General features: G+C 58.6%; 54 protein-coding genes and 4 pseudogenes (2 of these 58 only partly in view). 24 read left to right on the top strand and 34 right to left on the bottom strand.

The window, feature by feature from the left end:
* The 6 genes from RAL88_RS16145 to RAL88_RS16120 all read right to left on the bottom strand — a co-directional run.
* Positions 1-913, bottom strand: the 5' portion of a protein-coding gene (locus RAL88_RS16145) for a sugar ABC transporter ATP-binding protein (RefSeq protein ID WP_306264879.1). The gene continues 644 nt to the left of window position 1, outside the view; the window shows 913 of its 1,557 coding nt (coding positions 1-913); the start codon lies at positions 911-913; its stop codon lies beyond the left edge, outside the window.
* Positions 910-1,878 (bottom strand): ABC transporter permease, encoded by a 969-nt coding sequence (locus RAL88_RS16140; RefSeq protein WP_306264878.1) that lies wholly within the window; start codon positions 1,876-1,878, stop codon positions 910-912. Before RAL88_RS16140 ends, RAL88_RS16145 begins: the two co-directional genes overlap by 4 nt.
* Positions 1,875-2,885 (bottom strand): ABC transporter permease, encoded by a 1,011-nt coding sequence (locus RAL88_RS16135; protein ID WP_306264877.1) that lies wholly within the window; start codon positions 2,883-2,885, stop codon positions 1,875-1,877. Before RAL88_RS16135 ends, RAL88_RS16140 begins: the two co-directional genes overlap by 4 nt.
* 118 nt (positions 2,886-3,003) lie before the next feature.
* On the bottom strand, positions 3,004-4,017 hold the full coding sequence (locus RAL88_RS16130) for a sugar ABC transporter substrate-binding protein (RefSeq protein WP_306264876.1): 1,014 nt from the start codon (positions 4,015-4,017) through the stop codon (positions 3,004-3,006).
* A gap of 456 nt (positions 4,018-4,473) precedes the next feature.
* The gene (locus RAL88_RS16125; protein ID WP_306264875.1) at positions 4,474-5,571 is read right to left on the bottom strand and encodes a histidine kinase dimerization/phosphoacceptor domain -containing protein; all 1,098 of its coding nucleotides are present in this window, start codon (positions 5,569-5,571) and stop codon (positions 4,474-4,476) included.
* Positions 5,572-5,872: 301 nt separating this feature from the next.
* The gene (locus tag RAL88_RS16120) at positions 5,873-6,856 is read right to left on the bottom strand and encodes an HEXXH motif-containing putative peptide modification protein (RefSeq protein ID WP_306264874.1); all 984 of its coding nucleotides are present in this window, start codon (positions 6,854-6,856) and stop codon (positions 5,873-5,875) included.
* A 304-nt stretch (positions 6,857-7,160) separates the two neighbouring features.
* Between RAL88_RS16120 and RAL88_RS16115 the strand changes: the two genes are divergently transcribed.
* Complete coding sequence (locus RAL88_RS16115) at positions 7,161-7,973, top strand: hypothetical protein (protein ID WP_306264873.1); 813 nt, start codon at positions 7,161-7,163, stop codon at positions 7,971-7,973.
* Positions 7,974-8,020: 47 nt separating this feature from the next.
* Here RAL88_RS16115 and RAL88_RS16110 read toward each other — a convergent pair whose 3' ends face one another.
* A complete protein-coding gene (locus tag RAL88_RS16110; RefSeq protein ID WP_306264872.1) occupies positions 8,021-9,322 on the bottom strand; it encodes a phenylacetate--CoA ligase family protein in 1,302 nt (433 codons plus the stop codon).
* A gap of 436 nt (positions 9,323-9,758) precedes the next feature.
* Here RAL88_RS16110 and RAL88_RS16105 point away from each other — a divergent pair, with 436 nt between their 5' ends.
* Positions 9,759-12,077: a phage/plasmid primase, P4 family gene (locus RAL88_RS16105; RefSeq protein ID WP_306264871.1), complete on the top strand. Its 2,319-nt coding sequence runs from the start codon at positions 9,759-9,761 to the stop codon at positions 12,075-12,077.
* Positions 12,078-12,406: 329 nt separating this feature from the next.
* On the opposite strand, the gene RAL88_RS16100 is transcribed toward RAL88_RS16105, so the two are convergent.
* From RAL88_RS16100 to RAL88_RS16075, 6 genes are all read right to left on the bottom strand, one after another.
* Positions 12,407-13,359, bottom strand: a protein-coding gene (locus RAL88_RS16100; protein ID WP_306264870.1) for an IS630 family transposase whose coding sequence is annotated in 2 segments (ribosomal slippage) — positions 12,407-13,023 and positions 13,023-13,359 — 954 coding nt in all. Because the reading frame shifts where the segments join, the coding sequence is not laid out codon by codon here.
* A gap of 236 nt (positions 13,360-13,595) precedes the next feature.
* Positions 13,596-14,702 carry an IS5 family transposase gene (locus tag RAL88_RS16095; protein WP_306269724.1) on the bottom strand — a complete coding sequence of 369 codons (1,107 nt, stop codon included), beginning with the start codon at positions 14,700-14,702 and terminating at the stop codon, positions 13,596-13,598.
* A gap of 145 nt (positions 14,703-14,847) precedes the next feature.
* Positions 14,848-15,180, bottom strand: coding sequence for a hypothetical protein (locus tag RAL88_RS16090; RefSeq protein ID WP_306264869.1), 333 nt, complete (start codon positions 15,178-15,180; stop codon positions 14,848-14,850).
* A gap of 12 nt (positions 15,181-15,192) precedes the next feature.
* The gene (locus RAL88_RS16085) at positions 15,193-15,660 is read right to left on the bottom strand and encodes a hypothetical protein (RefSeq protein WP_306264868.1); all 468 of its coding nucleotides are present in this window, start codon (positions 15,658-15,660) and stop codon (positions 15,193-15,195) included.
* A 5-nt stretch (positions 15,661-15,665) separates the two neighbouring features.
* A complete protein-coding gene (locus tag RAL88_RS16080; RefSeq protein WP_306264867.1) occupies positions 15,666-16,241 on the bottom strand; it encodes a hypothetical protein in 576 nt (191 codons plus the stop codon).
* A 210-nt stretch (positions 16,242-16,451) separates the two neighbouring features.
* Positions 16,452-16,631, bottom strand: coding sequence for a hypothetical protein (locus RAL88_RS16075; RefSeq protein ID WP_306264866.1), 180 nt, complete (start codon positions 16,629-16,631; stop codon positions 16,452-16,454).
* A gap of 248 nt (positions 16,632-16,879) precedes the next feature.
* On the opposite strand from RAL88_RS16075, the gene RAL88_RS16070 reads away from it, so the two are divergent.
* Positions 16,880-17,611, top strand: a complete 732-nt coding sequence (locus tag RAL88_RS16070; RefSeq protein ID WP_306264865.1) for a Crp/Fnr family transcriptional regulator — start codon at positions 16,880-16,882, stop codon at positions 17,609-17,611.
* A gap of 348 nt (positions 17,612-17,959) precedes the next feature.
* Here the strand turns inward: RAL88_RS16070 and RAL88_RS16065 are convergent.
* The 8 genes and pseudogenes from RAL88_RS16065 to RAL88_RS16030 all read right to left on the bottom strand — a co-directional run.
* Positions 17,960-18,274, bottom strand: a pseudogene (locus RAL88_RS16065) (IS3 family transposase); the annotation flags it as partial.
* 140 nt (positions 18,275-18,414) lie between these two features.
* Positions 18,415-19,725: a glucoamylase family protein gene (locus tag RAL88_RS16060; RefSeq protein WP_306264864.1), complete on the bottom strand. Its 1,311-nt coding sequence runs from the start codon at positions 19,723-19,725 to the stop codon at positions 18,415-18,417.
* Positions 19,726-19,779: 54 nt separating this feature from the next.
* Positions 19,780-20,797, bottom strand: a pseudogene (gene gnd, locus RAL88_RS16055) (phosphogluconate dehydrogenase (NAD(+)-dependent, decarboxylating)).
* Positions 20,798-20,811: 14 nt separating this feature from the next.
* A complete protein-coding gene (locus RAL88_RS16050) occupies positions 20,812-22,776 on the bottom strand; it encodes a phosphoketolase (protein ID WP_306264863.1) in 1,965 nt (654 codons plus the stop codon).
* Positions 22,773-23,021, bottom strand: a complete 249-nt coding sequence (locus RAL88_RS16045) for a hypothetical protein (protein WP_306264862.1) — start codon at positions 23,019-23,021, stop codon at positions 22,773-22,775. The genes RAL88_RS16050 and RAL88_RS16045 overlap by 4 nt, the downstream gene beginning before the upstream one ends.
* Positions 23,018-25,447: a heavy metal translocating P-type ATPase gene (locus RAL88_RS16040; RefSeq protein ID WP_306264861.1), complete on the bottom strand. Its 2,430-nt coding sequence runs from the start codon at positions 25,445-25,447 to the stop codon at positions 23,018-23,020. Before RAL88_RS16040 ends, RAL88_RS16045 begins: the two co-directional genes overlap by 4 nt.
* A 185-nt stretch (positions 25,448-25,632) precedes the next feature.
* Positions 25,633-26,118 (bottom strand): hypothetical protein, encoded by a 486-nt coding sequence (locus RAL88_RS16035; protein ID WP_306264839.1) that lies wholly within the window; start codon positions 26,116-26,118, stop codon positions 25,633-25,635.
* A gap of 1 nt (position 26,119) precedes the next feature.
* A complete protein-coding gene (locus RAL88_RS16030) occupies positions 26,120-26,926 on the bottom strand; it encodes a PRC-barrel domain-containing protein (RefSeq protein ID WP_306264840.1) in 807 nt (268 codons plus the stop codon).
* Positions 26,927-27,460: 534 nt separating this feature from the next.
* Between RAL88_RS16030 and RAL88_RS16025 the strand changes: the two genes are divergently transcribed.
* Positions 27,461-28,516, top strand: a complete 1,056-nt coding sequence (locus tag RAL88_RS16025; RefSeq protein ID WP_306264860.1) for a type II glyceraldehyde-3-phosphate dehydrogenase — start codon at positions 27,461-27,463, stop codon at positions 28,514-28,516.
* A 58-nt stretch (positions 28,517-28,574) separates the two neighbouring features.
* Positions 28,575-28,892 carry a hypothetical protein gene (locus RAL88_RS16020; protein WP_306264859.1) on the top strand — a complete coding sequence of 106 codons (318 nt, stop codon included), beginning with the start codon at positions 28,575-28,577 and terminating at the stop codon, positions 28,890-28,892.
* A 198-nt stretch (positions 28,893-29,090) separates the two neighbouring features.
* On the opposite strand, the gene RAL88_RS16015 is transcribed toward RAL88_RS16020, so the two are convergent.
* The 5 genes from RAL88_RS16015 to RAL88_RS15995 all read right to left on the bottom strand — a co-directional run bounded on the left by RAL88_RS16015 (position 29,091) and on the right by RAL88_RS15995 (position 31,971).
* Positions 29,091-29,759: an isoprenylcysteine carboxylmethyltransferase family protein gene (locus tag RAL88_RS16015; protein WP_306264858.1), complete on the bottom strand. Its 669-nt coding sequence runs from the start codon at positions 29,757-29,759 to the stop codon at positions 29,091-29,093.
* Positions 29,752-30,345, bottom strand: coding sequence for a YncE family protein (locus tag RAL88_RS16010; protein ID WP_306264857.1), 594 nt, complete (start codon positions 30,343-30,345; stop codon positions 29,752-29,754). The genes RAL88_RS16015 and RAL88_RS16010 overlap by 8 nt, the downstream gene beginning before the upstream one ends.
* 52 nt (positions 30,346-30,397) lie before the next feature.
* Positions 30,398-31,093 carry a CBS domain-containing protein gene (locus RAL88_RS16005; protein ID WP_306264856.1) on the bottom strand — a complete coding sequence of 232 codons (696 nt, stop codon included), beginning with the start codon at positions 31,091-31,093 and terminating at the stop codon, positions 30,398-30,400.
* Between the two features lie 292 nt (positions 31,094-31,385).
* On the bottom strand, positions 31,386-31,607 hold the full coding sequence (locus RAL88_RS16000; RefSeq protein WP_306264855.1) for a hypothetical protein: 222 nt from the start codon (positions 31,605-31,607) through the stop codon (positions 31,386-31,388).
* A 160-nt stretch (positions 31,608-31,767) separates the two neighbouring features.
* Positions 31,768-31,971, bottom strand: coding sequence for a hypothetical protein (locus tag RAL88_RS15995; protein WP_306264854.1), 204 nt, complete (start codon positions 31,969-31,971; stop codon positions 31,768-31,770).
* 178 nt (positions 31,972-32,149) lie between these two features.
* On the opposite strand from RAL88_RS15995, the gene RAL88_RS15990 reads away from it, so the two are divergent.
* The 4 genes from RAL88_RS15990 to RAL88_RS15975 all read left to right on the top strand — a co-directional run bounded on the left by RAL88_RS15990 (position 32,150) and on the right by RAL88_RS15975 (position 35,361).
* Positions 32,150-33,265: a patatin-like phospholipase family protein gene (locus RAL88_RS15990; protein WP_306264853.1), complete on the top strand. Its 1,116-nt coding sequence runs from the start codon at positions 32,150-32,152 to the stop codon at positions 33,263-33,265.
* A 12-nt stretch (positions 33,266-33,277) separates the two neighbouring features.
* Positions 33,278-34,024 (top strand): acetoacetate decarboxylase, encoded by a 747-nt coding sequence (locus tag RAL88_RS15985; protein ID WP_306264852.1) that lies wholly within the window; start codon positions 33,278-33,280, stop codon positions 34,022-34,024.
* A 54-nt stretch (positions 34,025-34,078) separates the two neighbouring features.
* Entirely contained in the window at positions 34,079-34,861 is a 783-nt protein-coding gene (locus RAL88_RS15980; RefSeq protein ID WP_306264851.1) for a 3-hydroxybutyrate dehydrogenase, read from the top strand.
* A 236-nt stretch (positions 34,862-35,097) separates the two neighbouring features.
* Positions 35,098-35,361, top strand: coding sequence for a hypothetical protein (locus tag RAL88_RS15975; protein ID WP_306269722.1), 264 nt, complete (start codon positions 35,098-35,100; stop codon positions 35,359-35,361).
* A gap of 129 nt (positions 35,362-35,490) precedes the next feature.
* On the opposite strand, the pseudogene RAL88_RS15970 reads toward RAL88_RS15975, so the two are convergent.
* Positions 35,491-35,550, bottom strand: a pseudogene (locus tag RAL88_RS15970) (hypothetical protein); the annotation flags it as partial.
* Positions 35,551-35,746: 196 nt separating this feature from the next.
* A pseudogene (locus RAL88_RS15965) lies at positions 35,747-35,869 on the bottom strand (IS5/IS1182 family transposase); the annotation flags it as partial.
* Between the two features lie 71 nt (positions 35,870-35,940).
* Here RAL88_RS15965 and RAL88_RS15960 point away from each other — a divergent pair.
* The 4 genes from RAL88_RS15960 to RAL88_RS15945 all read left to right on the top strand — a co-directional run bounded on the left by RAL88_RS15960 (position 35,941) and on the right by RAL88_RS15945 (position 40,279).
* Positions 35,941-36,744: a PRC-barrel domain-containing protein gene (locus RAL88_RS15960; RefSeq protein WP_306264850.1), complete on the top strand. Its 804-nt coding sequence runs from the start codon at positions 35,941-35,943 to the stop codon at positions 36,742-36,744.
* 339 nt (positions 36,745-37,083) lie between these two features.
* Positions 37,084-37,875 (top strand): endonuclease/exonuclease/phosphatase family protein, encoded by a 792-nt coding sequence (locus RAL88_RS15955; protein WP_306264849.1) that lies wholly within the window; start codon positions 37,084-37,086, stop codon positions 37,873-37,875.
* Entirely contained in the window at positions 37,872-39,419 is a 1,548-nt protein-coding gene (locus RAL88_RS15950; protein WP_306264848.1) for a phosphatidylserine/phosphatidylglycerophosphate/cardiolipin synthase family protein, read from the top strand. Before RAL88_RS15955 ends, RAL88_RS15950 begins: the two co-directional genes overlap by 4 nt.
* A 290-nt stretch (positions 39,420-39,709) precedes the next feature.
* Positions 39,710-40,279, top strand: coding sequence for a hypothetical protein (locus RAL88_RS15945; RefSeq protein WP_306264847.1), 570 nt, complete (start codon positions 39,710-39,712; stop codon positions 40,277-40,279).
* Positions 40,280-40,513: 234 nt separating this feature from the next.
* On the opposite strand, the gene RAL88_RS15940 is transcribed toward RAL88_RS15945, so the two are convergent.
* From RAL88_RS15940 to RAL88_RS15915, 6 genes are read right to left on the bottom strand one after another with little or no spacing between them, the layout of a single operon-like run.
* Positions 40,514-41,425 carry a carbamate kinase gene (locus RAL88_RS15940; protein ID WP_306264846.1) on the bottom strand — a complete coding sequence of 304 codons (912 nt, stop codon included), beginning with the start codon at positions 41,423-41,425 and terminating at the stop codon, positions 40,514-40,516.
* Positions 41,426-41,427: 2 nt separating this feature from the next.
* The gene (gene argF / locus RAL88_RS15935) at positions 41,428-42,429 is read right to left on the bottom strand and encodes an ornithine carbamoyltransferase (protein ID WP_306264845.1); all 1,002 of its coding nucleotides are present in this window, start codon (positions 42,427-42,429) and stop codon (positions 41,428-41,430) included.
* Between the two features lie 13 nt (positions 42,430-42,442).
* Positions 42,443-43,672: an arginine deiminase gene (locus RAL88_RS15930; RefSeq protein ID WP_306264844.1), complete on the bottom strand. Its 1,230-nt coding sequence runs from the start codon at positions 43,670-43,672 to the stop codon at positions 42,443-42,445.
* 12 nt (positions 43,673-43,684) lie between these two features.
* Positions 43,685-45,133, bottom strand: a complete 1,449-nt coding sequence (locus tag RAL88_RS15925; RefSeq protein WP_306264843.1) for a YfcC family protein — start codon at positions 45,131-45,133, stop codon at positions 43,685-43,687.
* 19 nt (positions 45,134-45,152) lie between these two features.
* Positions 45,153-45,803 (bottom strand): isoprenylcysteine carboxylmethyltransferase family protein, encoded by a 651-nt coding sequence (locus tag RAL88_RS15920; RefSeq protein WP_306264842.1) that lies wholly within the window; start codon positions 45,801-45,803, stop codon positions 45,153-45,155.
* Entirely contained in the window at positions 45,800-46,057 is a 258-nt protein-coding gene (locus tag RAL88_RS15915) for a DUF2933 domain-containing protein (RefSeq protein WP_306264841.1), read from the bottom strand. The genes RAL88_RS15920 and RAL88_RS15915 overlap by 4 nt, the downstream gene beginning before the upstream one ends.
* A gap of 689 nt (positions 46,058-46,746) precedes the next feature.
* On the opposite strand from RAL88_RS15915, the gene RAL88_RS15910 reads away from it, so the two are divergent.
* The 11 genes from RAL88_RS15910 to RAL88_RS15855 form a co-directional block, all read left to right on the top strand.
* Complete coding sequence (locus RAL88_RS15910; RefSeq protein ID WP_306264840.1) at positions 46,747-47,553, top strand: PRC-barrel domain-containing protein; 807 nt, start codon at positions 46,747-46,749, stop codon at positions 47,551-47,553.
* Between the two features lies 1 nt (position 47,554).
* A complete protein-coding gene (locus RAL88_RS15905) occupies positions 47,555-48,040 on the top strand; it encodes a hypothetical protein (RefSeq protein ID WP_306264839.1) in 486 nt (161 codons plus the stop codon).
* Positions 48,041-48,117: 77 nt separating this feature from the next.
* Positions 48,118-48,537 (top strand): cupin domain-containing protein, encoded by a 420-nt coding sequence (locus tag RAL88_RS15900; protein WP_306264838.1) that lies wholly within the window; start codon positions 48,118-48,120, stop codon positions 48,535-48,537.
* Between the two features lie 377 nt (positions 48,538-48,914).
* On the top strand, positions 48,915-49,910 hold the full coding sequence (locus RAL88_RS15895; RefSeq protein ID WP_306264837.1) for a PRC-barrel domain-containing protein: 996 nt from the start codon (positions 48,915-48,917) through the stop codon (positions 49,908-49,910).
* 680 nt (positions 49,911-50,590) lie between these two features.
* On the top strand, positions 50,591-51,631 hold the full coding sequence (locus tag RAL88_RS15890) for a zinc-dependent alcohol dehydrogenase family protein (protein WP_306264836.1): 1,041 nt from the start codon (positions 50,591-50,593) through the stop codon (positions 51,629-51,631).
* A gap of 139 nt (positions 51,632-51,770) precedes the next feature.
* The gene (locus RAL88_RS15885; RefSeq protein ID WP_371932105.1) at positions 51,771-53,054 is read left to right on the top strand and encodes an NAD-dependent epimerase/dehydratase family protein; all 1,284 of its coding nucleotides are present in this window, start codon (positions 51,771-51,773) and stop codon (positions 53,052-53,054) included.
* Positions 53,055-53,056: 2 nt separating this feature from the next.
* Positions 53,057-54,556, top strand: coding sequence for a vitamin K epoxide reductase family protein (locus tag RAL88_RS15875; RefSeq protein ID WP_306264835.1), 1,500 nt, complete (start codon positions 53,057-53,059; stop codon positions 54,554-54,556).
* Positions 54,557-54,581: 25 nt separating this feature from the next.
* Entirely contained in the window at positions 54,582-55,145 is a 564-nt protein-coding gene (locus tag RAL88_RS15870) for a cytochrome c (RefSeq protein ID WP_306264834.1), read from the top strand.
* 61 nt (positions 55,146-55,206) lie between these two features.
* Positions 55,207-55,488 (top strand): hypothetical protein, encoded by a 282-nt coding sequence (locus tag RAL88_RS15865; RefSeq protein WP_306264833.1) that lies wholly within the window; start codon positions 55,207-55,209, stop codon positions 55,486-55,488.
* A 70-nt stretch (positions 55,489-55,558) separates the two neighbouring features.
* Positions 55,559-56,707 carry an NAD(P)/FAD-dependent oxidoreductase gene (locus tag RAL88_RS15860; protein WP_306264832.1) on the top strand — a complete coding sequence of 383 codons (1,149 nt, stop codon included), beginning with the start codon at positions 55,559-55,561 and terminating at the stop codon, positions 56,705-56,707.
* A gap of 16 nt (positions 56,708-56,723) precedes the next feature.
* Positions 56,724-57,294, top strand: the 5' portion of a protein-coding gene (locus tag RAL88_RS15855) for a CBS domain-containing protein (RefSeq protein ID WP_306264831.1). It continues 128 nt past the right edge of the window; the window shows 571 of its 699 coding nt (coding positions 1-571); its start codon is at positions 56,724-56,726; its stop codon lies off the right edge, out of view.

The following is a 57,294-nucleotide window of genomic DNA, read 5'->3' as shown; positions in this document are numbered from 1 at the left end:
CTTTTGCAAGTTCACTGCGGCCCGCGCCGACGAGGCCGTAAAGCCCGGCAATTTCGCCCTTGTGGAGGCTGAGATTAATGCCTTTATGGCCAAGCGAGGTCGCTACATTCTTCAGCTCCAGAACCGTCTCTTCGCCGGTGCGATCGCGCGCCGACCAATCCGGGATCTGCTCGTTGCGGCCAATCATCAACCGCACGATTGCCTGACGGTCAAGGCCTGCCAGCGGCCGGCTCTCGCAGGCATTGCGGCCATCGCGCAAGACGGTCACCTGATCACAAATTTCCTGCACTTCTTCAAGCTTGTGGCTGACAAACATCAGGCTCACGCCATCGCCTTTCAGGCGGCGCAGAATGGCGAATAAGGTGTCGGTCTCGTGCGAGGTCAAAGAGGCGGTCGGCTCGTCGAGCAGAAGGATTTTGGAATTCAGCGACAAGGCTTTGGCGATTTCCACCAATTGGGTTTTTGCGACGCTGAGACGCGAGACCGGAAGCGATGGATCAGCATCGATCTCCAGCAGATCCAGCCATTTGCGCGCGTCACGAAACAATTGCCGGTAATTGATCGGCTGCATCGGATGAGCGCTGAGCTTTTCCAGGAATATGTTTTCCGCAATCGAAAAGCGCGGGATCAGATTGCGCTCCTGATGCACCACGCCAACGCCTTTGGCTATGGCATCTCTGGTGCTGTGCGGCGCGAATACTTCGCCATTCAACGTCATGGTGCCGGAATCGGGCTGGTGAACGCCGGTAATCGCCTTGATCAGGGTTGATTTTCCGGCGCCGTTTTCACCCAGCAATGCGTGAATCGAGCCTTCCGACAGGGTTATGCGCGCCTCATCCAGCGCCACGACACCGGGAAATGTCTTGGTGATATTGTCAGCGTGGAACACAGTTTTGAGAGTGGTATCGCTCATGCCTGAACCTGCCCGGCATGGCGCTGTGCCCGCACTTCGCGCCAACGATTGACGCCGACCGCCCACAGGATCAGCCCACCGAGCACGACCTGAACAAGGAACGGATCGATATTGAACAGCACCAGTACCTGGGTGAAAATCGCGACGATAATAACGCCCAGCAGGGTGCCGGCCACACTGACATGACCGCCGGACAGAATCGCACCACCAATGACCGGGGCGGCAAAGGACAGGATCAGCCAGTCATCGCCAATGGTCGGCTGGCCCAATTGCAGACGTCCGACCAGCATGATGCCGGCCAGCGCCGCCAGCCCACCTGAAATTGCATGAGCGACGATGACCACAAGACGCACCGAAATACCCGACAATTCGGAGGCATGTTCATTGCCGCCCACAGCCAGGATCGAGCGTCCCAGAGGCAGCCGGTTGAGCAGATACCACAGCGCGATCGCCGCCAGGACACAGGGGATTACCAGCCACGGCAATGGCTCGATGAACGTGTTATTGCCCAGCGACTTGACGATGTCCGGGATGTCGTAAAACGGCTGGGCTTCGGTAATACCCAGATTGATGCCCTTGTAGATGGAAAGGCTGGCCAGGGTGATGACAAATGCCGAGATACCGGTGAAGGCCACCAGCACGCCGTTGGCAAGACCTGCCAGCAAGCCGATGCTCAGAGCGAGCGCCGCGGCAATGGGCCAGGGCATGCCCCAGACCTGCATCATTCCGGCAAAGGAAATCGCCGCCAGGCCTCCGATCGCACCAACCGAAAGATTCATCTGACCAATGGCAATGATGATCATCTGCGAAAACGCGATCAGCGCGTTGACCGAAATGGCGAGCAGCAGCACCTGAATATTAAACGGTGACAGAAAGGACGGATTGAGCGCGCCGACAACGACAATCGCAGCCAGTGTAATGACAAATGGTCCGAACCAGTCGGACTCCCAGAAGCGGGTGCTCATATCAACTTTCTCCGCTTCAGATAAGACCGGCGCACGAGATCGACCAGAACCGCAAACAGCAGCAGCAGGCCCAGATAGGTCTGCACCCAGAATGCGCCGACCTGCATCAGCAGCAGACCGGTTGTGAGCATGGTGACCAGAAACGACCCCAGCAAGGTGCCAAGCACCGAGACGCGTCCGCCGGTGAGCAATGTTCCGCCCAGCACGGGACCCAGGAAAGCCGGCAGCAGCCAGTCCTGCCCGAGTTGCCCGGCCATCGAGGGTATCGCGGCACCGGTGCGCGATACCAGCATCAACCCGGCAATTCCGGCAAGAACACCGGACAGCATATGGCAATAGGTAATCATTCTTTGGACACGGATGCCGGACAATTCGGCTGCGCGTTCATTGGCACCGGTGGCGAGAAATTCGCGGCCCAGCGCGGTAAAGCGAAACAACACCGAAAGACCCAGGGCGACAACAATTGTGACCAGCAACAAGGGCGAAAAGATCGAGAACAGTTTCATCCGTCCAAATGCGGTGAAGACCGGGGAAATACCACGATAGGACTCAGCATGGGTGAGAAAGATCATCATACCGAAAAAGATACTCATCGTCGCCAGGGTGATGATGAAACTGTGCAGACCGGTGCGCACAATGATGATGCCATTGATGGCGCCAAGGCCCGCGCCGACCGCAAGGCCCCCTGCAACAGCAAGCGGCCATGGCATTCCGACGCTTTCCATCAAAAGCCCGCCGAACATGGCAGCAGACACGCCGATAGCACCGACCGACAGATTGAGCCCGCCTGTGATGATGACGACCATCATGGAAAAACCAATCATGATATTGACCGCAGCTGTGCGGCCAAGCGCATAAAGGCTGAATTTCGACAGAAATGCCGGAGAAATGGTGGCAAAGATGGTTGCAAACAACACGATCAGCACCAGCAGGCCAAATTCATTGCTTAACAGGAGCCGGGTGGCAGAAAAGCGCGGCAGCGCATCTTGCTGAGAGGTATTTGCCATCATGTCCTTGAAAGCATCAGATTGATTGTGCGGGACGTCAGTTTCATACTTGCGCCCGTCTCACATCATGGAAGAAGAATTGGCGAAGCCTGGGATCAGGCTCCGCCAAACATTAAACTCAACAATCGAGATAAGTCGATTCAAAACCATCAAAAAGAGTTTTGGTGATGGCCTGCATGGACCCGACATAATTGTCGACATCATCCACGCCGGCAAACACGGTGCCGGAATCGATGAACTTGTCGGTCAGAGCGTTGCTCTTGAACGGCGCGTCAGCCTTGATAGTACAGCCGGTACGCAGCTTGTCTGCCGCATAGGAACCGATATAGCCCTGGCCATAAGGGTTCTGCAGCATGGTGCCGTGGACGAAACCATCCTTGATCGCTTTCAGGACAACTTCATCATGATCGATGCCGACCATCTTGATGCGCTTGTCGCCAATCTTGCGCAGAGCGGATGATGCGACAACGGCCGGCACCCAGGCTGTCGTGATGATGCCGTCAACCTCACCGGCATGGGCTGCCAGATAGGCGTTTATCTTTTCCTCGGCAGGTTCAGGTGCATCGATATCGGCAATGACCTGGATGACTTCCGCGCCGCCTTCTTGTGCGGCTTTTTCCACCGCGTCAATGCGCAGCTGGGTGTTGGGGTCCACCAGAAAGCCTGTAAAGTGAGCGATTTTCGCGCCGCTTCCAAGAACTTTCAGCAATTCCTTGGTGCCGAGATAGGCGGAATTTCCGGTGTCCGTTCCCATGCAGAACTGAGCGTCTGAAGGGTCTTTCAGGCAGCCGGCAAGAGCGATAACAGGAGCACCCGTATCGGCCAGTTCATTGGCGATTGCGACGGTTCCAACCGGATCACCGGGGAAAATCAGAAAGCCGTTATAGCCCTGCGTGACAAGGCTTTCGAGCATCTGGTTCTGCAGTCCAAGTTCCCATTTCTGCGGTACTTTATATGTTGCTTCGCCAAGGTTGAATTCCTTGGCAGCATCAGCACCGGCCTGTTCCCAGGCTGCAAAATAGGGATGGGGACCACCGGGAATCAGCGCAATGCGCGAAGACGGATCTGCCAGCGCAGCCGTCGGAACCGCTCCGATAACAATCAAAGTGGTGATAAGGCGTTTCAAAGACATTTAAAGTCCTCCCGTTAACTTCCAAAATCAGGTGATCACCCTGCCCCGACCAAGTGTATCATGACCGGGTTCGATGGTGATCTCACGCCGTCATGTTACTCTACCATGGTAGTGTGTCAATACGGATGGTGCCGAAATATGCCGCCTTTCGGTTTTGTTCAAGCAGCGGTCCGAGTGGGAGAGAATGCGGCTGGATCGCGCCTGGTCACGCGCAACTGATGAGCGGACAGGTCTGAAGTCGCGGTCTTCTGACAATGTCTAGAACATTTGCTGCGCAATACGGTTATAATTACAGCCCTTGGCAAAGCGCAGGACCTGACGAGGCCGACCGGTTTGAGGGTTTTCAGGCGAATTCCTGAACGCATAATGTATTGATGAAACGAACGATGAATCCAGCGTCGCTCAAGAAAGATATATGGAAACTCAGTCGCGTTTGCTGTCACCGGCACAGTGTTTTCAACGCCGGTTTTTGAACTCGACTGTCAAGGCGGTTCCACTGGCGTGAAAGTCTTCCTGAAGATTTCCGCCCAGCTGAATGGCTGCCGATGACATGATTTGCTTGCCCAGCCCAGAAGAGAGATCAGGTGTCTGCGATGGGAGTGCACGACCGGTTCCGTTGTCACGACAGGTCAGCAACAGATGGTCGTTCGACGTTTGCGTGAGCGCGATCTGAATTTCTCCGGACGCGCCATCGGGAAATGCGTGTTTAACCGAGTTTGCGACAAATTCACTTACGATCATGCCAATCGCAGAGGCTTTGCTTTGCTCCAGAGCGCAGTCAACATAATCGATCGACATCGAGATATTGTCAGGCATTACCTGTTGCAACAGATCCTGCACGCGGCGTAAATAATGCCCCGCATCAACACCGGAATTTTCATCCTTGCCCATGAGTTCCACGTGCAGGGCCGCAACCGAGTTTAACCTGCGCTCCACCAGTTGCAGAATTTCAATGGCCGCTTCATCCGTTACCTGTCGTGTCGATACTCTCAGGATCGACGCTATGGTCTGAAGCGAATTCTTGACCCGGTGGTCAATCTCCTGGCGCAAGGAGACTTCAATTTGCAATCTTTTGCGCAGCTCCAGCTGTTTCACCACCTGTTTTGACAAAACCATCAACGCCTGCTTTTGCACCGGCGTTAATTCCCGCGGCTTTGTATCAAGAACACATAAAGTACCCAATGGCATGCCGTCGGGCGCAACCAGAACAGCGCCGGCGTAAAAATTCACCCCGACATCGCCAGTATGCAGTGGGTTGTCAGAAGTTCTTGGATCAGAGCCCATGTCGTTGATCTCCAGATAGTCACCTTCCAGAAGGGCGTGGGCGCATACGGATCGATCCAGACCCGTCTCACTTTCGGGGAAGCCTACCCGCGCCTTGAACCATTGCCGGTCACTATCGACAAAGCTGATCAGCGAAACCGGGGTTTCACAAATGGCCGCCGCCAGCTCGACGATTTCCGTGAAATCAGTATCAGCGGCCGTATCCAGTATGTTGTAGGACCGAAGCGAGTTAAGCCGAAGCTGCTCGTCCGGATGTTTCACAGGCACCATCGCCAGATTCCAATTCCTCAAACAATTGAGAGCGGTCTTTAGCGAGTCCAAATGTGATGCACAACACGCTTTTTATCGGCCCATGTAACCGGATTGCGTTACAGTCCGCCATCTGGTCCTGTCTCGCAAGGGTGAACCGCCACAACGGTGAATTTTGCGCAGCTACTATGGAAGCAGATCTATGCCAGGTCTCTGGCGCGAATCCCATAAGTCATTGTATTTTTAGCAATCAGCGAAGAAGCCGAATTTTTCGAGAATTATAAGCCACTGTTTTAATTTCGACTAGATGCCAGTCTTGTTTCTAAAGCGAGGCCATGAAAGCACGCGCTTCGTCTATCGCCTGCGAACCCAATGGCGTGTAATTTGCATATTGATCAAGTGTTTCGAGCCCATCTGCAAACAGGGTGCGAGAATCGGCGATGGTCTCGCGTGCCAATTCATTATCCTGCTTGCTTAATAGTCCAGACTCCAGCAATTGCCTTGCAACCAATGCCATGCGCGCAAGGACAAAAGTGGCATGATGAATGCCTTCCATGGGCCTTGGGTCAGTTCTCAATGGCGACGAATAGAGCTCTGTTGGGGGATTGGTAACAACACCATCTTTCGGGGAGTGTGCAAACAAAACATGGTGCGATGTTTCATGCACCAATGACAGTGCACGATCAAACACACTGTCTTGCAAGTCGGCATTCTGCAGAACGGCTCCAAAAGCGCGCAGGGCCGAAGCACCGCCAAATGATGATTCCGGGTCCTCGTTGATTTCGGTAGGTTTTCCGGCCGCGACAACAATCCATGGAACGATTTCACCAATTTCGGAATGGAAAGGGAAAGCGCCGACGCGCAGCATTTGAAGGGCTTCGTCAATTTGCTGCAGTGCCAGTTCTGCTTGCCTGGCAGATGGCTCGACAAATGAAAATCGGGCATCCTCTCCCTCTGCGAGAAACGGTAGAATGACCACGAGGTCAGCGTGAGCCTCTGGTGCGCCAAGCTGTATCGATACTGTCCCGATATCTGCGGGGGAGAGCGACAAGATCCGGTTGATAGTGGCTTGCGCAGACGTCAGAGAGTCTCGCCTGATCTGGTTTATCAGAAGAAAATGGAGGGCATAGAGTGCGGGACTCTCCCGACTCCCATTGTGAAGTCGGGACAGCAGGATTTCTTTTGCACGCTGGCCGATATCCAGGCTGTGTTCAGATTGTTCGAAAATATGATCCAGGCTCAACGCAAGCGCGCCGCTCATGCGCTGAATCAGGCGTTTGCTGGAATTAGCGGTCGGATTAAACAAATCAGCCCAACTGGTTGCCGGCAGTTACAAGCGCGGCAAGAGGCCTGCAAATCAGCCAATGGCATCATTTCGAATGGCAACTGCACAACACGAAAAAGTTGTGTTCTTACTTCTGCTGATCGATCTTGCCTTTAGGCTCGCCGACTTTTTCTGAGCCAACCTGGCGCCCGTCGCGGTCGGTGCCCAGCAACTTTTGATTATCAAGAATGATTTTCGACATAACTTTCTCCTCGTTGCAACACTAAGAACCGCTTTTCATCGGAACGTCAATAATGTACTGAAGACTCAATACTGGGAGAACACTATGAAACGCAACCATCTACTGAATTCCACGGCTTTGATCGTCATACTTTCCGCAGGAGTCAGTTCCGTGTATGCGGCTGATTTAACCTATTTGGAAGTCTCTTCACCAGAAGCAGCATACGGGGACAAGCCCGCTGTTTCGGCAATCAATGCGAAAGTCGCCGCCGCATTTGGCGTGTTGGACGATGATTTCCTGTCTGTTCTGTCGGGCTCCGTGACGGCTCCAATTGGACATCGGTACGGTGTGCAGCTGGATGCAATGGGTGCTTTGCGCGATGGCGACGAGGTTTCTGGCGGCGTTGGTGGGCACCTGTTCTGGCGTAATCCCGATTTTGGATTGGTGGGATTGTACGGATCCTACACCCATGTTGAATGGGGTGCATACGAAGATATTGGTAATGCAGCAGTTGAAGCTGAATATTACTTTGATAACGTCACAATCAGCGGTTTGATTGGAGCTGAATTTGGCGATTCAGACGGTGTTTTGGCCGGGTCGACGCTTTCGTTTTATCCGATAGATGATTTGCGGCTTTATGCCGGTTATCGCTATCAACTCGACAAGAGCTACGGCGTTGCCGGATTTGAAATCCTGCCAGAGTTTGCCGGTCTTTCAAATCTTGCATTCTACGCAGACGGCATCGTTGACGAAGATGGTGACTACGGAGTGTTTGGCGGTGTCAGGCTGTATCTGGGATCCGACAAGCCTCTAAAAGCCCGCCATCGTGAAGACGATCCAATTGAGTCAGCGATCCCGCCAAATTTGCTTCAATCAATTGAGCCGAGCAAAAACACTGTCAAGCCAGAAATCGGCTAGGCGCAATCGCGGTCGTCTGCTCTGAAATCACATCAAATGGATAAGGCCTAAATCCGTTTCAGTTCGCAGATATATTCCAGGTGTTTTTCGCCGCGTGTTCGAACCGGGATGGGGACTCTGACGAGCTCAAGCTGAATATCCGGATGCAGGCATTCGGCCAGATAGCGCTGCAAACCGGCAGGATCTTCGAATTGGTCTTCCGCCTCCGGTGTGTAGCGAAATTCAATTCCATAATCTGAAACCTGAGCAATCTGGCGAAATCGGTTCGGGACATATTTCCTGATCTGGCTTGACTGAGCAAATGGCCAGAAATGGTGGTTATCCGGAAACCTGAAATAATTTCGCTCGCGCCCGACAATGCGTTGAACAGTTGGCAGGGAAATGCCACAGGCGCATTGATCATCACCAGCGACCGCAAAGTCGCCGATAGCATATCGAATGAATGGCATTGCGAAATTATAAAGCGCCGTCACGACAACATGACCGATTTCACCGGTGGCAGTTGGATTGCCGGCATCATCAAGAATTTCCAAAAATACATTTTCCCGGTGAACATGATACGTTCCGTACTTGCACTGGCTGCAGATTATTCCGGTTTCCGTGGTTCCATAAATATCGACCACATCCGGCCAATGCTCCGGCTTTGCCTCCCGCATAAGATCAGGCACCAGTTCGCCACTGGTGAAAACTTTTTCAAGATTGAGCTTTATGCCCTGCCGGTCGGCTTCCTGAAGAATGGTGCAACAGACTGTCGGAAATCCCTTCAGATAAGTGGCGTTAATCCGTGAAAGCCATTGCAACTGGTCGTCCAAACTGGAGGTTTTCAAGCTAAGGAAAAAATGATCTCCAGTTCCCCAGGGATTCCATTTGCTCCTGCTCTGATCAGGTTGCTCGAGCACATCCGCAATTGCCGAGCTGGTAATCTCAGCCAATTTCTTGTCGAAATCTATGCCGTTCCAGATGCAGGTCCGCAGATGGATCGCGCGAGCGACCTCGCCGTTGATGCTGCTGTAGCGCATTTTCAGCGGCTGGCCGGTCGATCCGGATGTGTATGAATCAACCTTGATGCCTGAATTCTCTGGCACTTCATCTGCGTAAAGATGGTGAGGTTCGGCCTGGATTTCAGACCGGGTGAGAATCGGCACCTTTTGCAGTGCATCCAGATTGATGTCACCCATTTCATCAAATAGGCAAGCAAGGCGATCCCGATAAAAGCTCGTGTTTTCATGTGCGTGACGCAGCATGATTTCCAGTGAGCGGTTCTGGTAAGCATCCAACAAATATGTTGGCAGGCGCTCTGTCTTGGACAGGATATCCCGCAACGTATCCGCCTGATTTGATTGGGTCATAGTAATCAACCAGAATTTGAAACTGTGAGAAGGACTATACGATTTCAGACTGCTGCGGAACAGTCTTTGCGAGTCAGTAGATGGAATGCGACCAGATCTGGCGCACCGAATGAATATGCTGCCGCCCGGTTGCGAATGGTCAAACACAACACGCAGATTTCAAGCTAAGTATTTGATTTGAAAATGGTGCCCGGGGGCGGAATACAGAAACCGCTATATATCAGCTAGTTAACAGAAAGTGGGACACTCAAAAGTCCCACGAATTATCAGGGTTTTTCGGGGAAAATGTCCCACCGAAAATGCCCTCTCCTCCGCTTGCGGAGGACCATCACCCTACCTTTCCACGCTGAAACGGAAACCACCGCCCAGGGGGTATCCGGGACGGCGGCGTTGCGAACCGGGAACTTGTGCAAATCACCAGCTAAGGAACATACGAATGACCATCGCGGTATCTCGATACCACAAAATGAAGGCCCGTGGCAAGCCTGCCTTCACCCTCGACGACCTGAAGGGAACCCCAATCTGGGTCGCATGGCGGGACGAATTGCGGCGTGGCAGGGACAAACCTTCAAAGGTCCCTTATACGCCCCGGACGGGTCGAATGGCGAAGTCCGATAGCCCGGAAACCTGGGGGCCGCACAAGGCGGCGCAAGGGCGCGCCCAGAAGCTCGCGGATGGCCGCTCGGCGGGCGTTGGCGTCATGTTCGGCCCGCTCGCCCAGGAGGAAGGTTGGCGGCTTTGTGGCGTCGATCTGGACGGTTGCCTCGACACCGACACCGACGCGCTTGCCCCTTGGGCGTCCGCCGTTGTCAACCGCTTCGCCAGCTACGCCGAACTGTCCCCCAGCGGCACGGGACTCCACATCCTGTTCCTTTGCCGAGAGTCGGACATGGCCGCCTTGCAGGACGCGGGGCTGGTGACGCCGAAAGGCGGTGCTGAATTCTCCTTGGGTGGCCATACCGAAATCGCGTTGTTCTTGGGTGGGCGGTATTTCACTGTGACGGAAGATCGTGTCGGCGACGTGTCAACCATCTGCCCCGTGACGCGCGCCGATCTGGAGTGGCTGGTGCGGGACCATGGCCCCGCGTTCAAGCGGCGCGCGGGCAAGCGTGGCCCCAAGGGTGGTGACGAGTCGGGCTCTGGCGTCGGCTTCAAATTCCTCTGCGACCGATTCCGCGAAGGCAAGTCCGAAGAGGAAGCGCGCGACGCCATTGCTGAAGACGACGGCGACGCGGGCGCATGGTGGACCCGCGCGGGCGACAGACAACAGAACCGGACACTTCGAAACGCCCTCGCGCGGATATCTGGGGAAGGCGCGGAAATCATTGATCTGTTCGACAGACTGGATGACGCCCAAGCGGTCTATGACGACGACATAGAGGCTGTTCTGGGCGGCGCGCGTGCCACGGGAGACGTGAACTTCGAATTGGACGAAGACGGCGTGATCCGAGCCTTCACGACGGCCTATAAGGACGAATTGCGGTTCGATCACGCGGCGGGGACTTGGTTCCGGTTCGACGGCAATTCCTGGCGGCGTGAGGAGACGAAGCTGGCCCACCACTACGCCCGCAAGCTGGCAACGGACATGGCCGAAGACAACCCGGCGGCGAAGCCACTTCGCAAGGTCCACGTCTGGGAAGCCATTGAGCGGGGCGCGCGGACGGTTCGGGAATTCGTGGCCACAGCAGTGGACTGGAATCGCGATCCGTGGCTTCTTGGGACGCCCAGCGGGACCGTCGATCTTCTGACGGGCAACTTGCGTCCCGGCGATCCGGCGGATCATGTGTCCCGCCTTACCGCCAGCGCGCCCGTCCCCCTGGAACGGTTCGACCCGGCGCGGGACTGCCCGCGTTGGCTGGCCTTCCTGGACGAAGCCTTGGGCGGCGACGCTGAAGCCGTCCGCTTCCTTCGCATGTGGGGCGGCTATTCCCTGACCGGCATGACGAAGGAACACGCGCTGGTGTTCGTCTATGGCCCAGGCGGTTCCGGCAAATCGACAGCGATCAACACCCTTTCTGACATCCTGGGCGAATATGCGATCAACGTGGCGACCTCAACCCTGACGGCGGCAAAGCACGACGCGCACCCCGAAGAGATTGCCCGACTTGATGGCGCGCGGTTGGCCTGGGCGTCCGAGACAGAGAAGGGGCGGGCCTGGGCAGAAAACCGGATCAAGTCGCTGACGGGCGGGGACAAGATTACGGCGCGATTCATGCGCCAGAACTCTTTTGAATTTACGCCACAAATGAAGCTGGTGATCGTGGGGAACAACGCCCCGACATTGACCAGTGTGGATGAAGCCGTGAAGCGGCGGTTCATCATTCTGCCGTTCGATCATCCCCCCAAATCGAAGGACGCGAATTTGCCTGCCAAACTTCGCGAGGAGTGGCCGGGAATCCTGTCATGGATGATCCAGGGTTGCCTGGACTGGCAGGCTAACGGGCTGATCCGCCCAGAAGTCGCACGGCGAGCGACAGACGCCTACTTTGCGGAACAGGACATTTTTGCCCAGTGGATTGAGGAATGCTGCATCACCGGGAAGCATGAAGCGGACACGACAGGGAATCTCTGGGATTCCTGGAGCGCCTACGCCTATGAGAACGGCGAAGCCCCCGGAACACGGAAGCGCAGTTTTCCAGAGACGCTTTCGCAGCGTGGTTTTGAGGCGATCAAGGACACTAGCGGAATTCGGGGGCGTGGCTACCGTGGGCTGCGGGTGGCCTTGCGACAAGTGGGTGATTTCGATGTTCTGTAAGTCACTGATTTCCTTGAGTTGCGACAAGTGCGACAAGTCTTCCGGTTTATCGCCTAGAGAGTATTTCCCCTTCTGTTTTGTACCCGTATAGGCGATAAACCGGACGACATGACGCACTTGTCGCAGGCTCACTTACTTCCTCCTCTGGGCGCAAAATTGAGACGTCGCTGCGGGTCCTTCCAAAGCCCCGGTCGGATCGGGGGGTGCGCGGAGCCCCGGTGTTTCAGAGATTTCGATTTTATCCAAACCTCGTTTGCAACTCGATCAAAACGAGAAACAGCAGGAAATTATAAAGGCGCGTCAGAAAGCGCTGCTAGAGCAGAATCCATTCACACTGTATCAGTTTGATATCCGCATGCTTGGAAATAGCTTTCGGCGTTTTGCGGGGTGACGACGTCGATTGCTTTTGCGATAGCAGCATCGAGCTCGGGTTTGGTTCGGGCTGCGGTTTTCTTGAGGAACGCCTTGATCTGGGCGATGGCCTTCTCGATGGGATTGAAATCGGGCGAATAGGGCGGCAGGAAGAGCAGCGTTGCGCCCACAGCCTCGATGGCCTCACGCGCGGCCCAAACTTTGTGGGCGGGCAGGTTGTCCATGATGACGATGTCGCCGGGCATCAGGCACGGCGCCAACAATGTATTGATATAGGCTGAGAACATCTCGCCATCCATGGCCCCGTCCATGATCATGGGCGCGATGATACCGTCTGTGGAGAGGCCTGCGACCAGTGTCGTTGTCTTCCAATGGCCGTGGGGAATGGCTGCCCGGCAGCGCTCGCCCCGTTTGGAACGGCCGTAAAGGCGCGCCATCTTGGTGTTGGTTCCGCACTCATCCAGAAAGATCAGCCGCTCCGGTGCAAGCTCCAGTTGATCTGCAAACCAGGCCTCACGGGCGGTCTTCACATCGGCACGCTCCTGTTCTGAAGCATGGGCGGTCTTTTTTTGACCGTATAATCGTGACGGCTCAAGAGGCGCCAGATCGTGGCCGGAGCAAAAACATGGCCTTGCGCAGCCAGCCGGTCCGCAATCTCAACCAGCGTGATATCGCAGTTCTCTTCGATCCATCCCAGCACCGTGGCTGCATGGGCCTCGGCACGGTGACTGTGCCGGTCGCCGCCAATGGCATCCGGCTCAACGCTGCCCGTTCGCTTGAAGCGCTGATACCAGCGCACCGCAGAGGCGATGGAAACATCAAACCTGCCTGCAACTGCCCGCCGCGAAAGACCAGCTTCAATAGCCTGCACAACACGAAGACGAAGATCGTTGGATAGAGGTGCTGTCATCGATGCTGGCCTCCTTGCCCAGCATCGATGTTGAATCAAAGATCAACCGATTTGAAAACCCCGTATCGATTCCGTCAGAGCGAAAATTGCTCTAGCAGGTTGCTGAAAAACAGGTTTGTTTTCTTCCGGTTGGGCGTTTGGTGTGGTTTTGTGTGATTTGGCGGTTTTTTTTACGATCTTCGGGTCTGATAGTATGGCTTCGTGATGCTGTTTTCGGCCTTTCGCCGGTTGTTTTTCTATGTCGCCGCAGCCTCATTTAAAAGCTTCGGTATTCGGATCAGATTGTAGGCGACGATGGCGAAGGTGAAGACGGCTTCGACCTTTGGTCTACCGCGTAGTTTCACCTTGCCATATCCAGCCTGCGTCTTGGTCCAGCCGAAGGCCTCTTCGACACGTTTGCGGATGCGCTGGCTGATGGCGTAGCCGCAATGGCGCGTCGTGCGCCCGTCAATGGCCGTCTTGCGCGGCTTGCCCAGCTTGCTGAGCGTGCCGTTGACTGCGATATGCGGCGTCACCTTGCGTTTGCGCAGATCGCCGATGAAGCTGGTCACATCATACGCCTTGTCGGCTCCAAGTGTGATACGCTGGCCATGCTTGCGACGGTCGAGCATCGCCAATGTGGCTTCACGCTCCGCAGTGCCGCTGGCGAGGGTCAATGCCGTGTCAACGATCAGCCCGTTGCGGTTCTCCATCAGCGCGTGGCCCATGAAACACAGCCGCGCGCTCTGGCCATTGCCCTTGCGAAACAGCCGTGCGTCCGGATCGGTGGTCGAGGCATGGGTTTCGTTGGAACGCTTCTCCTTGCGGAAGTTGCGTTCGCCATTGCGGCCCGGCGCAGGCGGTTCACCGGAGCCATCCTTTGGCCGAAAGCTCTTCATCGAGGCCCATGCATCGATCAGGGTGCCGTCAACGGTAAAGTGCTCGTCCGACAGCAGCCGCTTGACCTTGTGCAGCGACAGCAGCGCCATCAGAAAGTCTCGCGCCACATCCGCTTCCAGCAAACGGTCACGGTTTTTGGTGAACACCGTCGGGTGCCAGACTGCGCCATCCATCGGCAGCCCGACAAACCAGCGGAACAACAAATTGTAATCAATCTGCTCCATCAGCATCCGTTCCGAGCGCACCGAATAAAAAGCCTGCAGCAGCGTCGCGCGCAAAAGATATTCCGGCGGGATCGAGGGACGGCCAACCTTCGAGTAAAGCTGCTCAAAGCGTGCGTTCAGGCCGCCGACAACCTCATCAACCAACGCCCGGATCGCCCGCAGCGGATGATCGGCAGGAACACGCTCCTCAAGCCGGATATAGGAAAACAGACCAGCGTCAGAATTCTCGATACCACGCACCACAAATCCCTCCGTTTTATCCACAACAACAGAATCACAATCAGCCCGGATTGGCGAGAGGGTTTTTCAGCAACCTGCTAGCTGGTATGCAAACCGGATTTCGGACCACGTTTTGGTTCTGGCAAACTCCCCCTTTGGCGATTTGTCAGAGCTCGACCAAGTAGAACCCGAAAATAATCAGGGCCCCTACCACCGTCGATCCCGCGATCCAAAACGCCAGCCTACCGCCCTCCATCTGCCGTCCACTGCGTGCCAGCATTGCTGCAAGCACAAAGAACACGATCAGATTAAGGCCGCCTTGTGTGACCCAATGATGGCCCAAGGCCTTCATCAGGTTAAGTAGTGGCGGGGTCAGCTCTTTCAGAACGGTCAGAGCTGCGCTGAATAACACCGTATAGGCATATGCCATGCCGTAGCCAGTGATCCGGGCATCAACCAGATTGTCGTCCGTTGCTGCGTTGGAAACTTGAGTAGCCATGATATCTCTCCTCTATCCGATGATCTTGGCCGCATAGCCAAGTTTCGCACCCAGGCTCATGATGCCGCCAGCGCCTTCCATTGCCAGAACCAGCAACACTACAAATGCCGAGCTCCACAGCACGACGCGGCGAGCGCCGCGATTTGTGGCGACCGGTCCGGCTGCGGCGATGGGCAGAAAGGTCACCAGCAGGATCAACATCAGAAACACATGCTCTTTGGTTTCCGTGACGAGGTTGTGGGCAAATGGCCAGGGGCCAGCTTTGATGACCTCCTTGTCTGGGCCGTAGAGCAGGACGTAGAAATATCCGGCCGTCAAGTAAGCCAGCCACATCAGCACTGCAGAAATTGTGGCGGCCGTTCGCATTCGCGCGACGCCGGGTTGGCTTGCGTTCAGGGCTTCGACGAAGACCCAGACCGCAGCCAACATACTCAATGCGCCGAAGGTCGGATGCATGAGCAGAATGATTTCATTTGACATGTTCTTTACTCCTTTTGCAGTGTTTGAAAGTCAGCGCCCGTCATTACCGTCAGCCGCAGTGCGAACGCAGCAGAAACCCCGAACAAAAGCTTGGACGCGAGGCTGACAGGCAGTGGCACGATGTGAGCGAACGAAGGATTAACTATCGGCAGAACAACCAGGAAGTTCACCACCCAGACCGCCGCCAAAATGGCTATGATCAGAGACATCTCTGATGTGCGGCCTGCAAGTTGGGGGTCCCCCCAACGGATCAGGCCAGCGACTGCCAGACCCAAGGCAACGGCCAGAATTAAGTGGATGGCCAGACCGATCAAAATGGCCACGGGTTGCGCGGCGATATCGGGAAGAACCGTCGATGTGATTCCAGTCGCCACATCAATCGCGTTGCTGCCGGTCATTCGGCTGTAGAGCAGGATCCAAAGGTCTTCTGCTGCGCCAGTGTCGCGCGACGTTCGCCGGACAGCACTGGGCATTTCTTCGAACAGGCGGTCCCGAATGGACGACACTCGTGAAAGCGCAGGGACGGCAACTGGAATCTCCGCTACCGTGAGTATTCTCGCCTGCCGAAGTTGTAGGCGCACTGATCCAGGTTGGTCTGTGGCAGAAATATTGCTGTTTCTCAGATTCGCATGCCGTCAATTCGCAGCGGCCATGTCCTGAAGGCCAGCGATCCGCCGCACGGTATTGCGGCGGTGCAACCACACCACATTCCGCGGCGTACCGACATCGCCCGCGCCACCAATTCTGATTGCGCGGCGCTTTTTGTCACGTTGTCCCGTTGGCACCGCCGATTAAGGGCGACGCACGGAATTGCCGCCCGCAATGATTCGGTTGATCAAATCCGACACCGCGATGTGCAACTCCTCGTTCACGCTTTCCCCAGGCACCGGCCCGTGCGCCGCCGCGGCATCGCGAAGGATGCCGATGATTTCGATTTCCGGAAGGATCTTGTGATCATTGAGCGCCAGCAAGAGTGACTCACAGATCGCAAGCGCTGCCGCTCCCGAAACGTCTGATAAGTTGTGCATGTACGAAGTTCCCTCCAATGTGAACGCACAGATCGACAGGTCGGTCGAACCGTGAATTTTTGAGTCGCAATACTCGCATAGATAATTTATTCTGGATTGATCTAGAGCAGTCTGTGGCGAAAACCCCTGGAATATGTATGATTCACACCAATTCGGGTCCCGTTCTCGCTGTACTTCAAAAGGGCAAAGTGTTGAATATTCAGAACAGTCCGTTGACCAGGAAACTCGGATCATATGTTGTGCTGTCCGATAACGACCTCGACGTTCTTGCTCAGCTTCACAAACGACGACGGATCTTCGTGCCGGGGGTCGACATGATCCATGAGGGCCAGAAAAACCAGCCCGCCTACATTCTTGCCAATGGCTGGGCCATTTCCTTCAAGATCCTTCGCGATGGAACCCGGCAAATCGTCGATATCCAGGTGCCGGGCGATTTTCTGGGCCTGCGTAGCCTGCTGTTTCGCACCTCCGACCACAACATCGAGCCAATCACACGGGTCGAAGCCTCCGTGGTTCAGGCCGGCGATCTGTTTGACGCCTTCACCCGGACGCCGCGGTTGGCAACGGCCGTCCTCTGGGCCGCATCGCGCGACGAGGCGATGGTCGTCGAACATCTGGTCGGGCTAGGGCGACGCGACGCCGCGGAACGCACGGCACATTTCCTGCTTGAATTGGGGGCACGGCTCAAGCTCGTCGGACTTGCTAAGCTGGACGGCTATGACTGTCCACTGTCGCAACACGTTCTGTCCGACGCCCTTGGGCTCAGCGCCGTACATATCAACCGTGTCCTGCGGCAGTTGCGGGAGGAAGGCATGCTGACGTTTCGCAATGGTCACGTTTCGTTCGACGATTTCGACCGGTTGGTTGCATTCGCCGATTTCGACGTCGCCTACCTCGACGATTACGCGCCGATGCTGAAGTGATTGGAAATCAAATTTCCTCGAACGTCCGTAATCTCGCGTCCAGTCTCTTAGCCGTCGCGGACATCATGCTTGTCTACGACCGGCGTTGCTGCACGAGTTGTGAGGTGTGGCCCTGAGTTCATCCGTCTGGCAGGAACGATTTTCACGCGGCTCCCACTCTCCCTTCGAACGGCGGTGTTCGTCTTCCAGCGGAAGGCATGTGCCAACACCTTGACGAGCGTGACATCAGCTTGGCGACGGGCGGCGGCGTCTGCATCTCCTTGCGTCCGCCACGCTTCACAAGGCGGAACGGGACATGCAGCGTCACGGTTTGGACCTGTCGCAGTTCTGTTCCGGTCGGTGCTCATGTTATGCGGCCTTCTGCTCGAAGGCCACGGGGGATTTCCAGCCGAGGGCTGAGCGCTTGCGGCGCGAGTTGTAGAAGCCGATGATGTATTCGAAGAGGGCAACTTCCACGTCTCTGCGGGGTCGCCAATTCCTGCGCCAGACCAGTTCTGCTTTCAGGGACTTGAAGATGCTCTCGATGGCGGAATTGTCGTAACAATTGCCCTTTCCGTTCAACGATGGTTGCAGCCCGTGCCTGCGCAGAAGCTTTGGGTAGTCATGAGCGCAATATTGGCTTCCGCGGTCCGTATGGTGCATGTAACCGGGCGGTAGCCTGCGCAGGGTATCGCTCTCAAATAACCGGAACCAAACCGTGACAGATCCAGCCCACCGATGGAGGTCTTTGCCAGTTGCTTACCCATTTTCGCGCTCCACCGACGATCGATATCTCCTTCATCAATTGCAATCCTCCACAGCCGTCACAGCCAAGCACCCGTGAATCCCGCGCGCCGTAGCCCTGTGACTACGCAAGGGCATGCACGCATCAACCGCCACAGTAAGCCCGATCGGTAATTCTCACACATCAGCACCACGGGACCAAGGTTGATCCCGAAGTGATAGGGCGACGTCCAGCCTGAATCGGCATCTGCTTCGTTCTGAAAGCTGAGATTGAAACTGCACCGAAAGCAGTACTCGCCGGTAACTTGCGGATATACATCCTGAAAATGCTTGATCGTCGGCAACACGATCTCGGGGGCGAATGGCAGCGACGCCACCACGGCCCACGGCGCCACCGTGCCGTCGTCAGGGCCGTACGGTGCCCCGCGGGCGATATAGTCGAAGAAGGTGCGATCGATGCCGTTGACGTGGCGCATCGTCCAGCCGGGCCCATCGCTCGCGGTCAAGCCCCAGAAGTTCTCTCCGTAGCCCACAAATTCGAGCGGATTGCGGATCGCGTACTCTCGCTGGACGTAGGTCGCGCGGCGGCTGTTCTCGAAATAGTCGATCTCCTTGTCTCGCGCGAACGCATCCTGGATTCCGCAGAAGTCTATCCAGATGTGCGAGTACTGGTGGATGAACAGGGGGCCGCCGTAGATGAGTTCGTAGCCGTAGATTTCCTTCCATCGGTAGGTCGAGGTCCACGCTACGTAGCTCTCTACAGCGAGAGGATGGGTCGGCGAGCCCAAGCCGAGTACGTACAAAAGAGCAGCCTCGTCATAGCCTTCCCATCGGTAAGGCAGAAATCCGCGTTCGGGAGTCCACCCGTGGGTGATCGTCGCGCCGCCGTTGCACGCCCATTGCCAGTCCGCCCGGAGGTAGAGGGCGTCGGCCAGCGTCCGTATCTCGTGCTCGTCTTCGCTGTCCTGATCGAAATACGCCGCTGCGGCAAGCATACCGGCCAGCAGGAAGCCGGAATCGACGGTTGACAGCTCGCAAAAGCCTGCGCGCCGCCCGGTAGTCATATCGAGAAAGTGATAGTAGAAGCCCTTGTCTCCAGTCATTTCAGAGCCGGTACCCTGGGGACTGTTCCAGAAGAACCGCAACACCGTCAGGGTCCGATCGATTGCGCTGATACGTGAGATCCATGCGCGCTCGACACCGACGGGATAGGCCGCGAGCGCGAAGCCTACAGCCGCAATGCTCGCAGGGGCGCCCGGCTGCGATTTGTCGGCCACGAGGCCATTCGCGGGATTGGTTTCGTTCAGGAAGTAATCGAAGGCATGACGCTGCAGCGCATCCAGTCTCTCCTCCCCAGCATTTGGAGAACCAGCGTGCGGCTGCCGCTTCATGATGGCCCTCCGTTTGCAAGCGCCGACAGAACGCGGCTCTCCCTTTTGGCAGCCCTACACATCGGTTGACTTTTCGACATGTCCGCCGAACTCAAATCGCATCGAGGACGTAAGACTGTCGGCAAAATCCGCCTCGCCGCGCGAGCTGAATCGCGCGTATAGCGCCGTGCTGAGCACTGGAGTTGGCACATTTTCATCGATCGCCGCCTTGTCGTCCACCGGCCTTCTCTGGAATCCGACACACTTCCACCGAACGCTGCAAGTGTCGGATCCTTGATCAGGGAGGTCGCTGTCAAATCCCGCAACCATGAGGCGATGACGCTGCCGCGCCACCACACTTCGGCGATGTCACCGAGATCGAGATCGAACTGGAACGCCTCGGGATCGCGAAGCGGGGTTGTCTCTGCATCAGCGATCCGTTCGCTCTTGCCTACATTGGCGTGCTTCAAAATGTTTATGCCCTCGGCATACGATGCCAAGAGGCCAAATTCGATGCCGTTATGTACTTTCTTGACAAAGTGACCGGCACCGCTTGGGCCGCAGTGCAAGTAGCCATGTTCGGCTGTGCCGCCTGACTTCTCCCGCCCTGGAGTGCGAGCAATGTCGCCTGCTCCAGGCGCCAGCGTTCTTAATACTGGATCGAGGCGTTTCACCGCGGTGCTCGGGCCGCTGATCATTATGCAGTAGCCGCGCACCAGCCCCATAATGCCGCCGCTGGTACCGCAATCGCCGTAGTGAATCTCCTTGGCCGCAAGTTCCGTGGCACGCCGCATGTCGTCCACGTAGTAAGAGTTCCCACCATCGACGAGGATGTCACTGGGGTCAAGCTGTGGCAGAATGTCCGAGATAAGTTGCTCCACCAACGCAGCCGGAACCATCATCCAGATTGCCTCGGTATCTGCAGCTTTTCCACGAAATCTGATAGCGAAGCAGCCCCGATAGCCCCTTCCTGTGTCAGCAGCCCCACCGTTTCGGACGACTTGTCGAAAACCACACACTTGTGATCTTCCTTAAGAAGTCGCCGCACCATGTTTGCCCCCATCCTTCCAAGACCGATCATTCCGATTTGCATAGTACTTTCCTTTTTCAGAACTGATTGTCTGACGGTTGCGTTTCGTTCCACAGACGAATGACCGGCTCGACCGAGTCGTGATGATACCCAAGAATGCTGAGTGCGGCGGTGTCAAGATATAGATGCCGGGCGTCTGCCGCGGGAAGGCCGAGCCAACGGACTGAGAGGACGCGCAGGATGTCGCGATGTGCGAAGACGAGCACGTTGCCGCCGAGCACCCGTATCCGGTCAATCACACGCTCCGCGCACGCACTCACTGCTTGCAGCGTTTCTCCGTCCGGGCAATGATCGGTAACGGAGAGCAGGGTATTGGCGTCGGGCGGCAGATAGACGCGGATGACCTCTGCCTTCTTGCTCATGACATGGTCAATGAAGCCCGGATCCTGATGGCTGAAACCGTTGTGATCCTGCCGCCACACGTGTGACGAGAGCAGGTAGTTCAGCGAAGCAATTGGCCGTCGCCATGGAATGTGGTTTGCCACGTCGAGCCATTTGGCATGCTGGTTGAACATCGAATCGATGATGTGGATGAAGGCTTCGTAGCATGAGAAGAAGCCATGCCTGCCCGTGAGCAGATATCCTTCGAGCCATCCTTCGCACTGGTGCTCGCTCAGGACCTCCATCACCCGGCCGTCCGGCGCGACGTGGTCGTCGCCCGGAACGATTTCCGCGGTCGAGCAACGGTTCGTCACCTCAAACACGGCACCCCAGCGGTTCGACGCCGTTTCGTCCGGACTAAAAACACGGAAAGTTTCGGGGTTGAGTTTCACCACGTCGCGGATCATCTGGCCCTGGATGCGCGTTGCTTCGGCGCTCGCGCTGCCAGGTTTTGGTATCTTGACCGCGTAATCGCGGAAGTCCGGTAGGTGCAAGTCGCGCAGCAGCAGGCCGCCGTTGGCGTGCGGATTGGCGCCCATCCGTCGCGGGCCGCGCGGGGCCAGTTCAGCGAGTTCGGGTTGGAGCCTGCCGGTCTCGTCGAACAGTTCCTGCGGGCGATAACTCGCCAGCCACTCTTCCAGAATCTTCACGTGCCCTGGGTGGCTCATGTCGCCCATCGGCACCTGGTGCGAGCGATATGTGCCCTCGGTCTGTTTGCCGTCGACCTCCTTCGGGTCGGTCCAGCCCTTTGGCGAGCGCAGGATGATCATGGGCCAGAGCGGACGCAGCTTGAATCCATTGGCGCGGGCGTCCTGTTGGATGTCCCGGATGTTTGCGATCACGGTGTCGAGCGTCGCGGCCATGAGTTGATGCATCTCCATCGGGTCGTCGCCCTCGACGAAGTGCGGCGTGTAGCCGTAGCCGCGGAACAGCGATTCGAGCTCGTCACGGGGAATGCGGGAAAGCACGGTGGGGCCCGCAATCTTGTAGCCGTTCAGATGCAGGATCGGCAGGACCGCGCCGTCATGCACCGGATTGAGAAACTCGTTCGAGTGCCAGCTGGTGGCGAGTGGAGCAGTTTCCGCCTCGCCATCTCCCACGACGCAAGCGACCAGAAGGTCGGGATTGTCGAAGGCTGCGCCGTAGGCATGCGACAGGCAATAGCCGAGTTCACCGCCTTCATTGATGGAGCCCGGTGTCTCCGCCGCGACGTGACTTGGAATGCCTCCGGGAAAGGAAAACTGCTTGAACAGCTTTTTCATCCCAGGTTCGTCCAGAGAGATGTCCGGATAGAGCTCGCTGTAGCTACCCTCGAGATAGGTGTTGGCCACCAGGCCCGGGCCACCGTGCCCCGGGCCGGTGACATACAGCATGTTCAGGTCATGTTTGTTGATAATGCGATTCAAATGGACATAGATGAAGTTCAACCCCGGAGTTGTACCCCCGTGGCCGAGCAGTCGCGGCTTCACATGCTCAAGACTCAAGGGAATTTCGAGCAAAGGGTTATCGTACAGATAGATCTGACCAACCGAGAGATAGTTGGCTGCACGCCAATAGACGTCCATCTTTTGGATGAGGTCCGACGACAGCGGCTTGTTCATGGGGCTACTCCTCGAAGTGGGCGCGCCGGGCTGGTTTGGGTATCGGCGAGCATTCGGAAAACGGCTCTTGCGATGATCACATCTTCGTCTGTCTGAATGACGCGCACCTGGACATGGCCCTGATCGGCGGAAATGAGTGGCTCGCCGACTGCGTTCCGGTTTTCATCAAGTTGTACGCCGAGAAAGCCGAGGCCTTCGCAAATGCGCGTGAGGATTGCGGGTGCGTTGCCCGCTAAAGCGTTCATAATTTGACCCGCTTCAACAGTTGCGCGTTGATCGCTACCACGACGGTGCTTGCCGACATCAGTATCGCGCCCACGGCCGGCGTGAGCAGGACACCCCATGGCGCAAGTACACCGGCGGCAAGCGGAATGGCGAAGATGTTGTAGCCGGCTGCCAGCCACAGATTCTGCTTCATCTTGCGGTATGTGACCCGGCTCAGCGTGATAATGCGGGGGATGTCGCGGGGATCCGAACGCACCAGCACGATATGCCCAGCCTCGACGGCCACGTCTGCCCCTGCGCCGATCGCAATCCCGATATCTGCGGTGGCAAGGGCGGGTGCGTCATTGACCCCGTCTCCGATCATTGCCACTTTTTTGCCCTGTGCTTGCAACTCGCGGACCTTCGACGCCTTGTCGTCGGGCAGCACTTCCGCAAATACGGTATCGATGCCAAGTTCCTTGGCGACTGCATCGGCCACCGCCTGCGCGTCGCCTGTCAGCATCGCGACCTCGATGCCCCGTTCATGCAGCGCCGCGATGGCTTCGCGGCTTTCCTCGCGGATCGCATCCGCCACGGCATAGACGGCCAAGGCCTTGCCGGCCTGGACGAGATAGATCGCCGCCTGTCCATTGCCGGCCGCGGCTTCGGATGCCGCCTGAAGCGCCGGTGGAACATCGACGTTTTCTGACTTGAGCAGCGCGGGTCCGCCCATGTGATACTCGACACCATCGATCGTGGCTGCAACGCCCTTGCCGGTGATCGCGCGGAATCCGTCGGCCGATGGGACCGCGATACCTTTGTCTTCCGCAGTCTTCACGATCCCCCGTGCAATCGGATGCTGGGACTCAGCTTCAATACCGGACGCGATGCGAAGGGCCTCGTCCTCGTCCAAGCCATCCGCGACCGAACTGGCGACGATCCGGAACTCGCCCAGCGTCAATGTTCCAGTCTTGTCAAAAACCACCGTGTCGAGATTGCGGGCCTCCTCGAGCCCGCGGCGATCCCGGACCAGAAGGCCGTTGCGGGCCCCCAGTGTCGTGGAGATGGCCACCACCAGCGGCACCGCCAGCCCTAGAGCGTGCGGGCAGGCGATCACCAGAACCGTCACCATCCGCACCACGGAAAAGTCTATCGCTGCCCCTGCCAGTTGCCACGTCGCGAAAGTTACGACGGCAGCAACGATCGCTGTAACGGTCAGAAGCCGGGCTGCGCGGTCGGCCAGATGCTGCGCTCTGGATTTGGACGTCTGAGCATCGGCCACCAGTCGCATGATGCCGGACAACTTGGTCTTGTCGCCCGTTCCGGTGACCTCGATGCGCAGGGACCCCTCTCCGTTGATCGTAGCGGCGATCACTTCGTCGCCTTCCCCTTTTTTCACGGGTCTCGATTCGCCGGTGATCATCGCCTCGTCAATGTCGCTTGTCCCCTTGCGCACCACGCCATCCGCGGGAACGCTCTCACCCGGGCGCACCAGCAGCAGGTCACCGTTCTGCAAGGCGCTGATGTCGACCTTTTCCTCGCCCGCATCGGTGATCCGCGTTGCGGTGTCCGGCAAAAGCTTTGCCAGCTCCTTCAGGGCGCCTTGGGCCTGGTTGATGGACCGCATCTCGATCCAGTGGCCCAACAGCATGATCGTGACCAGCGTTGCCAGCTCCCACCACAAAGCACTCGAGTCAATCAACCCAAGCTGAACGACCCATGAGAACACGAAGGCAACCGTGATGGCGAGCGAGATCAGGGTCATCATCCCCGGCAGCCGGTCTGTCAGTTCCCGCCACGCGCCCTGCAAGAAAACCAGACCACCGTAGACGAAGACCACCGTGGAGAGCACAGCCGGCATCCAGTCCGATCCGGGGAACGCCGGGGCTTGGTAGCCAAGCAAGTCCTGGATGTGGGCAGACCAGATGACAACCGGAACAGTGACAGCCAGTGATAGCCAGAAGCGGTCCCGGAACATCGCGGGAGAGTGGCCCTGGTGCTTGTCATGGCTTTCGTGGCCCGCATGGCCGGATGGTTGTTTCGGCTTGTTGGGTTGCTTGTCAGCTGAAGGCTTCGATGCATCCGACACCGTGTCGTCGTGTCGGTCATGCCCTGCATGTGCGTCGTGCGTGGCGGCAGGGACATCGGCCTTTGATTTCGGCTCGGTGGATAGGACTGTTGCATCCGGTTCACTCACGTCTATGTGGCCTTTATGATTCCCGGTGGGCGCATCTTCGGCAACGGGCACATTCTCAGCGGGCTTGGCGGATTGCAGGCCAAGCTCGTGCACAGTTGATTTGATTTCGGTAACCGCAACGCGGGTTTCGTCATAGCGGACCGTGGCGCTTTCCGCTGCGAAATTCACCGTAACGCTTTCAACGCCGGGCACCTCGCCAATCCGACTTTCCACTTCATCGAGGCTCCATACCGACAACATGTCGCCAACTTTAATCACGCTCGTTTTCATCGTGTCTTCCTTTCGCGGGCGCCAATTGCGGCGTCAGGTCTCTCAACTTCGGTCAATTCAGATTTTCGGAATCATCTCTATGACGATGGTACCTGAGGTTTCGCCCCCCCGTCCTAACCCAAATCAGCCTGTTGACTGACGGCACCATCACCGGGGCGATGGGCGCATCCGGGTCTGCGCACGGATCAGGGTGTCTGTATGCCCGGTCGCGTCAAGGGCGCAGACATTGCGCCCGACGTGTCACTGCCGGAAGCGCCAGCGTCGGGTCGAGGTGCCATCATCTGCGCGAGCAGCAGGATCAGCATGACCACGACCCACAGGATAACCTGGGAGCGCTGTTCCGGTGCCATGGACCCGGCCGCATTGCGGACGGTGGTCTGGATGGTGCTTGCCTGCGGAAGCAGCGCTATCAGCCGTGTCGCGATACCGTGATGGTTGGCGGCCGCGGATGGTACATCCGCGAGCGCCAGGATCATCTCATCCAGCCGATCGGCCGCGTCTGCCTGTGGCAGATCGGCAAGCGCTTCGGCCTCCTGCCAGGGGTCTACGCCAAATCGCGCCAGCGCAGACAACACGCTGACCAGCGTGCCATTACGATCCTCGCCCACAGACGCGAACAGGAAGGCGTTGAACCGCGGGCTCAGCCCACCCAACTTTGCGGATGTGTTCACTTTATACGGCTTTCTGCGACTTTTCCGTGGGGTCGGGATCCGGTTCGGGTCGGGGCTTGGCATAATGCCCGGCCATCCGTTCCTCGTGGGCACGGTCAATCGGATTGGCCGGATCGTAAGGCGGGCTGTCCTTGACCTTTTGCCGGTCAACGTCGAGGCAGATCAGTTGCTCGGTCCAGCGAATATCCTGCGCCGAGCGGGGCGAGATCAGCACTTTCTGCCCCATCCACCAGTTGCTTGTATCCACGATCAGGAAATGGATGCTCCAGTCCGTGTCCTCCAGGACGAGGTCGGACAGATGTCCGATCTCTCCGTCGGTGGCGTGGATGTGATAGCCTGCGACTTCCTCGGCGCTTCGCAGATGCGGCTCGTCCAGATCGTGCTTGTGCCGGTCGATCTCGTCGGTGTAGCGATCCCTTCCGGGATATCCGCTCATCGGCAGGGCGCCGCCAAACAAGCCATAGCCGCCAAGATAGTAGCCCGATCCCCAATACGGGCTCCACCCATAATAGTCATAGGTCGAAGTCTCAAACTGCCGCGACACGGGCCGGTGGCTGTCCAACTCGGGGCTGGCCTCAACCTCTGCCTTGGTCAGGCGCACGGGAAAGGTCTTGCGGTTGGGCTCGGCATGTCCCAGGGCCGAAGGTGGCAACAGCACCTGGCGGCCTGCCAGCCAATTCCCGGTATCGACGAGGAGCCAGCGGATCATCCAGCTGGTGTCATCAAAGAGGACATCGCTGAGCGAGCCGATGGTGCCGTCGCTGGCCGCGATGTCATGCCCCCGGATCGACGACAGGTTGAGCAGCATATCAAATCTCCTTTTGGTTGGTCCGCCTTGAAAGGCGGGCGGGACGCGATAGCCGCGTCCGGTTCAGGCATGAAGGCCCGTCGCCGGACTGGCGGCTTTGGCTTCGGGCTTGTTGGGCCCAAACGGGCGGGCGCGCAAATGCACCGATGGTCTCATCATGCGCCATCGCGGTTTGTTACGGGCTGATCTGTGTAAGTCAGGTCCGCATATTTCGTGGCAATCGCTGCGGCCAGATGGCCGACGGTCGACAGGCGCAGTTTCAAGCGGGCCATCGGACGAGCTTGTGAACGTTTAATGTGTCCGTTCTGTTGCCGCTAACCTGGGTTAGTGCAGGCGCGCAGGATCTCCGGCAGGGTGAAGTGTGTTCGCCGAACATTAGGTCAATACAGTATTCCCGAGTGCCACAGATACGCGAATGCCGGTTTCGACCCGGAAGGGCAATGTCAGACTAAACTGGTCTGTTAGGCTGACGGTGACTCGGTTGTTCTTGTCGGCGGCGCTACAGCGGTGTGCTTCCGGCGCAAGGAGAAGCAGATGAACTCAGCGAAAAAGATCCGGGTCGCCGTCAACGGCTACGGCGTGATCGGAAAGCGTGTCGCCGACGCCGTGGCCCGGCAGGACGACATGGAACTCGCCGGGGTAGCAGACATCAGTGTCGACTGGCGCCCGCGCATGGCGATGCAGAAGGGCTTCCGCCTTTTCGCGGCCACCGAGGACCATTCAGAGGCGATGCGGAACGCCGGTCTCGATATCGCGGGGAGCCTCGATGATCTGCTCGAGGCGAGTGATCTGGTGGTTGATTGCACGCCAAAGCGGATCGCGGCGGTCAACGTCGACATCTATCGACAACGTGGCATCAAGTTCATTGTCCATGGTGGCGAGAAGCACGAGGTGACCGGACACTCCTTCGTCGCCGAGGCCAGCTATTCGAGCGCGTTGAACCGGGAAAGTACGCGCGTCGTCTCCTGCAACACAACCTCGATCGTCAGAACCCTTACTGCGCTGAAGCATGCGGGCCTGCTACGCCGCGCGCGCGGGACGTTGCTGCGCCGGGCGACGGACCCGTGGGAAAGTCACCTCGGCGGGATCATGAACACGCTGGTCCCCGAGCCCGAGATTCCCAGTCATCAAGGGCCGGATGCGCAGAGCGTCGACCCCGACTTTGATGTCATCACGATGGCGGTCAAGGTGGCGGAGACCCTGGCGCATTTGCACTACTGGTCGGTGCAGTTGACCCGGCCGGCCTCCAGGGAAGAAGTGCTCGACGCCTTTGCCGCATCGTCCCGGATCGCCTTGATCCGCATGGATGCCGGATTGACTGCTCTCAACGTAGTCAAGGAACTCATGGCCGACCTCGGTCGGCCGCATGACAATCTTTACGAGGTGGCGCTGTGGTCGGACATGCTGAAAGTCGAAGGGGACGAGTTATTCTACGTTTACATGGTCGACAATCAGGCGATCGTCATTCCCGAGACGATCGACGCGATCCGGGCACTAACTGGAACGATCAGCAACGCCGAAGAATCGATCGCCAAAACTGATGCAGCGCTCGGTATCGGCCTGCTGACCGAATTGCTGGGGCAACGATGATCGTCAGATTATTCGACGCCCACCTCGGACTTGAAGCACGTCCGGTCAGGGTGCAGACATGGCTATGCACTCGATGAGCAACTCAAACCTCCCATCCTCGGGTTCAGTTCAGACCCTCTCGGAACGGCTGAACCAGAACTGTTTCTGCGTCACGCTCGACGGTCGGTCGCTCTGCGAGGCGCTGGAGCACGAGGCCGGTGACCCGGAGTTTTGCGAGACGTTCATCCGCCCCAAGACCCACCTGTTCGCCAACTTGCCGGTGTGCATTTCGGCCAGCGAGGTGAACGAAATGCAGGGTGTGGTCGCAACTGTCGAAGCGACGGCCCGGCTTGCAACTTACAAGGCTGCGTTTCTTGCCTGGGCCCCCGAAATCTGATAGCGCCCGTACAATAGATAACTAGTAAACAGTAGCAACGACAAACTGTTGCCCAACGGGCCGATGCGTAAGGAATGTGTGGCTGTATCCGGGTCGACCATGTTCGAACTCTTCTTTCGATATTGCACGGCGCACTCATAAACCAGCGGACAGTTGTCTACCCGTCCGAGCAATGAGCGTGCTGCATGAGAAAATGCTTCACGCTGCCTCATCATCACTGCTGTCTCGCGAAGCGGCAGCGAGTTTACGCCAGCGGCCCCAACGAGGGATGAACATTGGCACCTGCCGCTGATAGGCGCGGTATGCCTCGCCGAACTGCTTGAGAACCTGCTGTTCCTCACGCCGAGCCAGCCATGTGTAGACAAATACGATCACTGGAAAAAGGCCGACCGAGAAAAGCGTTGGCCAATGCACCACTCCTTCTCCGAACAGAGCAATAAACAGCCCTGTGTACTGCGGATGTCGCACATACGCATACAAGCCATCTGTCTCCAGACGGTCTTCACCTCGTGCCTTGTGGACTTGACGCCAGCCCTGAGCAAAAAGTCCTACACCGATGAAAGCGAGCGCATAGCCAAGCAACATTGAGATCATCATGCCGGTTTCGCCGAGCCCTACCAAGGAAGACCACAGGCTGGCGCTAACATATTCGCTGTCCAGGCCGAAAAAACGCACCAACAGATAGATGGTGAGCGGAAAGCCGTACATTTCTGCATAAAGCGCGATGATAAAAGCCTCAACCACCCCAGCGCCGACCCATTCCCGCCAGTTCTTCGGCGCGAAATAACGATAGAAGAACCAAGACACCAAGACGGCAACGATCAGTGTGATACCCCAGGCTCCAGCGTGATTAAACGATTCATTCATGGGTTGATCCATCTGTATCCCGGTCGATTGTTGTCATCTGGTGCGTTTCACCTTCGACCGGAAATTCTTTCACGGCAGCCAGTGTTATCTCATCCACAATCCAGACCTTTGGTTCCGCCCGGGACGAGACAAAGAATGTACCGGTCCCGGGCACGTTGGTCAGACGGTAGGGTTCCGGTGACAGGCGTGCGAACGCGATGGTTCCGGTTGAGAGTGCAAACGCCGCGATCTTGACTTTGCCACGACCGGCAATAAATGAGGTCGTGCGATTGTCTGACAGGTCCAGCCCGTGCAACTCGCCGCCAATGACAAAGCTGCGCAAAACAGAGCCGTCGTTCAGCGACAGTTCCAGCACGTTGCCCGGATCCGCGTCCGCGGCGTAGAGCACGGCATTGTCCGCGGCGACGACGATATGTTCGGGTCCAGAGCCGCTGCCAAAGCTCAGACTACGGCCATCGGGCAGCCGCAGGGTCATCGTTCCGTTCCGGATGATCCGCGCCAAAGCGGTTTTTAGCACCGCTTCGGAAAACCAGGTGCGGCGCCCGAGCGGCCGGGACACTGACGGGCTTTGTGAAGTCATCGTCATTACATAATCTCACTTTTTAAAAACCAGCATATTTCGGCGGAACACAGTAGTTTTAAGCGTCAAATGCCATAGCCGTAGCCCCACGCCGGAAGGCGGCCCAACTGGATTTCGACCTTACCTTCGCCCACGGCCTCTTCGGCGGCCAAGCGGATGGCGTTGGCCTCGAAATCGTTTCGACCATGCCGTAAATGCTGGCGACGCCGTCGTTGACCACCACATTGACCAAAGACACCTGAATTCCCGGCACGTCAGCCAAAGCCTCAAGGATGCGGGCCGGTATCACGCGCTCATCGGCGCTGGGCTCGGGAATGGCAGAAGCCACCGACAGGCCCTGCAACAGGTTGCTCCGGCTGACGATCCCGACAAGCTTGCCGTCGCGCAGAACCGGAATCCGCTTCATCCGGTGTTTTTCAAGCACCGCCGCCGCACGGCCGACCGGCGTGTCCTCTGGCAGGGTGATCATTTCGCGCGTCATCACATCACGGGCCTGCCGACCGTGGGCTTTCACATAGTCGGCTGCGCTGGTCCCGTCACCAGCGAAAAGTTCAAGCCACCAGGACCGGCGCGGCGCATCGGCGACCCGGCGCATCAGATCACCCTCGCTGACCAGTCCTGCGACGGCACCCGCCTCATCCACTACGGGTACGCCGCTGATATGGTGTTTGAGAAACAGGCGGACAATTTCCTCAATCCGGGTTTCGGGTGTCACGGTGACGACCTTTTTCGTCATGACGTCTTTGACCAACATGGCAATTTCCTTTCGTCTCAGTTTTCGCTCTTGGATCACGGAGCAACGGCGACCGTGCTTTCGTGCTCGTCGTGCGTGCACCAGACTCATTCACAGTCGGCATGGCTGCAGCTTGGATCGGCCAACGGCGCGCGATACCGGCGCCGAGCGAACGGAAGCAACAGGTGCCTGGGCAGCGAAAGCCGGTAGGCCCAGTTCCCCGGCATCCCGTTTCACCAGTCGGCGCACGTCGAGGTTCATGCTATGCTTCTGTCGTCTACGTCCTTGCTGTACCTGAGCATCCCGCCGCCCCTCAGCGCTGCTCGTCACGCGGTGGGTCAGCGTTCGGATCGGCCGCAGTCTCATCGGTGTTGGAGCGCCTCTGATCTTCGTGTAGATCCTGGTCGCGTTGGTCTTCGGGCTCGCGATGGCGCGATCCATTTCCGTGACCGCCGCCGTGACCATGAAACAGATGCATCACGATAAATCCTCCGATCAGCAGGACCAGAAACCAGTTGTCAACAATCCATTGCATCGCGCACTCTCTGACAAATATCGCTCCGCGCGGGCACACCGATCAAGATGCTTACCTGAGGCGAATATATTGGAGACGCTGTTCATCCGAGAACATTACTGTAGCGCAGGATCTGGCGCGATCACCTGCGATCGCCCGGATCACCGATTATCGGAGGATCTCAGTTCGCACCAATCCTGGTCAAATGTGCATTTTGTCCGAATGGCAGGCGTAATCGTTGCAACCATACTTCGGACAATTCATGCAAACGGCGAGCCAGATAAGGATTGCGGTTGCGGACCAGCGCAGTCACGACCTCAGGGTTGTGAAAGTCAGGCATATCTGGCACATCCGGCATATCTGGTGGAGACGTCGTGTTGGTCATTGCGGCGACCTTGTAGTTCAGTGTGCAAAGTACCATTGTTAAAATATCTGTATTTGGATCGACAATGCAGGACCCGCAGTAAGAATTGGCCGCTTAATTGGCGTTTCACTTGAATGTTGCCTGCCGCTCAATAGCTTGAAGATGTAATCACAATAATCGCGTGGAGTGCATTATTCCCATGGGAACCGAACAAAACGTACTGGTGTTGCAGGGCGGTGGCGCGCTAGGTGCCTACCAGGCCGGCGCCTACGAGGCGCTATTTGCCAGCGGGCGGCGGACGGAATGGGTCGCAGGGGTTTCCATCGGAGCGTTCAACGCAGCGCTGATCGCTGGCAATCCACCCGAGCGCCGCGTCGAAAGGCTGCGGGCATTCTGGGATCTGGTATCGTCCGGAAGCGCCGCAATGCCTTTCCTCGCCGGCCTGATGCCGCGCGGGTTCTACAACGAACTGAGCGCCGCCGCGACGATGGCGCAGGGTGTGCCGGGATTCTTTTCACCACGCTTTCCGCCGGCTGCGATGATGCCTGCCGGAAGTATCGGTGCCAACAGTTTCTATGACACCTCGCCGTTACGCGAAACCCTGCTGGAGCTTGCGGATTTCGACTATCTCAACGCCGGTGCAGTCCGCCTTTGCGTCGGTGCGGTCAATGTCGAGACCGGCAACATGACGTGGTTCGACAGCGCAAAACAGACGATCACGCCCGATCATATCATGGCCAGCGGCGCTCTGCCGCCGGGGTTTCCCGCCGTCGAGATCGACGGCGCGTTCTACTGGGACGGCGGGTTGGTGTCGAACACGCCGCTGCAATATGTTTATGACGAACGGTCCGACGCAGACCTGTGCATCTTTCAGGTCGATTTGTTCAACGCACGCGGCAAGATGCCGACTTCGATCTGGGACATCGAGGCGCGCACCAAGGAAATCCGCTTTTCCAGCCGGACCCGGCTGAACACCGATTTGCTGTGCTACATGCATGTGAGACGCGATGCGGACAGACGGTTGTATGGCAAACTGCCGCCCGAATTGCGCAACGATCCCGACGCGCGTGCGCTGCTGTCGAATGACCGAGATCCCGACATCACCATCGCGCATCTGATCTACCGGCAGACCAGACACGAAAAGCAGTCCAAAGACTACGAGTTCTCACGGGCCTCGGTGCTTGACCACTGGCGGGACGGCGAACGGGATGTGATCACCACGCTCAACCACCCGGACTGGAAAGCGCGCCACAAGGACACCGTCCATGTCCGGGTATTCGATCTGACAAAATCGCGGGCAAAACAGCCAACCTGACGGAGACACCACATGAACCTGCAACAGATCCGCGATACCGCCTTCGCAATGCCGCTGACCAATCCGTCCTATCCGCCGGGGCCGTATAAATTCGCCAACCGCGAATACATGGTCATCACCTATCGCACGGATATGGATGCCCTGCGGGCGGTGGTTCCGGAGCCGCTGGAAGTGACCGGACCAGTGGTGAAATACGAATTCATCCGGATGCCGGATTCCACCGGTTTTGGCGATTACACCGAGAGCGGCCAAGTGATCCCGGTCAGTTTCGAAGGCCGCAAGGGCGGCTATGTCCATGCGATGTATCTGAACGACGATAGCCCGATTTCCGGCGGGCGCGAGATTTGGGGATTCCCCAAGAAACTGGCCGAGCCCTGCTTGCACGTCGAGAAGGACACGCTGGTCGGCACGCTCAATGTCGGCTCGATCCAGGTCGCCAGCGGCACGATGGGCTACAAGCATCGCGAACTGGATTTCCAGCAGGTGCGGCAAAGTCTGCTGGCACCCAGCTATCTGCTGAAGATCATCCCGCATGTCGACTGTACGCCGCGCATTTGCGAACTGGTCGAATATTACCTGGAGGACGTGACGGTAAAGGGCGCATGGAGCGGACCAGCGGCGCTGGAACTGCATGGCCATGCCTTGGCGCCGGTGGCGAATCTGCCGGTGCTCGAGGTGCTGTCGGCCAGTCATATTCTGGCCGATCTCACGCTGGGGCTGGGCAAGGTGGTGCACGACTACCTGCCACATTTCAAGTAAACCTGGCGCAAAAGTGCGTCTTGAATCCAATCGAAAACCGGGAAGGAACCTGTCATGAATCTGAATGGAAAAATCTGTATCGTCACTGGTGCTGCCCGTGGCATCGGAGCCGAGATCGCCAAACGCTACGTGCAATCGGGCGCAAAAGTCGCGATCGCCGATCTGGCGCTGGAGTCCGCCGAGAAAACCGCCGCAGACCTGACCCGGATGGGTCCGGGAGAAGCGATCGGCGTTGCGATGAACGTCACCGATGAGGCGGCGGTCAACGGCGGGGTGCAAGCGGTCGTCGATACATGGGGCGGCGTCGATGTTCTGGTGTCCAATGCCGGCATCCAGATCGTGCACGAATTGCAGGATTTCCCGTATGATGACTGGAAGAAACTGCTGTCGATACATCTTAACGGGGCGTTTCTGACCACCAAGGCCTGCTTGCCATACATGTACAAGGCCGGGTCCGGCACGGTCATTTTGATGGGCTCGGTGCATTCCAAGGAAGCCTCGCCGCTAAAGGCGGCCTATGTCACGGCCAAGCACGGGCTGCTGGGCCTGGCCCGCGTGATCGCCAAGGAGGGCGCGGCGCACGGCGTGCGGGCCAACGTCATCTGCCCGGGATTCGTGAAAACGCCACTGGTCGAAAAGCAGATCCCCGAACAGGCGAGGGAGCTGGGCATCTCGGAAGAGGAGGTCGTCAACCGGATCATGCTGGGCGGCACGGTGGACAAGGAGTTCACCACTGTCGAGGACGTCGCCGAGATCGCGCATTTGTTCGCGGCCTTCCCCACCAACGCGCTGACCGGTCAGTCGATCATCGTCAGCCACGGCTGGTTCATGGAGTGATCCGGTCGGCCCATAAAGGCGCATTCGACCCCGCGCCGCGCAGTCTCGCCTTTGGCTCCGGCCGAAGAACGGGCGGCTCTCTGGGTCGCGGGTCATTTACAGCCACCTGCCGACTTCCTGAAGACGACCGGGCAGCAAGATAAATAAACGCATGAAGTCAACGGAACAACATGAATGTCAGAACTCACCGTGTTCGGCTATGACACCGAAGTCGAGGCCGACGCTGAAAGGCCGCACTGTTCATGATGGTGCGCGAGTACGCCTCGGACCAGGTGATCAAACGTCTGGGCGAAAAGGGCGGCCGGATCATCCGCACAAACCTCGACACGTCGAAGGAAGCCGCGTTGCGCGACGCCTTCGACAAGACCCACAAGCAGGCGCGAGCCTTTGCCAACCTGTACTCGACGACACATGTTGCCGTGAATAATCGCCACCGCGTGCCCTCCGAGGGCGAACACTGCAATCGAGAACACGGTCATCCAAACAATCTCCCCGCGTGATGCCGTAACCTGGTCCGCAGGCTCTTCGTTCGGGGAGACGTCGACGGGCTGATGCGTGCCATGCGATGGATCATCGACTTCGCGCGCGGGCGGTTGGTCACGTACGGTCAGCAACCCGTGTTTCAGTCCTCTTGTGACGAGCCACCAATTAATCGGATAGGCTACGACAAAACCAGCCAGCAGCGCCATACTCATGCATCACTAACCTGCGTTAGCGCGGGCGGTCAGGATTAGCGTTAGGGTACAGCTTATTCGGTGAACATTCGGCAAACGCAGTATCCCCGAGAATCAGAGAAAGCCAGAGAACACGATGATAGACGGGATCATGCTACTTTGGTTTCTGCTGACGGCTATGGCCTTCGTCGTAGGCTCCAGACTAATTGATTTAGAGCCAGAACATGACAGTTGCTTCGAGAGCGATAGCTGGCAGAAAGATCTTCGGCCATCTGTCATAGAGGGTGGCGACACGGCGCCAATCCTTCAGGCCTCCTGCGGTGCCTTCGATGCGCCGGTTTCAGCGGAGTGACGGGAGATCGACCGGATTGCCCGTTGGACAACATTTGAGGAAAGGATATTCTCATGCGGCTATTAATATCACTCACTTCGGCGGTCATCCTTGCAGTCGCGAGCGGCCCCTTCGCCGTTCGCGCGGCGGACGTGGAATCGCTTCCGGACACGACGGCTTCCGAGGGGCAGGCGGCGCAGCAGTGCCAAAGCGACCTCCGGGCGTTTGAGGGCGAGCTGGCGCGCATCGGCTTCGGGGTGCTGGCGCCAGGTGGCTACGGAATAGGATCCGGCGGCTATGGCACGGGCTTCGGCCTGGTTGGTACAACACGCCAGCGGATGCAGGCGCTGCGCGACGCAGCAGACGTCTATGCATTCGGAGGAAACGAGGACGCCTGCCAGATGGTGCTCGCTTCCATGCAGCAAATCTACGAGGAGCATGACGAGCTGGTCGGCATTGAAGCCGACGACCCCGAGACGCGGACGGAGTGGCGGCGCGCCCATCTGGCGAAGGCTCTGCCGGTGACCGAGATGGACCGGCTGATGCGCGCGGATGTGGTCATCGGCGCGGATCTGCGCACTCCCGATGATGCGACGCTGGGGGAAATCACGGACGTCGTGCTCGACCCCAAATTGAAGACGATCGCCTACGTCCTGGTCTCCCGCGGTGGGTTTCTGGGAATGGGCGAGGAGCTGGTCGCCGTACGCTGGACCGATCTGCGTGCCACCGACGACCACGAGATCTACGTGCTCGACGCGTCGCCTGAATCCTTCGCTGCAGCGCCCAAAGTAGAGCGGCGGAACTTCGGAGAAAGCTCCGGCGACACGTGGCGCAACAGCCTCGATCAGTACTGGGCCGGTGTCATCGGCAAGTCTTAGGTCGGTCGCAGGCTGGCGACCTTGCTTACAGCAACCGTTGCGCTGTCCAGCCCCGTTGGCTGATCTGGATCAACGACAAAAGACAGGGCACAGGTCTTTCTCATTGGTGAATGACTATGAAAGGACCGAAGATGATGACGGGATACAGCATGGGTTACGGCGGGCTTTGGATGTGGGTCATGGTGGTGCTGGCGGTGCTGGCCATCGCCGCATTGGTCAAATACCTGCGTAAATGACGCTGTTGGAGGTGGCCTGACGACCCGCGTACAAGGCTTTGCGCGTGCGAACGATCAGACAGCAGAGCGGTTTGCCACCACATGGTATAAATGTGCACCCGGCGTGCCCATATCGGGCACTGCACCCGGCAACGATCCGCCGCAAACCGTAACGACAGGCCCCGCAGATGACCCAGCCGCCGATCTATCTGTGGCCTCCTACAATATCCACAAGGGCATCGGCACCGACCGGCGGCGATATCTGGCGCGGACCGCGGAAGTGATCGCCGAAATCCGGCCCGATATTCTGGCCTTGCAAGAGGCAGACACTCGGTTTGGCACGCGCACAGGGTTGCTGGATCTGGACAGCATTCGCCGCGATCTGGGCCTGACTGTAGTGCCGCTGGACGGTGTGGGCGATGCACATGGCTGGCACGGCAACCTGCTGCTGGTCCGCAATGCGCTGGTGCAAGAGGTGCAGCAGCTTGTCCTGCCGGGGCTCGAGCCGCGCGGGGCGCTCGTGACCGATCTGGTGATTGCAGGGCAGCCTTTGCGCATCGTGAATGCACATCTGGGGCTGTTGCCCGTCTCGCGTGCCGCACAAGCCAGCGCGCTGATCGACAAGATCAGTCAGCTTGAGGGCCGACCGACCCTTCTGCTGGGCGATCTGAATGAATGGCGGGGCGGCGGGGCGGCGCTGCAAACCCTGAGCCAGCATTTCCAGATTGCCGAAGCCCGGCTCAGTTTTCCGGGCCGCTATCCGATATTGGCGCTGGACCGGATGATGCTGTCGCCGCATGGCGAACTGCTAGAAGTAACGGCGCATGACAGCCCGCTGTCGCGCCGTGCGTCGGACCATTTGCCGATCAAGGCAAGACTGCGGCTTGGCGGCTTTCCCATGGCAAAGCTGACATGATCCACCACAGCATCCTTCTCGTGTTGTGGGTCGCTGGGATAGCGGTGCTGCTCGCCTTTGCCTCCTGGCTGGCGTATCGTTCCTACCGCCGCTTTCTGCAAAAGGTGCGGGGGCCTGTGTCAACCGCGCTACCCGTCGCGGGGCTGCAAACACCGCTTGATGCGCAGTTGGCACCGCTGGAAACACGGCATTCCGGGCAAAGTGGCCTGATGCTGCTGCTTGACAACGCCGATGCTTTTGCCGCGCGTGCGCTGTCGGCCGCGAAGGCGGGGCGCAGTCTGGATCTGATGTATTACATCTGGAGCACCGATATGGCGGGTTGGCTGCTGATTGATGCGCTGGTCGCTGCCGCAGACCGGGGCGTGCGCATCCGCCTGTTGCTGGATGATGTGAACGTGCAAGGGTTCGATCCGGCATTTCTGGCCCTCAGCCAGCACAAGATGATCGAGGTGCGCCTGTTCAATCCGACGCGGCACCACGGTCATGGGTTACGCCGGATGCTGGAGATGATATTGGGGCTGACCCGGTTCAACCGGCGCATGCATGGCAAGCTCTGGATCGCGGATGGGCGGCTGGCGATCATCGGCGGTCGCAATATTGGCAACACCTATTTTGGTGCAGACGAGGGCAACCGTATGTACATTGATGCCGACATCATGCTGGTGGGTGGCAAGGTGACCGAGGTTTCAACCGTATTCGACAGTTTTTGGAACCTTGGCCTGTCTTTACCGATTGCCGCCATCTGGCCCGGCTTCAAGGTCAACAAACCTGGGTTTTGCAAACGTCTGGCGCGGCACGTCGGGTCTGCTCCGTCACGCCGGTTTCTGGAGCAGACGATGCAGGGGCGGGCAGTCGACATCTTCCTGACTGAACGCCTGCGCTGGACATCCAAAGTGCAGCTTCTGGCCGACCCGCCAGAAAAGGTCTATGGCCAACATTCTGCGCCCTGGATGTCGACTGCCGTTGCCGGCATTCTGGCCGCCGCAAAAACAGAAGTGCGGCTGATGACGCCCTATTTCGTGCCGGGCGAGGTTGGCATCGCGGGGTTGACCCGGCTTATAGCGCGGGGCGTCCGGGTATCGCTGCTGACCAACGCCCTCTCATCGACCGATCTGATACTGGTCTATGGTGCCTATCGCCATTATCGAGGCCCGTTGCTGGCCGCAGGGGGCCACATCCACGAATATGCGAAACCCGCGTTGCCCGGTCGCAAACGCGACGCGCTGCATTCCAAGGTATTCCTGATGGACGGGCGGCAGGCGATTGTCGGCTCGCTGAACTTCGATCTGCGCTCGGCGTTTACTAACACTGAACTTGGGCTTGTGTTCGAGGAGTCGGCATTGTTGGAAGAACTGACAGCCTTGTGCGACAGCCTTTGCGCGCCGGATCAGGCTTACCGTGTCGCGCTTAAAGGACATGCTTTGCACTGGGACGTGGCGCGCGCCGGCCTGCCACAAAATATGACTGTCGAGCCAGAGGCAGGATGGCACAGACGGGCGTTATCATGGATTGTAGGCCAATTGCCGATTCAGGGCTTGCTGTGAAGAAGCACTCTCACCTGCGCATTTTCAACGGCACCTGCACCGATGGCTCGGATAAGGCCGGAATATGCGCGGCTCTGCCTTCGACGCCGGTGAGTTCGGCAAGGCTGTAGTCGAGTTCTCAGGCACGAGATTCGAGCTTTGCGCAAGCCTCTGCCTGTTGTGGGGGTTCGATCCGTCCGTCTGCAGAGTCGGTGACAGCCGGAGTGTCATGAACTCTATGTATCTGGCCCGGCCCATGCGGGTTTCAGATACGGTCACGCCTTGAAGCGCTCGTCGAACATGATAGCAAATTGATTGCGGGCGATAAACTATTCGCGGACATTTCTACCGCCTTTCTCGAAGACGCGGATAGCCAGATAGATCAGCTCCGTGGCCGCCTCCTTGGTCGGGAACGAGCCAGCTATTTGCGAGCCCTGCAACAGTTCATGGAAGGCAACGTCTGGTGGGGCATCAATACCGGCGACCCCGGTACGACACTGCTGGGCGCGTTGGTATTCATCTTTTTCACCTGGTTCATGTGGCCGTTCTGGGTTCCGCTTTCCAGCTATGTGCTGGAGCCGAGCGGCAGCCGCCGACGGCCCTACATACTGGCGATGACGTTGGCGGGACTTGCCTTCGGGCTTGCACTTTATGTGCGGCATCTGACCAATCCGGAGTGGGTCCAAGTCACTGTCAATCAAGATTCACTAGTCTACGAGGGCACGAAGATCCTGGATTATCTGATGCCACGCGATATGACCTATGTGATCTTCTTGCTCTTGATCATCGTGCCGTCGCTGATCACGACCTATCTACACATGCGCTGGTTCGCGCTGACGATCGTAGTCGTGGTTTTCGTCGACATCCTGTTTCTGCGGTAAGCCTATGCTTTGTTTTTCTGACTGCTGGCGGGGCTTGACACGCTGCATCTGATCTACATTATCCTGCGTAATAAATGCGCACGGGAATGTCCCGTGCTGTTTGCCTAGCACCAGCTTGCTTCGCCCTCGCGTCTAGAGACAAGAGTGCGGCGGTCGCCTGTGGCGCGCCGACGGCACCGCTATATATCCATGAGTTTCCATCTCGCTTCTCTGCTTCTCCGAAATTGACATTTCTCACCTACCCGGAGTGTGTTCAGAAATCCGGGTGCCGGCAGTTTTGTTCATGATCTCGGTCGCGTCCTGCAATCGCCCGATACCTGCCAATCCACCTGTTTCGGCAAATGCTGCCGCGGCCAATAGTTTTGGGGCCATCGATCCTGCAGGCGCGTCGAATTGCAATGCGTCTTGCGGTGACAGCCATGATTGTCTCACGGCGTTGTCCGATCCGAAATCCCGGTAGACACCATCGACGTCGGTCAACAGCAACAGCACATCCGCACCCAGTGACCGGGCCAGCAGGGCGCTTGATGCGTCCTTGTCCACCACTGCTTCGATCCCGGTCAGACTGCCATCACCCTGCCGGATCACCGGAATGCCGCCGCCGCCGGTGCAGATGACCACGACACCAGCATCGAGCAACAACTGAATAACGCGAGTATCGGGAATCTCGCGCGGCGCAGGCGAGGCCACCACGCGGCGCCATTTCGCGCCATCCAGAGCGATTTTCCAGCCGTTTGCGTCGGCCATGGCTTGCGCCTGCGGGCGATCGTAGCCCGGTCCCACGAATTTGGTCGGGGTGCCGAATGCCGGATCATTGCGGTCCACCACGACCTGCGTCAGCAGCGTGGCGACGGGGCGGTCGTGTTCCAGAGCGTTTTCTAGCTCCTGTTCGATCAAATAGCCGATCATTCCCGCCGTTTCAGCCCCCAGAACATCCAGCGGATAGCCATCCTCGGTCGGGTTCTGTAGCGCCAGAAGCCCGACCTGTGGCCCGTTGCCATGCGTGATCACCAACCGGTGCCCTGCCCGCAGTATGACGGCGAGAGCCCTCGCGGCGATCTGCGCGTTGTCACGCTGGTTGCGGACCGTCATGGGCTGTCCACGTTGCAACAGCGCATTACCCCCGAGGGCTGCGACCACCAGCATTCCTAACCCCCCAGCGTGGCGACAAGCACCGCCTTGATGGTGTGCAAACGGTTCTCCGCCTGATCGAACACGATGGAGGCCGGGCTTTCGAACACCTCTTCGGTCACTTCCATTGCGGTGATGTCGAAGAGCTTGGCGATCTCTGCACCGACCTCGGTGTCGGCATTGTGGAAAGCGGGCAGGCAATGCATAAATTTCGTTTGTGAATTGCCGGTTTGCGCCATCACTTCGGCATTGACCTGATAAGGGAGCAACTGCCGGATACGTTCCTCCCACTTGTCCTTCGACTCGCCCATCGAAAGCCAGACGTCGGTGTAAATGAAATCGGCGTCCTTCACGGCCTCCATCACATCGTCGGTGATCGTGATCTGTGCGCCAGTCTCTTTGGCGATAAACTGCGCTTCGTCCTGTATAGCCTGATCCGGCCAGCAGGCCTTGGGTGCACACAGACGCACGTCCATGCCCATCTTGGCTCCGCCGATCAACAGGCTGTCGCCCATGTTGTTTCCCGCATCTCCTAGGAATGCATAAGAAATCTGGCGCAGGGGTTTATCGGAATGCTCTGACATGGTCAGGAAATCGGCGAGGATCTGCGTCGGGTGAAATTCGTCCGTCAATCCGTTGTAGATCGGCACTCCCGCATATTTTGCCAGCGTCTCGATTATGGGTTGTCCAAAGCCGCGATATTCGATCGCATCATAGACCCGACCCAGTACGCGCGCGGTATCCTTGACGGTTTCTTTCTTGCCAAGATGAGATCCGGACGGGCCGAGATAGGTGACATGTGCGCCCTGATCATGGGCCGCCACCTCGAAGCCGACACGGGTGCGGGTGCTGTCCTTTTCGAAGATCAGCGCGATCTCCTTGCCGATCAGGCGCGGCACTTCGTAGCCACCGTATTTCGCCGCCTTTAGATCGGCAGATAGTTTTAGCAGAAAGTCGATTTCCTGCGGGCTGAAGTCGCGCAATGTCAGGAAGTGGCGGTTTCGCAGATTGTAAGACATGTGTTTTCCTTTTTCAGATTGCGTCCCGGATGGTCGGGCAGCTCAGGCAGTGGCTGCCACCACGGCCACGACCGAGTTCGGCACCGGGGATGGCCAGCACTTCGATTCCGGCGGCTTTCAGCGCAGCATTCGTATCGTCATTGCGGTCGTAGCCGATGACGACGCCGGGGCGCAGCGCCAGCACGTTGTTGCCGTCGTTCCATTGCTCGCGCGATTGCTCTGCTGCGTCGGACCCGCCGGTGGGAACCAAGTGCAGCTTCTTGTAACCCAGAATTTCGGCAGTGATCTCGAACAGGTGCCGCGCATCGCGGCGAATATCGAGCGGTGTGCTTCCCGAACCGGGACGCAGGTCGTAACTGGTAATTGCATCAGCCACCTCCTTGAAGGTGGTCACGACATCGCCGCCGCAGTGCGTAAACACCGTGTCTAGGTGCATCGCTGCGCGCGAGCTTGGCATCTGGCAGGCGATGACGCGGTGAACATCGCCCCCCTCGAACAAGGCCTCGGCCAATTGTCCGACCGCCTGCGGGGTTGATCGTTCACCCATGCCCACCATGACCACACCATGCCCGATAGGCATTATGTCGCCCCCCTCCAGCGTTGCTGCGCCAAACTCCTGCGCCGGATCACCGAACCAGACCCTTACCTTACCCGCAAATGTCGGATGAAAGCGATAGACAGCCGCCAGCAACAGCGTTTCGGGCCGCCGCGCTGCAAAATGCATTGGGTTCAGTGTAACGCCGCCATAAACCCAGGCGGAATTGTCCCGTGTGAAAATGAAATTCGGCAGCGGCGGCAGCACGAAACCGTGCAGGCCAAGGTAGCTTCCGAACATGCCGGACGGGGTGAAGGGAAGATCGTTCACCGTGATCCCGCCGACGAGGAACCGCGCCAGATCGGCACCCAGCAATTCCTCCATCCAGGCCCGCAGGTCGCCCCGCATTCCGACGCCCACATCATTGCGGGTGATGCGGTGGTCGAGCACCCAGGCACGCGCGTCGGAATTTTCCAGCGTTTCGGCCAGAAGCACCATGGCGTCCAGCACTTCGACATCTTCGCCGCGCATAATGTCCGCGAAGACGCCATGGTCCTGAATCGCTTGCTTGACCCAGAACACATCGTCGAACAGCAGGTCTTCGCGATTGTCCGGCGTCAGACGACGATGTGCGAGGCCAGGCGGCGATACGATCACTTGCCGAAGCGTGCCGGTTTCCGAATGCACGCCAAGTTTATGTTCAATCATGATTGTCTCCGATCAAAACAATGTGGCAAGGCTGAGCGCCGCCATGATGAAAAGGGTAAGGATGAGAAGCAGCGGCCAGATGAACACGATCCAGCGCTCGAACGGGACGCGCCCGATGGCGAGGCCGCCGATGACCACCGCGAAGGTCGGGTTGACCAGATTCACAAGACCGTTTGCCGATTGATAGGCTGTCACGACAAGGTCACGCCCGACTCCCGCAAAATCGGCGAGCGGCGCCAGAATAGGCATCGACAGTACTGCAAGGCCGGAGGAGGACGGCACGAAAAAGCTCATCCCGACCTCGATGGCGAACATGGTGTTGATGAAGCCCAGTTCGGGCAAGCCGCCAAGCGTGTTTGCGGCAGCGTTCAGGATCGTGTCGGCGATCAGCCCCTGCTCCATGATCACGACGATGCCGCGGGCAAGGCCGATCACCAGCGCGACACCCAGAAGATCGCGCGCGCCGTCCACGAAGGCACCTGTCAATCCCTTTTCGCCCAGGCGGGCGATCAGGCCGATCACGATGGCCGCACCAAGGAACAGCGCACCCATCTGCGCCATCCACCAGCCTTGGCTGGACACGCCCCAGATCATCGCGGCAAAGGTCGCGCCGAACACGATCAGAACGATGCTTTGCATGCCGGAAAGCGTCGAGTCGGCAATCGCATCTTCTTTGATGAAAGCCTTGCGATGCGCTTCCCGCTGTCTTGCGACCACAGACCGGCTCGGGTCTTTTCGCACCTTCGTCGCATAGCGCATGACATAGCCGATCGAGATCGCCAGTCCGCCCAACAGGATCAACAGCCGCAGGATCAGCCCGTCGGTGAACGGTATCCCCGAGGCATTGGCCGCGATGATCGTGGCAAAGGGATTAATGGTGGATCCCATTACCCCAATGCCCGCACCGATCAGGATGATTGCTACAGCCGTGACGGCATCATAGCCCGCGACGATCATCACCGGCACGAGGATCGCATAAAATGCCAGCGTCTCTTCGGCCATTCCGTAAGTCGTTCCGCCAAGCGCGAAAAGCGACATCAGGATCGGGATCATCCAAATTTCCCGACCCTTCAGCTTTCGCATCGCGGCCCGAATGCCGGTATCGATGGCGCCGGTGGCATTCACCACGCCGAGGAATCCGCCCAGGAAAAGGACGAACAGCGCCACGTCGATCGCGTTTGCAGCATTGCTGTCGGGATCGTAAAAGCCGGCCGTAGGCGCCAGCAGCACGTCGATCAACCCCTGAGGATTGGGTTCGACCGTCTGATAAGTACCTGGCACCGCAACCTCGCGGCCCACCTGTTCGTTTGTCGCGCGATCATACTGTCCCGCCGGAATGATCCAGGTCAGCGCGGCGACGATGACGATCAACGCGAACAGGATCGTGTAAGCAGTCGGAAACCATGACGCCACGCCATCGGTGTCGGCGTCGGGGTCCGGGTTGATTTTCTGGTCGGTCATTGTCTCACTTCCTTTTTTGTCATTGAGTTGCATCATATGTTTGTGTCAGCGCTGGAACGAAGGCCGGAACGCGGGCCGCATAGGTGTCGAACTGCGCACCGAAATTTGCCCGGGTTTCGCGTTTCTCGGCGCGGGCCAGCCGCACATACATCCAGATCAGCACCGGATACATCGCCAGGGTCAGCAGCGTCGGCCACTGAACCAGAAAGCCGGTCAATACCAGAATGAAGCCCAAATATTGCGGGTGACGGACCTGCGCATACGGACCGCCTGTCGCCAAAGTGCCGCTGAGTTGGGCTTGGTAGAGCACCCGCCAGGCGGCTGAGATCATCCAGAACCCGAACCCGATCAGCACGAAGCTGAGGATGTGAAACGGGCCGAAATGCGGGTTGGCCTGCCAGCCAAACATCATTTCCGGCAGGTGGTCGGCATCGTGCGAAAACCAGTCGACGCCCGGAAAACGGGTCTGCAACCAGCCCGACAACAGATAGATGGTCAGCGGAAAGCCATTCATTTCCGAGAACAGCGCCACAAGAAACGCGCTGAAAGCCCCAAAGCTACGCCAGTCACGTGAGGTCTGTGGCTTGAAGAAGCTATAGGCGAACATGACGAAGATAGCCGCGTTCGGTAAGGCGAAGAACCAAAGGCCATAGGCGGGTACATCCGTCATGAATTGTCGCCGCCGCCATGTGCGCCGTGACCGCCATGCATGAACAGATGCATCACACCGCAGCCCAGCAGCAGCAGGACCAGAAAACCGTTACCGGCAAAGATGTGAACGCTGTGCTCGAACCCCAGAAGCAGGGCTGCGATTGCCAACGAAATGATCAGGCTGACCCCGAAGCGTGATTTCCAGAAGCTCGAGTTTTCTGGCTTTTCGGGATCTGAGTCCGCTGCATCGCCTCGCAAATTTCTGTCGCGCATAAGCATTCTCCTTGGTGAAATTTCTTTGGAATTTCACGCTCCTTTGCGTCCTCGGTGTTCTCAGTTGCGATGCCCGTCGGGCGGAGCCGTCCACACCATCAGAAGAATCAATGCGAACCCTCCTTAGCCGCTTTCTTCTGTGAAAGAAGGATGCAAAAGTCTGTTCTCTAAGGGGAAAAGCCTTTCAAAGCGCCGCCGACAAGAACAACCGAGTTTCCGTCAGCCTAACAGACCAGTTTAGTCTGACATTGCCCTTCCGGGTCGAAACCGGCATTCGCGTATCTGTGGCACTCGGGAATACTGTATTGACCTAATGTTCGGCGAACACACTTCACCCTGCCGGAGATCCTGCGCGCCTGCACTAACCCAGGTTAGCGGCAACAGAACGGACACATTAAACGTTCACAAGCTCGTCCGATGGCCCGCTTGAAACTGCGCCTGTCGACCGTCGGCCATCTGGCCGCAGCGATTGCCACGAAATATGCGGACCTGACTTACACAGATCAGCCCGTAACAAACCGCGATGGCGCATGATGAGACCATCGGTGCATTTGCGCGCCCGCCCGTTTGGGCCCAACAAGCCCGAAGCCAAAGCCGCCAGTCCGGCGACGGGCCTTCATGCCTGAACCGGACGCGGCTATCGCGTCCCGCCCGCCTTTCAAGGCGGACCAACCAAAAGGAGATTTGATATGCTGCTCAACCTGTCGTCGATCCGGGGGCATGACATCGCGGCCAGCGACGGCACCATCGGCTCGCTCAGCGATGTCCTCTTTGATGACACCAGCTGGATGATCCGCTGGCTCCTCGTCGATACCGGGAATTGGCTGGCAGGCCGCCAGGTGCTGTTGCCACCTTCGGCCCTGGGACATGCCGAGCCCAACCGCAAGACCTTTCCCGTGCGCCTGACCAAGGCAGAGGTTGAGGCCAGCCCCGAGTTGGACAGCCACCGGCCCGTGTCGCGGCAGTTTGAGACTTCGACCTATGACTATTATGGGTGGAGCCCGTATTGGGGATCGGGCTACTATCTTGGCGGCTATGGCTTGTTTGGCGGCGCCCTGCCGATGAGCGGATATCCCGGAAGGGATCGCTACACCGACGAGATCGACCGGCACAAGCACGATCTGGACGAGCCGCATCTGCGAAGCGCCGAGGAAGTCGCAGGCTATCACATCCACGCCACCGACGGAGAGATCGGACATCTGTCCGACCTCGTCCTGGAGGACACGGACTGGAGCATCCATTTCCTGATCGTGGATACAAGCAACTGGTGGATGGGGCAGAAAGTGCTGATCTCGCCCCGCTCGGCGCAGGATATTCGCTGGACCGAGCAACTGATCTGCCTCGACGTTGACCGGCAAAAGGTCAAGGACAGCCCGCCTTACGATCCGGCCAATCCGATTGACCGTGCCCACGAGGAACGGATGGCCGGGCATTATGCCAAGCCCCGACCCGAACCGGATCCCGACCCCACGGAAAAGTCGCAGAAAGCCGTATAAAGTGAACACATCCGCAAAGTTGGGTGGGCTGAGCCCGCGGTTCAACGCCTTCCTGTTCGCGTCTGTGGGCGAGGATCGTAATGGCACGCTGGTCAGCGTGTTGTCTGCGCTGGCGCGATTTGGCGTAGACCCCTGGCAGGAGGCCGAAGCGCTTGCCGATCTGCCACAGGCAGACGCGGCCGATCGGCTGGATGAGATGATCCTGGCGCTCGCGGATGTACCATCCGCGGCCGCCAACCATCACGGTATCGCGACACGGCTGATAGCGCTGCTTCCGCAGGCAAGCACCATCCAGACCACCGTCCGCAATGCGGCCGGGTCCATGGCACCGGAACAGCGCTCCCAGGTTATCCTGTGGGTCGTGGTCATGCTGATCCTGCTGCTCGCGCAGATGATGGCACCTCGACCCGACGCTGGCGCTTCCGGCAGTGACACGTCGGGCGCAATGTCTGCGCCCTTGACGCGACCGGGCATACAGACACCCTGATCCGTGCGCAGACGACGTTTTGTAGACAGACAGGACGCAATTGCCAATCCAGATAATGCAGGTATCGGAGGACACCCATGATCGGATATGTCGCGAACATCGTAGAACTGACGAATGCGAACACCGACTTCCGGCGCGTTCTCTATTCGGGGTCAAAGCTGCAACTGGTTCTTATGTCGGTTGCTCCGGGGGAAGAGCTTGACGGCGAGATTCATGCCGAGGCCGACCAGTTCTTTCACATCGAACAGGGCAAGGGGCGATTTATCATCGACGGTGTGACCCACAAGGTCAAGCCGGGCGACTGCGCCGTCGTGCCCGCCGGCGCATATCACAATCTCTTTTGCACAGGCCATGATCCGCTCAGGATCTACACGATCTATGGGCCCCCACATCACCGCGATCAATTGGTCCAGAAGTCGAAGGCTGAGGCGCCGGCGTCCGACGAGAAGTTTGAAGCACAGGCCACCGAGCCGGCTGCGGATGTGGTCTGGATTTAAGCCGTTCAACGCGTCGCGTTCGAGCCGCAGTGACGAAGGATGGCACGCGTTCCGCACAATGCCTGCAACTCGCAACAAATGGCGTTTTCGATGCTGCAATCCAGGCCAGGCTTTCTCAATGATACCAGGTGGGTCGTCGCGGTTTTTACCAACGACATAGATGTACATCAGTATGGGCTCACCCATCATGGTGCATAATCGGCTCAGCCAATCACGAGACTGACCCCATGGCTTCTGTGCTCGGGAAACACGACCGATGCCTTCCGTGCGAAAGCTCGAGGCTTAGTTCAAGTGGGCACCCGCAATCCATGCAAATGTCGAAGCTGGCTCAGCACAGGTGAGATCCATCGCCGCAAGATGACATCGAGGAGACGACAATGACCTACCAAAGCTTCAATCCCGCCAGCGGTAAGCTGCTCAAGAAGTTCGAAGAGCTGACCGACGCCCAACTTGCAGCCAAGTTGGCCAACCCGACTTGGACTTCGGATCACGTTGTGACGAGGAGACCAAAATCCGTTAAACGAACAGCTTGGTCGAGCACTTTGGCAGCGTGTTTTTTTGTTGTTTTTGCTGTTCCACCGGTCGCCGCTCAGTCCCCAAGTGACCCTGCCGCCAACCAATGTCTAACCGATCTGCGCGCCTTTCATGATCAGATGCAGAAGGGCGGCTACTGGCTGGGTGGTTATTACGGGACAGGAGATCCCGGACTCGGCGGATATGGCTACGGATATGGCTACCCGTTGAGCGGATACGGCTATGAGTATGGCGTCGGCGACTCTCCGGCGGAGACCGGCGGCGGCTACTTCAACGCCCGGCCCGGCTACGAAATTCGGATGCTCCTCACGGCCGCTGATATTCTCGCCCGGCACGATCAACTCCAGCCATGCGAAGACCTGCTCGCCGCGACCCGCGATCACTATGAACAATACGTGGCCGAAATGGAAACAGCTGGTATGGAAATGGCAGACGTTCCGGGCTGGCAGGAACGACAGATCGCTGCGGCCCAACCGGTTGCAAGCACGACAACACCGTTCCGATCCGACCAATTGCTCGGCACCGACGTACGTAATCTACAGAATGAGGCTCTCGGCAGTATCGACGACCTCGTGACAAGCCCGCAGACCGGCGAGATCGCCTATCTGTTGATTGCCCGGGGCGGGTGGCTTTTTGGACTGGGCGAACAATACGTCGCGGTGCCGTGGGATGCCTTCAAGGTTGCCCCGAACGCGACCCTTCTTGTCCTCGACGCCACCAAGGGCGTCATGGACGGCGCTCCGCAGGTAAACTCCAACGACTTTACGGCCCCCGGCCAGAACAGCTTGAGTGTCGATACCTATTGGGAGAAACTCATCGCGAGCCAAGGCAACAACTGAAACGAGCCTGGGCATCCCCATCTGATGAACGCGGATACTCCTGCATCTTCGCTTCCAATTATAGCACTTTCGAAAAACCCTGAATCACCTAACGCTGCCTGAAATCAAGATTTCAACGCGTTAAGTGATATGCGGTGCCTCAGGTATTTCGAAAAGTGCTTTAAACTGACAACCATCATGGTCTTGCGACACGCTGGTCGCGCAGGTCTAAACTTCCTGACCATCGGTCCTCGAGGTGGTCAGGCCCTCAACACCGGGGCAGTGTTGGCAGACCAATCCATGGGATGTGATCGCATTGATTTTGCGGTGGGCAAGCCAAGGTACTTCGATCTGACGCTAATGTCTCAGGCGGTGGTAAGTCCGCCTGAACGACTGCGCCCGTGACTGGAAAACCCTGCGCCCATTGCACAGGGTTCCTCGTGTCACGGCGCAGCCCCCAAAGGCCCGTAATGCAAAAAGGCTGATCTGTGTTAGTTCTGAGGGGAAGAATGGTGGGTATTACAATGACAGAAATGATTCCGAAAATCTGAACCGCCGCGATACTGCGATACGTCGGTTTTCCGGGCCAAGACAGCATGAAGCCTGAGCTTGACCGATCTGCCGATCCGCTACTGCACTGGAACGCATTGCCGAGCTTTGCGTCCTTAGTAAAGCAACATCCAACAAATGAGGAGATTCCGATGAAAGCGCTCGTTTATTCCAAGTCTGGCAAGATTGCCCTCGAGGACCGCCCCAAGCCCGAGATCACCGCCCCCGGCGATGCCATCGTGCGCGTCGTCCATACCACGATCTGCGGCACCGATCTGCACATCCTCAAGGGCGACGTGCCCACGGCCACACCGGGCCGCATCCTTGGGCACGAGGGCGTCGGTGTGATCGACAGCGTCGGTGCTGCGGTAACGTCATTCAAGAAGGGCGATCATGTGCTGATATCCTGCGTCAGCGCCTGCGGCACCTGCGCCTTTTGCCGCAAGCAGATGTATTCGCATTGCGTCCACGGCGGCTGGATCCTTGGCAATGCCATCGACGGCACCCAGGCCGAATTCGTGCGCACGCCCTTTGCCGACATGAGCCTTTATCATATCCCGAAAGGCGCCGACGAAGAGGCGCTGGTGATGCTGAGCGACATCCTGCCCACCGGGTTCGAATGCGGCGTGCTGAACGGCAAGGTGGCACCGGGATCGACGGTGGCCATCGTCGGGGCGGGGCCTGTGGGTCTTGCCGCCCTGCTGACCGCGCAGTTCTATTCGCCGGGCAAGATCATCATGATCGACATCGACGACAACCGGCTGGAGATCGCGAAAAAGTTCGGCGCGACGGATGTCGTGAACAGCGCGGATGGCAAGGCGGCCGAAGCGGTGATGAAACTGACCGACAAAGCCGGCGTCGATACCGCAATCGAGGCGGTTGGCATCCCGGCCACGTTCGAGCTGTGCCAGCAGATCGTCGCGGCGGGCGGCACCATCGCCAACATCGGCGTGCACGGCAAGCCGGTCGACCTGCATCTGGAAAAACTGTGGGACCGCAACATCGCGATCACCACGCGGCTGGTCGATACCGCGACGATCCCGATGCTGTTCAAGACGGCGGCGGCAAAAACCATCGATCCCGCGCTTTTGATCTCGCACCGCTTTACGCTGGCCGAAGGCGAAAAGGCTTATGAGACATTCGGCAATGCCGCCAAGACCAAGGCGCTGAAAGTGATCATCAGCCCGGCCTGATGGCTGGTTGATATGAAACACGGCCGGGGGGGGTATCCCGGCATCCTCACCCGAACCCGCAAACAGCACTGTGACAGGGCCGCCCACCAGCAGTCCGGCACTGGTCAAATCATCGCGATTCAATTCAGGAGTTTAAATCATGAACGACACATCAGGCCTCATCCTCGTCACCGGATCGAATGGACGGATCGGCAGCGCGATCATGCGCCGCCTGACCGGAAAATACGGTCAGGTGATCGGTTTTGACCTCAAGGCTGCGGCCCCGCCCCCACCCGACTGCGTTCGCATCGCCGTCGATATCGGCTCGGACGAGAGCGTGGCGGAAGGGTTCAAGATGCTGAAGGCGCATCACGGATCAAAGATCGCGGCGGTGATCCACCTTGCCGCCTATTACGACTTTCTGGGCGAGCCGAACCCGAAATACGAAGACATCACCGTCAAGGGAACCGAGCGCCTGCTAAAAGGTCTCCAGGACGGCTTCGAGGTTGAACAATTCATCTTTTCCAGCACCATGCTGGTGCATGCCCCGAACGAACCGGGCGCGGTTCTGACCGAGGCATCACCGCTTGGCGCGACCTGGGCCTATCCCGCATCAAAAGTGCGCACCGAAGCGCTGATCCGCGCCGACCATGGTAAGATTCCGGTCGCGATCCTGCGGCTGGCCGGGGTTTACGACGATGTCTGCCACTCGCCGCCGCTGGCCAACCAGATCCAGCGGATCTTTGAGCGGCAACTGGCGAGCCACCTTTATTCCGGCGAAACCTCACACCGGCAGTCATTCCTGCACATGGAGGATCTGGTCGATATCTTCGAGGAGGTTGTCGAGCAGCGCACAAAGCTGCCGCCGATATCGACCGTGCTGGTGGGCGAGGCCGAGGCGCTGAGCTACGACGAATTGCAAAAGGGCTTTATAAAGCTGATCCACGGCACAAGTTGGGAAACCTACAGCGTTCCCAGTCTGATCGCCAAAGTCGGTGCCTGGGCCGAAGGGCTGTTGCCCGGCCCGGCCCCCTTCATAAAGCCGTGGATGATTGACCGGGCCGAGGACGACTATGTCATCGACATCGGCCATGCGCAAAGTCTGCTGGGCTGGGCCCCCAAACGCGGGTTGCGCGCGACCATGCCGAAAATGGTCGCGGCGCTGCACGCCGATCCTGCTGCATGGTACCGCGAACACGGGCTGGAACTGCCCAGATCGATGCCCGCGGTTCACGACGTTGACGGCGCAAAGACGCCGGAATTGGTGACGGCGGATGCCCACGCAGGGCATGATCATTCGGGTGACCACGCGCTGGCCCGACCGGCGGGCACCAGTGCCACTGAGAAAGGCCTCGTCTATACCTGCCCGATGCACCCGGACATCCGGCAATCGTCACCCGGAAACTGCCCGCGTTGCGGCATGACGCTGGAGCCCACGACATGAAAATGACCACAGCCAAGCCCGCCAAAACGGGCGCGCAGCACGGTTCTGGGCAAGGACACGCGGGCATGGCCGGAATGACGGCAACCGGCGGCTCGGGCGATATGATGGTCGATGCCCACAGGGCCCTGCTCTGGCCGCATTACCTGAGCCTGATGCTGGGGGTCTGGCTGGTTGCCAGTCCGTTCACGCTGGGGTATCTCAGCGAGTTCATCCCAAATGCCAGCCAATTGCGCGTGATGACCGACCGCGGGCTTTCACCGTTCGAGACCCGCAACCTGTGGATGACCTATTCCGATGTCGGCACCGGCCTGTTGGTGATCCTGTTCAGCTTGTTGGCCGCAAATGCGGACCGGCGCTATCCGTGGGCGCAATGGGCCAACGCCTTTGCCGGCGGCTGGCTGCTGTTCGCACCGCTGATATTCTGGACACCACTGGCGTCGGCCTATGCCAACAACACGCTGGTCGGCGGCATGGTGATCGCGCTGGCGGTGCTGATCCCGATGATGCCGGGGATGAGCATGGCGGGCATGATGGGCGGGCCGGACGTGCCGCCGGGCTGGTCCTACACGCCGTCAACCTGGCTGCAACGCTATCCTATCGCGGTTCTGGCGTTGATCGGGTTTTTCATCGCGCGCTACATGGGGGCCTACCAGTTGGGTCATATTGACAGCGCCTGGGATCCGTTTTTCGGCGTTGGCACCCAGACCATCATCACCTCGGACGCCTCGAAGGCCTGGCCGATTGCCGATGGCGCACTGGGGGCGGTGGTCTACATTCTGGAACTGGTGATGACCTTCATGGGCGGCAAGACGCGTTGGCGCACGATGCCGTGGATGGTGCTGGCGCTCGCCGTGCTGATCCTGCCGCTGGGTGCGGTTAGCATCTATTTCATCATCATCCAGCCGATCGTGATTGGCACATGGTGTACGATCTGCCTGATCGCCGGTCTGGCGATGGTGATCATGATCCCCTTTTCGCTGAATGAATTCGTCGCGATGGGCCAGTTCCTTATCGATGCCCGCCGCAAGGGCAAACCGTTCTGGCGCACGTTCTGGACCGGTGACGCGATGGACGGCGGCATGGCCGATCCCGCCACCGGACCCGGCGCACCGATCGGCGACAGGTTTGCACAGGCCGCGCGGGGCGTGACGCTGCCCTGGGCGCTGCTGGCCAGTGTCGCGGTCGGCCTGTGGTTCATGTTCACCCGGCTCAGCCTTGGCACCTCGGGTCAGATGGCCAACAGCGACCATCTGATCGGTGCGCTGGTCGTGACCTTCTCGATCATCGCCTTTGCCGAGGTCGCGCGGCCGCTGCGGTTCATCAACGCAGGCTTTGGCCTGTGGCTGATCGCGGCCCCCTGGCTGTTGACCGGCAATGCGTCAGCTGTCGCTGACTGGGCCGGCATGGCGGGCGGCGCACTGCTGATCGCACTGAGCATCCCGCGCGGGCGGATCGCCAATTCCTACGCCGGGTGGGACCGGTTCGTTTACTGGCCGATGTAATGCAATTCAACCAAGGAGATATACGATGACGACAGGATTTTGGGCCAACAGCCGCAGGCATATCTGGGCAGCAGTGGTGATCTATACGGCAGGTCTGGCGGTGCTGGGGCTGATCGTCGCCGGCGCGATCCTCTATTTCGGCTTTTTCAACGTCTCGGCGCAGGTCAAGGATGCGAAAGCGCTGGAATGGCTGCTGGTGACGACGCGAGAAGCCTCGATCGTCTCAAACGCGAAGGGCATAGTGGCACCCGAGCCGACCGGCCCGGCGCAGATCGACAACGGCTTCCGGCTGTTCCAGACCGAATGCTCAATGTGCCATTCCGTCCCCGGCTATGAAGTCGGCATCATGTCGACCGGCCTGAACCCGCCTGCGCCGCCGCTCGACGATCTGGTCGACATGACCGCTGCCGAGACATTCTGGGTGGTCAAGAACGGGCTGCGCTTTACCGGGATGCCTGCCTGGCAGGCGGTCAACACAGATGCCGAGATGTGGGATATCGTCGCCTTCCTGATGACGTCGGAGGACCTGACGGAAGACGACCTTATCGCGATGGGTGCCCGGACTAGCCCGACACCGACGGGCCAATAAAGCAATGACGCAGAAATCGGCGCAGCCGGGACCGGTTGCTTGCCCTTAAAAGGAGACTGAAATGGAATGGCTTAGTAGCAACTGGATCTGGATCATCATCGGCGGTGGCTTTATCGCGTTTCATCTGTTCGGACACGGCGGTCATGGCGGTCATGGGTCCGGTGACAAATCCGGTCACAAGCATGGCGCAAAGCCACGCGAAAAGGGGAGCGATAACAATAGCGGCGCGATCCCCGGCGACGTGTCATCCGCCCCCCATAGCCATGGAACAGACACCGCATCGACTGACCCCGAGACTGACCAGCCGACTGAGCCACCAACCAAGCATAAGCACGGTAGTTGAGCAGGTCACGACGCCCTTTTTTAATCTTACCCGGTTTTAATCTTAAATGACCCCAGACAAGGCAAATTCGATGCTCGCGCAGAATGACATCACGATCGTCGGTGCCGGCCCTTCGGGGTTGGCCTGCGCGATCATTCTGGCGCGGGCCGGGCGGCGCGTGACGGTGCGCGAGTGGAAGCCGGATGTCGGTCACCGCTTTAACGGCGATTTTCAAGGATTAGAGAACTGGAGCCGCGACGCGGACGTTCTGGACGAGTTGGTCGGCGCCGGAATCGCGGCGGATTTCGAGCGGCACGCCTTCGTCTCCGGGACGGTTTTCGACCCCACCGGCCGCCCGTATCAGGTGCGGGGCAAACGCCCGCTGTTCTATCTGTTGCGGCGCGGTGCGGCCGAGGGCACGCTCGACCGTGCGTTGCTGGCACAGGCACAGGCGGCGGGTGCCAAGGTGCGGTTCAGCGACCGGGTGTGTGACTTCGACGGCGCCGGGGTTCTGGCCGCCGGGCCGCGGCAGGCCGGGATCATCGCCGCGGGGCATCTCTTCGCGACCGACATGGATGACGGCGCCTGGCTGGCGTTAGGCCATGCCGTCGCGCCGGACGGTTATGCTTACCTTCTGGTGCAGGGCGGGCGGGGCACGGTGGCAAGCTGCATGTTCACCGGCTTTCGCGATCAGGCCAAACACGTGGCCGCCGCGGTGGCGTTCTTTCGCGCCCATGCCGGGCTCGAGATGCGCAATCCGCGCCCCTTCGGCGGCTATGGCAACATGCGCCTGCCCATCACCGCGATGCAGGGCGCCCATCCGGTGATCGGCGAACATGCCGGATTTCAGGATGCGCTGGCCGGGTTCGGGATCCGCCATGCGATCCGCTCGGGCGTACTGGCGGCGCAAAGCATTCTCGACAGCGGCGATTACACCGCCTGCTGGCAGGCCGAGCTTGGCCCGTGGCTGAAGGCCGGTGTGGTCAACCGGCTGATCTTCAACCTGGCCGGAGAGCCGGGTATGAAACTGGCAGTCGGGCGGCTGGCGCGGGGCGATGTCGGCGGGCTTCTGAAGCGCACTTACGGGCCGTCAGCGCTGAAACGCCTGCTGCTTCCGGTCGCCCTACGCCGGTATCGCGCGTCGCTGGCTGATCCAAGTTGTGATCATAGCGATTGCGCCTGCGTATGGTGTCAGCACGGAGATCACGCGGCGACAGCGAGCGCGACGGCAAATATCTGAAAACAGGAGAAGAACGATGCAAGTCAAGGACGTGATGACACCGGACGTGGCCACGGTGATCGGCATGACTCCGGTCGAAGAGATCGCGAAACTGCTGCTTGCGCGCCATGTCAGCGCGGTCCCGGTGGTGGACGATGCAGGTGCCGTGCTAGGGCTGGTCAGCGAGGGCGATCTGATGCGCCGGGTCGCCGATCCGGACAAACCGCGGCGGTCCTGGTGGCTGGAGCTGTTCGCGGACCCGCGCGGCAGTACCGCCGATTACATCAAGATCCACGGACGCACCGCAGCGGACGTGATGACCCCCGACGTCATTTCCGTTACCGAGGATACGCGGGTGGGCGAAGTGGCGCGCCTTCTTGAAACAAAGCACATCAAGCGCGTGCCGGTACTGCGCGACAGCAAGCTGGTGGGGATTGTCAGTCGCGCGAATCTGCTGCAGGCGCTGGCCTCGGCACCGCCACCCGAGCCGGAAAATCGTGTCGAGGACGGGGTGCTGCGCGAACGCATCCTGCTTGAACTGGCCGAGGTGCCGGGCATCCAGGTGTCGCTGATCAATGTGATTGTGCACGACGGCAAGGCCAGCGTCT

This window comes from Pararhizobium sp. IMCC3301, from assembly GCF_030758315.1.
GTDB lineage: Bacteria > Pseudomonadota > Alphaproteobacteria > Rhizobiales.
The sequence above is the reverse complement of the archived record's forward strand: the minus strand, read 5'-3'. Positions and strand labels throughout refer to the sequence as shown.

Excerpts from the sequence above, each read along its gene's own strand:
- RAL88_RS16140 (WP_306264878.1), bottom strand. The coding sequence starts at position 1,878 with ATGAGCACCCGCTTCTGGGAGTCCGACTGGTTCGGACCATTTGTCATT.
- RAL88_RS16135 (WP_306264877.1), bottom strand. The coding sequence starts at position 2,885 with ATGGCAAATACCTCTCAGCAAGATGCGCTGCCGCGCTTTTCTGCCACC.
- RAL88_RS16130 (WP_306264876.1), bottom strand. The coding sequence starts at position 4,017 with ATGTCTTTGAAACGCCTTATCACCACTTTGATTGTTATCGGAGCGGTT.
- RAL88_RS16125 (WP_306264875.1), bottom strand. The coding sequence starts at position 5,571 with ATGGTGCCTGTGAAACATCCGGACGAGCAGCTTCGGCTTAACTCGCTT.
- RAL88_RS16115 (WP_306264873.1), top strand. The coding sequence starts at position 7,161 with ATGAAACGCAACCATCTACTGAATTCCACGGCTTTGATCGTCATACTT.
- RAL88_RS16110 (WP_306264872.1), bottom strand. The coding sequence starts at position 9,322 with ATGACCCAATCAAATCAGGCGGATACGTTGCGGGATATCCTGTCCAAG.
- RAL88_RS16105 (WP_306264871.1), top strand. The coding sequence starts at position 9,759 with ATGACCATCGCGGTATCTCGATACCACAAAATGAAGGCCCGTGGCAAG.
- RAL88_RS16090 (WP_306264869.1), bottom strand. The coding sequence starts at position 15,180 with ATGGCTACTCAAGTTTCCAACGCAGCAACGGACGACAATCTGGTTGAT.
- RAL88_RS16085 (WP_306264868.1), bottom strand. The coding sequence starts at position 15,660 with ATGTCAAATGAAATCATTCTGCTCATGCATCCGACCTTCGGCGCATTG.
- RAL88_RS16060 (WP_306264864.1), bottom strand. The coding sequence starts at position 19,725 with ATGAAGCGGCAGCCGCACGCTGGTTCTCCAAATGCTGGGGAGGAGAGA.
- RAL88_RS16050 (WP_306264863.1), bottom strand. The coding sequence starts at position 22,776 with ATGAACAAGCCGCTGTCGTCGGACCTCATCCAAAAGATGGACGTCTAT.
- RAL88_RS16045 (WP_306264862.1), bottom strand. The coding sequence starts at position 23,021 with ATGAACGCTTTAGCGGGCAACGCACCCGCAATCCTCACGCGCATTTGC.
- RAL88_RS16040 (WP_306264861.1), bottom strand. The coding sequence starts at position 25,447 with ATGAAAACGAGCGTGATTAAAGTTGGCGACATGTTGTCGGTATGGAGC.
- RAL88_RS16030 (WP_306264840.1), bottom strand. The coding sequence starts at position 26,926 with ATGCTGCTCAACCTGTCGTCGATCCGGGGGCATGACATCGCGGCCAGC.
- RAL88_RS16025 (WP_306264860.1), top strand. The coding sequence starts at position 27,461 with ATGAACTCAGCGAAAAAGATCCGGGTCGCCGTCAACGGCTACGGCGTG.
- RAL88_RS16020 (WP_306264859.1), top strand. The coding sequence starts at position 28,575 with ATGGCTATGCACTCGATGAGCAACTCAAACCTCCCATCCTCGGGTTCA.
- RAL88_RS16015 (WP_306264858.1), bottom strand. The coding sequence starts at position 29,759 with ATGAATGAATCGTTTAATCACGCTGGAGCCTGGGGTATCACACTGATC.
- RAL88_RS16010 (WP_306264857.1), bottom strand. The coding sequence starts at position 30,345 with ATGACGATGACTTCACAAAGCCCGTCAGTGTCCCGGCCGCTCGGGCGC.
- RAL88_RS16005 (WP_306264856.1), bottom strand. The coding sequence starts at position 31,093 with ATGTTGGTCAAAGACGTCATGACGAAAAAGGTCGTCACCGTGACACCC.
- RAL88_RS16000 (WP_306264855.1), bottom strand. The coding sequence starts at position 31,607 with ATGCAATGGATTGTTGACAACTGGTTTCTGGTCCTGCTGATCGGAGGA.
- RAL88_RS15995 (WP_306264854.1), bottom strand. The coding sequence starts at position 31,971 with ATGACCAACACGACGTCTCCACCAGATATGCCGGATGTGCCAGATATG.
- RAL88_RS15990 (WP_306264853.1), top strand. The coding sequence starts at position 32,150 with ATGGGAACCGAACAAAACGTACTGGTGTTGCAGGGCGGTGGCGCGCTA.
- RAL88_RS15985 (WP_306264852.1), top strand. The coding sequence starts at position 33,278 with ATGAACCTGCAACAGATCCGCGATACCGCCTTCGCAATGCCGCTGACC.
- RAL88_RS15980 (WP_306264851.1), top strand. The coding sequence starts at position 34,079 with ATGAATCTGAATGGAAAAATCTGTATCGTCACTGGTGCTGCCCGTGGC.
- RAL88_RS15960 (WP_306264850.1), top strand. The coding sequence starts at position 35,941 with ATGCGGCTATTAATATCACTCACTTCGGCGGTCATCCTTGCAGTCGCG.
- RAL88_RS15950 (WP_306264848.1), top strand. The coding sequence starts at position 37,872 with ATGATCCACCACAGCATCCTTCTCGTGTTGTGGGTCGCTGGGATAGCG.
- RAL88_RS15940 (WP_306264846.1), bottom strand. The coding sequence starts at position 41,425 with ATGCTGGTGGTCGCAGCCCTCGGGGGTAATGCGCTGTTGCAACGTGGA.
- argF (WP_306264845.1), bottom strand. The coding sequence starts at position 42,429 with ATGTCTTACAATCTGCGAAACCGCCACTTCCTGACATTGCGCGACTTC.
- RAL88_RS15930 (WP_306264844.1), bottom strand. The coding sequence starts at position 43,672 with ATGATTGAACATAAACTTGGCGTGCATTCGGAAACCGGCACGCTTCGG.
- RAL88_RS15925 (WP_306264843.1), bottom strand. The coding sequence starts at position 45,133 with ATGACCGACCAGAAAATCAACCCGGACCCCGACGCCGACACCGATGGC.
- RAL88_RS15920 (WP_306264842.1), bottom strand. The coding sequence starts at position 45,803 with ATGACGGATGTACCCGCCTATGGCCTTTGGTTCTTCGCCTTACCGAAC.
- RAL88_RS15915 (WP_306264841.1), bottom strand. The coding sequence starts at position 46,057 with ATGCGCGACAGAAATTTGCGAGGCGATGCAGCGGACTCAGATCCCGAA.
- RAL88_RS15910 (WP_306264840.1), top strand. The coding sequence starts at position 46,747 with ATGCTGCTCAACCTGTCGTCGATCCGGGGGCATGACATCGCGGCCAGC.
- RAL88_RS15900 (WP_306264838.1), top strand. The coding sequence starts at position 48,118 with ATGATCGGATATGTCGCGAACATCGTAGAACTGACGAATGCGAACACC.
- RAL88_RS15895 (WP_306264837.1), top strand. The coding sequence starts at position 48,915 with ATGACCTACCAAAGCTTCAATCCCGCCAGCGGTAAGCTGCTCAAGAAG.
- RAL88_RS15890 (WP_306264836.1), top strand. The coding sequence starts at position 50,591 with ATGAAAGCGCTCGTTTATTCCAAGTCTGGCAAGATTGCCCTCGAGGAC.
- RAL88_RS15885 (WP_371932105.1), top strand. The coding sequence starts at position 51,771 with ATGAACGACACATCAGGCCTCATCCTCGTCACCGGATCGAATGGACGG.
- RAL88_RS15875 (WP_306264835.1), top strand. The coding sequence starts at position 53,057 with ATGACCACAGCCAAGCCCGCCAAAACGGGCGCGCAGCACGGTTCTGGG.
- RAL88_RS15870 (WP_306264834.1), top strand. The coding sequence starts at position 54,582 with ATGACGACAGGATTTTGGGCCAACAGCCGCAGGCATATCTGGGCAGCA.
- RAL88_RS15865 (WP_306264833.1), top strand. The coding sequence starts at position 55,207 with ATGGAATGGCTTAGTAGCAACTGGATCTGGATCATCATCGGCGGTGGC.
- RAL88_RS15860 (WP_306264832.1), top strand. The coding sequence starts at position 55,559 with ATGCTCGCGCAGAATGACATCACGATCGTCGGTGCCGGCCCTTCGGGG.